The sequence below is a fragment of the Actinosynnema sp. NPDC050801 genome (assembly GCF_040673975.1).
GTDB lineage: Bacteria > Actinomycetota > Actinomycetes > Mycobacteriales > Pseudonocardiaceae > Actinosynnema.
This window is the reverse complement of record NZ_JBFAQZ010000015.1, coordinates 57,672-115,342: the sequence shown is the minus strand read 5'-3', so window position 1 is coordinate 115,342 and position 57,671 is coordinate 57,672. Positions and strand designations below refer to the sequence as shown.

Annotated in this window: 39 protein-coding genes (2 of these 39 cut by a window edge); 18 read left to right on the top strand and 21 right to left on the bottom strand. The window is 70.6% G+C overall.

The window, feature by feature from the left end; all coding sequences use genetic code 11:
- The 7 genes from AB0K14_RS28810 to AB0K14_RS28780 form a co-directional block, all read right to left on the bottom strand.
- A protein-coding gene (locus AB0K14_RS28810) for an alpha-galactosidase (RefSeq protein ID WP_360466404.1) crosses the window boundary here: on the bottom strand, window positions 1-236 show its 5' portion. Its footprint begins 1,588 nt before the window's first position; the window shows 236 of its 1,824 coding nt (coding positions 1-236); the start codon lies at window positions 234-236; its stop codon lies beyond the left edge, outside the window.
- A gap of 217 nt (window positions 237-453) precedes the next feature.
- On the bottom strand, window positions 454-2,811 hold the full coding sequence (locus AB0K14_RS28805) for an RICIN domain-containing protein (RefSeq protein WP_360466401.1): 2,358 nt from the start codon (window positions 2,809-2,811) through the stop codon (window positions 454-456).
- A gap of 174 nt (window positions 2,812-2,985) precedes the next feature.
- Entirely contained in the window at window positions 2,986-3,366 is a 381-nt protein-coding gene (locus AB0K14_RS28800; RefSeq protein WP_360466398.1) for an L-rhamnose mutarotase, read from the bottom strand.
- Between the two features lie 252 nt (window positions 3,367-3,618).
- Window positions 3,619-4,809 carry a mandelate racemase/muconate lactonizing enzyme family protein gene (locus AB0K14_RS28795; protein WP_360466395.1) on the bottom strand — a complete coding sequence of 397 codons (1,191 nt, stop codon included), beginning with the start codon at window positions 4,807-4,809 and terminating at the stop codon, window positions 3,619-3,621.
- A 1-nt stretch (window position 4,810) separates the two neighbouring features.
- Window positions 4,811-5,638, bottom strand: a complete 828-nt coding sequence (locus tag AB0K14_RS28790; RefSeq protein ID WP_360466392.1) for a carbohydrate ABC transporter permease — start codon at window positions 5,636-5,638, stop codon at window positions 4,811-4,813.
- Window positions 5,638-6,453, bottom strand: coding sequence for a sugar ABC transporter permease (locus tag AB0K14_RS28785; RefSeq protein WP_364339260.1), 816 nt, complete (start codon window positions 6,451-6,453; stop codon window positions 5,638-5,640). Before AB0K14_RS28785 ends, AB0K14_RS28790 begins: the two co-directional genes overlap by 1 nt.
- 171 nt (window positions 6,454-6,624) lie before the next feature.
- The gene (locus tag AB0K14_RS28780; RefSeq protein ID WP_360466366.1) at window positions 6,625-7,893 is read right to left on the bottom strand and encodes an extracellular solute-binding protein; all 1,269 of its coding nucleotides are present in this window, start codon (window positions 7,891-7,893) and stop codon (window positions 6,625-6,627) included.
- Between the two features lie 153 nt (window positions 7,894-8,046).
- On the opposite strand from AB0K14_RS28780, the gene AB0K14_RS28775 reads away from it, so the two are divergent.
- Complete coding sequence (locus tag AB0K14_RS28775; protein WP_360466369.1) at window positions 8,047-8,820, top strand: FadR/GntR family transcriptional regulator; 774 nt, start codon at window positions 8,047-8,049, stop codon at window positions 8,818-8,820.
- Window positions 8,821-9,360: 540 nt separating this feature from the next.
- Entirely contained in the window at window positions 9,361-10,470 is a 1,110-nt protein-coding gene (locus tag AB0K14_RS28770) for a LacI family DNA-binding transcriptional regulator (protein ID WP_360466371.1), read from the top strand.
- 19 nt (window positions 10,471-10,489) lie between these two features.
- Here the strand turns inward: AB0K14_RS28770 and AB0K14_RS28765 are convergent, their stop codons facing one another.
- The 10 genes from AB0K14_RS28765 to AB0K14_RS28720 form a co-directional block, all read right to left on the bottom strand.
- Window positions 10,490-11,872 carry a nucleotide pyrophosphatase/phosphodiesterase family protein gene (locus AB0K14_RS28765; RefSeq protein ID WP_360466374.1) on the bottom strand — a complete coding sequence of 461 codons (1,383 nt, stop codon included), beginning with the start codon at window positions 11,870-11,872 and terminating at the stop codon, window positions 10,490-10,492.
- Complete coding sequence (gene eboE, locus AB0K14_RS28760) at window positions 11,869-12,948, bottom strand: metabolite traffic protein EboE (RefSeq protein ID WP_360466377.1); 1,080 nt, start codon at window positions 12,946-12,948, stop codon at window positions 11,869-11,871. Before eboE ends, AB0K14_RS28765 begins: the two co-directional genes overlap by 4 nt.
- Entirely contained in the window at window positions 12,945-13,814 is an 870-nt protein-coding gene (locus tag AB0K14_RS28755; RefSeq protein WP_360466380.1) for a TatD family hydrolase, read from the bottom strand. The genes eboE and AB0K14_RS28755 overlap by 4 nt, the downstream gene beginning before the upstream one ends.
- A complete protein-coding gene (locus tag AB0K14_RS28750; protein WP_360466383.1) occupies window positions 13,814-15,142 on the bottom strand; it encodes an EboA domain-containing protein in 1,329 nt (442 codons plus the stop codon). Before AB0K14_RS28750 ends, AB0K14_RS28755 begins: the two co-directional genes overlap by 1 nt.
- Entirely contained in the window at window positions 15,139-15,921 is a 783-nt protein-coding gene (locus AB0K14_RS28745) for an SCO3242 family prenyltransferase (protein WP_360466386.1), read from the bottom strand. The genes AB0K14_RS28750 and AB0K14_RS28745 overlap by 4 nt, the downstream gene beginning before the upstream one ends.
- On the bottom strand, window positions 15,918-17,063 hold the full coding sequence (locus tag AB0K14_RS28740) for an inositol-3-phosphate synthase (RefSeq protein ID WP_360466389.1): 1,146 nt from the start codon (window positions 17,061-17,063) through the stop codon (window positions 15,918-15,920). The genes AB0K14_RS28745 and AB0K14_RS28740 overlap by 4 nt, the downstream gene beginning before the upstream one ends.
- A 53-nt stretch (window positions 17,064-17,116) precedes the next feature.
- Window positions 17,117-18,292 (bottom strand): substrate-binding domain-containing protein, encoded by a 1,176-nt coding sequence (locus AB0K14_RS28735; protein WP_364339253.1) that lies wholly within the window; start codon window positions 18,290-18,292, stop codon window positions 17,117-17,119.
- A 123-nt stretch (window positions 18,293-18,415) separates the two neighbouring features.
- Window positions 18,416-19,690, bottom strand: a complete 1,275-nt coding sequence (locus AB0K14_RS28730; RefSeq protein ID WP_360466079.1) for an RICIN domain-containing protein — start codon at window positions 19,688-19,690, stop codon at window positions 18,416-18,418.
- A gap of 112 nt (window positions 19,691-19,802) precedes the next feature.
- Window positions 19,803-21,500, bottom strand: coding sequence for a ThuA domain-containing protein (locus AB0K14_RS28725; protein WP_360466061.1), 1,698 nt, complete (start codon window positions 21,498-21,500; stop codon window positions 19,803-19,805).
- Window positions 21,501-21,582: 82 nt separating this feature from the next.
- Complete coding sequence (locus tag AB0K14_RS28720; protein ID WP_360466064.1) at window positions 21,583-24,399, bottom strand: PQQ-dependent sugar dehydrogenase; 2,817 nt, start codon at window positions 24,397-24,399, stop codon at window positions 21,583-21,585.
- A gap of 808 nt (window positions 24,400-25,207) precedes the next feature.
- Between AB0K14_RS28720 and AB0K14_RS28715 the strand changes: the two genes are divergently transcribed.
- The 6 genes from AB0K14_RS28715 (at window position 25,208) to AB0K14_RS28690 (ending at window position 36,197) form a co-directional block, all read left to right on the top strand.
- Complete coding sequence (locus AB0K14_RS28715) at window positions 25,208-28,063, top strand: glycoside hydrolase N-terminal domain-containing protein (protein ID WP_360466067.1); 2,856 nt, start codon at window positions 25,208-25,210, stop codon at window positions 28,061-28,063.
- 119 nt (window positions 28,064-28,182) lie between these two features.
- A complete protein-coding gene (locus AB0K14_RS28710) occupies window positions 28,183-29,076 on the top strand; it encodes an amidohydrolase family protein (RefSeq protein ID WP_360466070.1) in 894 nt (297 codons plus the stop codon).
- Between the two features lie 278 nt (window positions 29,077-29,354).
- A complete protein-coding gene (locus AB0K14_RS28705) occupies window positions 29,355-30,128 on the top strand; it encodes a FadR/GntR family transcriptional regulator (RefSeq protein WP_360466073.1) in 774 nt (257 codons plus the stop codon).
- Between the two features lie 399 nt (window positions 30,129-30,527).
- Window positions 30,528-34,016 carry a ThuA domain-containing protein gene (locus AB0K14_RS28700; protein ID WP_364339248.1) on the top strand — a complete coding sequence of 1,163 codons (3,489 nt, stop codon included), beginning with the start codon at window positions 30,528-30,530 and terminating at the stop codon, window positions 34,014-34,016.
- Window positions 34,017-34,102: 86 nt separating this feature from the next.
- A complete protein-coding gene (locus AB0K14_RS28695) occupies window positions 34,103-34,810 on the top strand; it encodes a hypothetical protein (protein WP_360465646.1) in 708 nt (235 codons plus the stop codon).
- Between the two features lie 52 nt (window positions 34,811-34,862).
- Window positions 34,863-36,197, top strand: coding sequence for a ricin-type beta-trefoil lectin domain protein (locus tag AB0K14_RS28690; protein ID WP_360465643.1), 1,335 nt, complete (start codon window positions 34,863-34,865; stop codon window positions 36,195-36,197).
- 73 nt (window positions 36,198-36,270) lie between these two features.
- Here the strand turns inward: AB0K14_RS28690 and AB0K14_RS28685 are convergent, their stop codons facing one another.
- From AB0K14_RS28685 to AB0K14_RS28670, 4 genes are all read right to left on the bottom strand, one after another.
- Window positions 36,271-37,119 (bottom strand): carbohydrate ABC transporter permease, encoded by an 849-nt coding sequence (locus tag AB0K14_RS28685; protein WP_360465640.1) that lies wholly within the window; start codon window positions 37,117-37,119, stop codon window positions 36,271-36,273.
- Window positions 37,116-38,075 carry a sugar ABC transporter permease gene (locus AB0K14_RS28680; protein ID WP_360465637.1) on the bottom strand — a complete coding sequence of 320 codons (960 nt, stop codon included), beginning with the start codon at window positions 38,073-38,075 and terminating at the stop codon, window positions 37,116-37,118. The genes AB0K14_RS28685 and AB0K14_RS28680 overlap by 4 nt, the downstream gene beginning before the upstream one ends.
- Window positions 38,072-39,334, bottom strand: coding sequence for an extracellular solute-binding protein (locus tag AB0K14_RS28675; RefSeq protein ID WP_360465634.1), 1,263 nt, complete (start codon window positions 39,332-39,334; stop codon window positions 38,072-38,074). Before AB0K14_RS28675 ends, AB0K14_RS28680 begins: the two co-directional genes overlap by 4 nt.
- Window positions 39,335-39,703: 369 nt before the next feature.
- A complete protein-coding gene (locus tag AB0K14_RS28670) occupies window positions 39,704-42,550 on the bottom strand; it encodes a glycoside hydrolase family 3 C-terminal domain-containing protein (RefSeq protein WP_360465631.1) in 2,847 nt (948 codons plus the stop codon).
- A 197-nt stretch (window positions 42,551-42,747) separates the two neighbouring features.
- On the opposite strand from AB0K14_RS28670, the gene AB0K14_RS28665 reads away from it, so the two are divergent.
- The 10 genes from AB0K14_RS28665 to AB0K14_RS28620 all read left to right on the top strand — a co-directional run.
- Window positions 42,748-44,427: a hypothetical protein gene (locus tag AB0K14_RS28665; protein WP_360465629.1), complete on the top strand. Its 1,680-nt coding sequence runs from the start codon at window positions 42,748-42,750 to the stop codon at window positions 44,425-44,427.
- The gene (locus tag AB0K14_RS28660; RefSeq protein ID WP_360465626.1) at window positions 44,424-45,371 is read left to right on the top strand and encodes an ABC transporter permease subunit; all 948 of its coding nucleotides are present in this window, start codon (window positions 44,424-44,426) and stop codon (window positions 45,369-45,371) included. The genes AB0K14_RS28665 and AB0K14_RS28660 overlap by 4 nt, the downstream gene beginning before the upstream one ends.
- Window positions 45,368-46,345 carry a carbohydrate ABC transporter permease gene (locus AB0K14_RS28655; protein ID WP_360465623.1) on the top strand — a complete coding sequence of 326 codons (978 nt, stop codon included), beginning with the start codon at window positions 45,368-45,370 and terminating at the stop codon, window positions 46,343-46,345. Before AB0K14_RS28660 ends, AB0K14_RS28655 begins: the two co-directional genes overlap by 4 nt.
- A 70-nt stretch (window positions 46,346-46,415) precedes the next feature.
- Entirely contained in the window at window positions 46,416-47,456 is a 1,041-nt protein-coding gene (locus tag AB0K14_RS28650) for a LacI family DNA-binding transcriptional regulator (protein ID WP_360465620.1), read from the top strand.
- A gap of 79 nt (window positions 47,457-47,535) precedes the next feature.
- Complete coding sequence (locus tag AB0K14_RS28645; RefSeq protein WP_360465617.1) at window positions 47,536-49,566, top strand: TIM-barrel domain-containing protein; 2,031 nt, start codon at window positions 47,536-47,538, stop codon at window positions 49,564-49,566.
- The gene (locus AB0K14_RS28640; protein WP_360465614.1) at window positions 49,563-51,524 is read left to right on the top strand and encodes a beta-galactosidase; all 1,962 of its coding nucleotides are present in this window, start codon (window positions 49,563-49,565) and stop codon (window positions 51,522-51,524) included. Before AB0K14_RS28645 ends, AB0K14_RS28640 begins: the two co-directional genes overlap by 4 nt.
- A 103-nt stretch (window positions 51,525-51,627) precedes the next feature.
- The gene (locus AB0K14_RS28635; protein WP_360465611.1) at window positions 51,628-53,127 is read left to right on the top strand and encodes a glycoside hydrolase family 43 protein; all 1,500 of its coding nucleotides are present in this window, start codon (window positions 51,628-51,630) and stop codon (window positions 53,125-53,127) included.
- A 64-nt stretch (window positions 53,128-53,191) separates the two neighbouring features.
- Window positions 53,192-54,919 (top strand): cellulase family glycosylhydrolase, encoded by a 1,728-nt coding sequence (locus AB0K14_RS28630; protein WP_360465608.1) that lies wholly within the window; start codon window positions 53,192-53,194, stop codon window positions 54,917-54,919.
- Window positions 54,920-55,008: 89 nt separating this feature from the next.
- On the top strand, window positions 55,009-57,123 hold the full coding sequence (locus tag AB0K14_RS28625; RefSeq protein WP_360465605.1) for a beta-galactosidase: 2,115 nt from the start codon (window positions 55,009-55,011) through the stop codon (window positions 57,121-57,123).
- A gap of 82 nt (window positions 57,124-57,205) precedes the next feature.
- On the top strand, window positions 57,206-57,671 hold the start of the coding sequence (locus tag AB0K14_RS28620; RefSeq protein ID WP_360465602.1) for a cellulase family glycosylhydrolase. 1,523 nt of this gene lie beyond the right edge of the window; the window shows 466 of its 1,989 coding nt (coding positions 1-466); its start codon is at window positions 57,206-57,208; the stop codon falls past the right edge of the window.

The following is a 57,671-nucleotide window of genomic DNA, read 5'->3' as shown; positions in this document are numbered from 1 at the left end:
CCGTGCTGCTTGAGGTTGTCCCGCATGTAGTCGGCATTCGCCTTGACCTGCGCCTCGGTGACACTCCAGTTGAACGAGTCGTAACTGTTCCAACCCAACGGCGGAGTCGTGGCGACCCCGTTGTCCCAGGCCATCGCCGGCTCCTCCGATCCCGACGAGAAGGTCGTGGCCAGCAACGCCGCGGCGGCGAGCACCACGCCCGCTCTGCGCCAGGATGACGTTCGGACTCCACCCACGGTGCCTCCTGCTCATCGTCGAGAGGGCGCTCCGCCGAGCACCGGTCCGGCTTGTTCACGCTCACATGCAGCGGCTCTGGATCGGTGATCTGCGTGATTGAGTGTGCTGTGGGCCACGAGGAGAGTCAAGGTCGTCATTGTGGTTAGCGCTCACATGGCGCAGCGAGAGGCGCATGACCAGCGCGGAGGCCGGCGAACCGGCCTCCGCGCGCGGTGGTCAGTTGCGCACGCTCCACTGCTGGTTCGTGCCGCCGTGGCACGACCAGAGGTGCAGCAGGGTGCCGTTCGCGGTCCCGTTGCCGCTGGCGTCCAGGCACAGCCCGGACTGCACCCCGGTGATGGTGCCGTTGGCGTTCACGTTCCACTGCTGGTTCGTGCCGCCGTGGCAGTCCCAGATGATCGCCGCGGTGCCGTTCGCGGTCCCGGCGCCGCTGGCGTCCAGGCACTTGTTGCCGTTCACCATCAGCTGCTTGCCCGCGGTGTAGGTCCACCGCTGGTTGGTGGCGCCGCCGCAGTCCCAGAGCCGGGCCTGTGCGCCGTTGGCGCTCCCGGCGGCGACCTCGGCGCAGCGGTTCGACTGGGTGCCCACGAGCATGGCGTTCTGCGGACCGGTGGTGCCGCCGCCACCCGGACCGGCGTTGGCCATCACGGCCTGCGCGCCGGACGGCCAGTTGTTGTTGCTGACCACCGTGTTGCCGGACACCACGTTGCCGCGGTCGCCGTTGGTCACGTTCGTGCTGCTGTTGGTCGACCAGTTGTTGGTGACCGTCCAGTTGCCCATGTTCTCGCCGCCCCAGTAGTTGGCGGTGGCCCACGTGCCGGTGTTGTTGAAGACGTTGCCCGTGACGGAGTAGTACTTCGAGCCCTCGTCGAAGTAGACCCCGAAGTAGCCGTTGGTCCGCTGGCAGTGGTTCCCGCTGATCGAGGCGCCGGGGTTCCACGACAGCGTGTAGATGCACCCGCCGTCGTTCATCTGCTGCATGACGTCGTGGACGTAGTTGTTGATGAGCCGGTTGTTGGACGCCGTGGTGGCCGTCGTGTAGCGCGGCTGGTAGTTGTACAGGCCGCGGTTGGCGTAGTTGTTGTTGCCGCCGGCGTCGTTGGCGCCCCAGCCGTAGCCGATCGACATGCCGGAGTAGGGCATGTTGTAGACCTCGTTGTGGGCCACGGTGGCGGTGCTGACGTAGGTGTTGAGCACCGAGACGTTGCCCCGGTACTCGATGCCGAGGTCGTGGATGCGGTTGTAGCTGACGGTGATGTCCCGGTTGACCATCCGCTGGTCGCTCGGGTGGTGGGCGTCGGCGCGCACGCCGCCGACCACGACGCCGCCCGCCGAGCTGCGGGCGATCTCGGACCGCGTGACCGTGATGTTGCTCGCGCCGAGGCCGACACCGCTGGCGTGGGCGTTCGCGTCGTTGCCGATGCCGATGGCCGTCTGTCCCAGGTTGACGAACTGGGACTCGCTGAAGGTGATGTTGTTGGCGGCCGAGACCTGCACGGCGGCGGGCATCTGGTTCCAGTGCGGTCGCGCCGCCTCGAACTGGGTGCAGCCGTTCTGGCAGGAGGTCAGCCGGTCGGCCGGCCAGTTCCAGTTGCCCGCCATGTAGGCGCCGGTCTGCTGGTCGGCGTACCCCTGGTTGCTGCTGGGGCCGAGCCAGGTGGTGCCGGTGAACGTGATGCCGCTGAACGAGATGTGGTGCGCCGGCGCGTCATAGGTGCCGCCGACGTCCACCAGCGACTGCAACACCGGCAGCTCGACGCTGACGGTGCTCATGTTCTGTCCGGCCAGCGGGATGTAGGACAACGCGCCCGTCCCGGGGTTGAGGTACCACTCCCCCGGCGAGTCCAGGAACTCGTAGGCGTTGGCCAGGTAGAAGGGCCCGGCCCGGTGCGGCTGGCTGAGCGTGTCGTACCCGAAGGTGTTGTTGTTCCACGCGGGCTGCTGCATGGTGAGGAAGTTCCCGCTGATGCTCTGCACCGGCGAGTACCGGTCGGTGAACGAGTTGACGCTCTCCACCTCGACCCGGCTCTGGTTGCCCAGGTTGTTCAGGTAGTTCAGCGCGGAGTTGGAGAACCTCATGCCCGTGCTGGTGAACGTGAAGTCGGCGCGGTTCACCTGCGTGCGGGCCCGGGTCGCGACCGCGCCGTTGACGTACAGCTGGCGGGAGTCGGCCCCGGTGGGGACGTTGGCCCGCCAGATGTTCTTCCCGGCGTCGACGACCGACCAGCCGGTGACGGCGCGGGCGCCGCTGATGACGGGGCGCGCGGACGGGGCCGCCTGCCACTGCACGCGGTAACCGTTGTTGCCGGAGTCCGCCGCGGTCAGCCGCAGCGGCTGGGAGAGCCGGTACACCCCGTCGGCCAACTGCACGACGATGTCACCGGACATGCTGCTGTTCTGCGACCGCACCGCGGTCTGGGCGGCGGGCAGCGAACACGGCTGGGCGGCGGTACAGCTGGTGCCCGTACCGGAGGGCGAGGCGTAGAGGGTCGTGGTGGCGGCGGATGCGGTAGGAGCGAGGACCACCGCCGCGGCGGTGGCGGTCAACACCACAGCGGCGACGCCGGCCGACACCGGCCTTCGCACCGCAGAGGACGAGGACGCGAACAAGGAGACCTCCTGACTTGGAGTGTGGTGCGACGCCCGGTCGAGGTGTCGGATGGCACTTCGTGGTGACGCGGGCGTCCAGCCGGACCCACGGCCGCGGCGGGGGTCGTGTCCGGCGGGACGCCTCGCGTCGAGCGGCGCCTAACGGGGAAGCGGTGGCCCGCCTGCCGGACCCGGCACGGCGGTGCCGGGGGTCAGGTGCCACACCTCCCGCATCGGCTCCCAGCGGACAGCGGAGTCCGGTGCGGTGGGCGACTCCTGGCAGGGGTCGGTCAAGGCCCACCAGCGCTGCGACTCCGGATCGGCGGCGATGCGGGCCTGGTCGGCGTCGTGGTCCTCGCCGACGTACTCGTAGTAGCCGAAGAGCAGGTCGCCGTGCAGGAAGATGCTGAAGTTGCGGATGTTGGCGTCGAGCAGCATCCGCTCGACGGACGGCCAGACCGCGGCGTGCAGCCGGAGGTATTCCTCACGCCGCTCCGGGCGCAACCGGGTGACCATCCCATAACGTTGCAAGCGGTCCACGTCGGACTCCTCGGGTTGCCTCACCGGCCGGACCACGGCGTTGCCGTCGACGGCTTCCGGTCCGCGAACCGCGCGGCGGCGAGAACCGAAAGGCTTCGCGCGAACGCCGGTTCGAGCGTCGGGATGACGTCTGACGACCAGCCGACCCCTGCCGGATACAAGGCCGTGATCAGTTCATCATACGAATGACGTATTCACAAGGGAAGGGCGATCCACCGGACATCGTTGTCAGCGCGAGTCGACGTCCGTCGATCAGGACCGCAGGGGGTGCAGCTGTTCGGGCACCGTCGGGGCTCCCTGCACCACGGCCAGCAGGCGCTGCCCCGCGCGTTCCGGCCGGACGTGGGGACCCTCGGACACCGGGAGGGTGACCAGGCCCTGGGACGCGGCGATCGCCTGTTCGTCGACGCGGACGCCGAGCCCCGGGCTGTCGCCCAGGATGAACGCCCCGTCCTCGACGTGCAGGTCGATCGAGATGCCCGACGGCGGCCGCAAGTCCTGCAGCTCGCTCACCAAGTGGTTCGGCACCGACGTCGCGGCGTGCAGCAGGCCGACCGGCGAGTTGCCGATGGGGCTGACGGGCAGGTCGTGGGCGTGCGCGAAGGCGGAGACCCGCAGGAAGTGCGTGACGCCCCAGCCGGCGGCCGCCTGGACGATGTCGATCGCACCCGTCGAGATCAGCGGGCGGTACTGGTCGAGCCCGGTGAGGTTCTCCCCGCTGGCGACCGAGGCGCGGATGCCGCGGCTGACGGCCGCGTGCCCTTCCGCGTCCCACCGCCGGACCGGCTCCTCGATCCAGATCAGGTCGAGCGTCCGTTCGAGCTCGCCGACGTGCCGCACCGCCTGCTTGCGGGTCAACGCCTCGTTGACGTCGAGCATCAGACCCGGGCGTGTGCCGCGACCGGCGTTGCTGAGCACGTCGCGCACCAGCATGAGGCGGTCCCGGTCCCGGTCGACGTCGAGACCGCCCTTGATCTTGGCCACCCGCAGTCCGCGGTCGGCGTAGGTCTCGTACAGCGCCACGAGTTCGTCGTCGCCCAGCCCGATGTCCACACCGGAGGCGTAGGCGGGGACGCGGCGGTCGCGGCCGCCGAGCAGCCGCCACAGCGGTTCGCCGGCGGCCTGTGCCTTGATGTCCCACAACGCGGTGTCCAAGGCGCCGATCGTGCCGAACACCGTACCGGCGTGGCCGGCCTTGAACGTCTGGCGCAGCATCCGGTCGTAGAGAGCGGTGACGCCGCGCGGGTCCTCGCCCTCCAGGGCGGCGAAGATCGAGGCGATCTCCACGTGTGAGCCGAGTCCGACGCCGGTGATGCCCACGTCGGTCTCGACGAGGACAATCGGCACCCGGATGACGCCGTCGGCGAAGACGCCGTTGGCGTCGCCGATCGGCCGACCCCAGTCCTGGACGGTGGTGAGGGTCCGGTAACCAGTGATGCGCATGTCAGCCCTTCGTGGCCCCCGCGGTGACGCCTTCGGCGATCTGGCGCTGCAGGAACAGGTAGACGACGAGGACGGGTACCGCGGCGATCAGCACGCCGGAGGCGAACACGGGGATGTCATCCGAGTACTGCCCCCGCAACGAGGTGACCCCGACCATGAGCGTGCGATTGGCCGCCGACGGCATCATCAGCAGGGAGATGAGCACGTCGTTCCAACAGAACAGAGCGTTGAGCACACCGACCGAGAGGAGTGCCGGGGCACCCATCGGAAGCATGATCCTCCAGTACACGCCGTACAGCGTGTTCCCGTCGATGCGCGCCGCGTCCACGATCTCCGGCGGCACGGTCGAGTAGTAGCTGGTCATCAGGAAGATGGTGAACGGCAGGAACTGCGCCACGTACGCGAGGACGAGCCCCGGGTAGGTGTCGACGAGTCCCGCGTCGGCCATGACCCGGGTGAGCGGGACCATGATGACCTGGAAGGGGATGAACAGCGCGGCGAGGACACCCAGGAAGAGCACCGAGGAACCGCGGAAGCGCAGTCGGGCGAGCGCGAAACCGGCCATCGACCCGAACAGCAGCAGCAACGCCACCGAGCACGTCACCACGATCACCGAGTTCACGAAGTACCGGGACATGCCCACGCTCGTCCACGCCGCCGCGATGTTGTCCCACCGCAGCGAACCCGACAGCGAGAACCGGTCGAGGACGTACTCGCGGCGGGTCTTCATCGCGACGTTGCCGGTGAACACCAGCGGGTAGACCGTCGCCAGCGCGAGCGCGGCCATCGGCACCGCGACGACCCACTTCGCCAACCGGCGGCCGGCCATCACGTCTCCCTGCCCGCGCGGCGCAGGACGGCGATCTGGGCCAGCCCCACCACGAGCATGATCAGGAACAACGCGGTCGACGCCGCGGACGCGAGCGCCGGCTGGTTGAACTGCCCCTGCTGCACCCAGATGTAGTACTCAGGCAGGTAGGTCGACGCCTCCGGTCCACCGTTGGTCATCACGAACAGCAGGCCGAACATCGACGTCAACATGCCGATCATCGTGGTGACGAACACGAACTGGATCGTGCGGGACAGGCTCGGGATGATCACGTGCCACACGCTCTGCACAAGGGATGCGCCATCAACCCTGGCCGCGTCCAACAGCGAGGGGTCCAGGGTGGAGAACCCGGCCAGGAAGACGACCAGCGCCATCCCGAACGTGGCCCAGACGTGCACACCGACCACCGCGAAGATCGCCACGTCCGGATCGCCCAACCAGTCCACCGGACCCAACCCCACCGCACCGAGCACCGTGTTGACCGGGCCGTCGTAGGCCAGCAGCAGGTTGAAGATCGCACCGACGATCACCGGCGACAACACCGCCGGGAAGAAGTACACACCCCGGTACACCCGATGCCCCGGCACCCGCAGATACACGAACGTGGCGAGAAGACCGGGGATCGCCACCGCCACAGGGAGCAACAACACCAACAAACCCACGTTGCGCAACGCCGTCCGGAACAACGGATCACCGAACAGTGTCACGTAGTTGGCCAGACCGACCCACATGCCGTTACGGACACCGTCACCGGTGAACGAGAAGTTCACCCCCAACACCAACGGCCACAACCGCAACACCACAATGATCAACACCGCCGGCGCCAACAGCACGAACGGCGCCAAACGCTCAGCCCTCGACCCACGACGGTTGCGCCGTCGGATCGGCCTCACCGGTCGCCGGCCCGCTTCCGCGACCACTGCCCCGCCGGTCCGCCCGACCACTGCCGGGCGGACCGAGGACGGGGAACCCCCGGGCGGCACGAATCAACTCGCCTTGTCGGACTCGGCCAGCTGCGCCACGGCCTCGTCCGCGGTGATCGAGCCGCTGAGCAGCTGCTGCGAGAGGCGACCCATCAGGTCGATCGTCTTGCTGGACAGGGCGACGTGCAGGGCAGGCTTCCCGGACTCGATCCCCGCGAGGATCGTGCCGACGGACGGGCCGCCGGCGGAGACGTCGATGGTCGTGTCGGACGTGATGGCGCCCGCGTCGGCGTAGAACGCCTTCAACGCCTCGGACGACGTCAACGACCGCACCAGGTCGGCGGCGAGCTTCGGGTCCTTGGTCCACTTCGCGACCCCGAAACCGATGCCGCCGTCGAAGGGAAGGCTCGGCGTCGCCGCGGGGTTGACCACCGGCGCCGCCATGACGCCGACGTCGCCCGGGTCGAGGAACTCGCCGAAGTCCTTCCAGTGCCCGATGTCGGACATCAGGCCGATGATGTGCGCGGCCTTGCCCGACTGGAAGACCGCGAACGCGTCGTTGAACATCGCGGTCGAGTTGATCCCGTCGTTGTTCAGGCCGGCGTCGTCGACCTGCTTCCACAGCTCGAAGACGCGCTTCACGTTCGGCGAGGACCAGTCCCGCTTCCCGGCGATCCAGGCGTCGTACTCCTGCGGCGTGAGCACCGCCGCACCGATGCTGGACAGGAAGAACTGGATCCCGATTCCTTCCTTGTTGCCCACGCCGAAGCACTTGGCGCCCGTCTTGCCGGCGATCGCGCCGCAGTCCTCCACGAAGTCGTCCCACGTCTTGGCAGGCGACTCGGGGTCCAGTCCCGCCTGCTCGTACAACGCCTTGTTGTAGTAGAGCGGGTGGCCTTGCAGCGTCACGGGCGCGGCGTAGGTCTTCCCGTCCTTGGTGAACGCCTCCCAGCCGGCCAGGCGCTGCTTGTCCTCGGCGACGTAGGTGTCCAGCGGCACCAGCGCGTCGACCCGGTCGCGCAGCTGACCGCCGCCGTTGAAGAGCATGACGTCCGGCCCCTTGCCGGCCTGGATCGCCGCCCCGAGCAGCGTGTAGTACTGGTCGAACGGCTGGGCCACGAACTCGACCTCGGTGTCCGGGTGGCCCTTCGCGAAGTCGGCCTTCGCCTTGTCGAGGTAGGCGGCCACGTTCGCGTCGCCGGACTTCCAGTCCCAGACCACCAGCTTGTCGCCCGAGCTGCCGGAGGATCCCGGACCCGCGGCGCTTCCGCAGCCGGATGCCACCGCCAGACCCAGGACCAAGGCAGCCGACCACAGTGCGCGCTGCTTCATTGCTGCTCACTTCCCAGACGGCGGCCGGGCGATCTACGCGCTCGGCGCGACAGCGTTCAGAAACCTAACTCGTATGACGTCTGACGTCAACGGTGCTACGTATACTTGGCGCAGCCCTGAAGCACCGGGGCGCAGGGCGCAACCGGAGGAAAGATGACCGCAGCGGGCAGGCGACCGGCCGAAGACGCACCCGCACCTCCCGGGTGGGCGCGGCGACCGACCAACCTGGCCAAGGCGGTGACCGAGGAACTCGTGGGGCGCATCGTCAGGGGCGTCCACCCCTCGGGGACGTCCCTGCCGCCCGAGCCCGCCCTCGGCGCGACCTTCTCGGTCAGCCGGACGGTCATCCGCGAAGCGGTGAAGATCCTGCAGGAGAAGGGTTTGGTCCAGGTGCGCCAAGGCGCCGGCACCATGGTCACCCCGCCCGCGATGTGGAACATGCTGGACGAACTCGTCCTGGCGGCCACCATCGCCGAAGACGAGACGCTGGCCGTGCTCGACGATCTCGTGATCACCCGGAGACTCCTCGAATCGGACATGGCCCAGGTCGCCGCCCGCGCGGCCGACCAGGACACGATCGACCGGCTACGCGCCCTCGTGGACCGGATGGACCAACTCGTCGACGACCCCATCGCCTACCGCGAGCAGGACCGCGTCTTCCACGACACGATCATGCAGGCGTCGGGCAACCGGATCGCCCGGGGTGTCGTGCGCTCCCTGGAGAGCCAGGTCATCAACACCGCTCGCTACATGGGCCGGAGCGAGCGGGCGTTGTGCGTGGCGTCCAACCTGGGACATCGCCGGATCTACGAGCGGATCGCGGCGCACGACCCGGCGGGCGCCGCCGACGCCATGCACACCCACATCACCGAAGCGTGGTTGGTGCGCCGCACCGACAACGGAGACCCGAGTCGCCTGGAGCGCTAGGCGGACACTCGGCCACACCACCCCCTCGCACAGCCACTTCGCTGAGTCGTCGCCATGCGCACGGCCGACGGTTGCGGTCAGCATACCGATCTGCGGCCCGTCAGGGAACGATGAGTAATACTTACTCGATCACCGGTCGATCAGCTTCGGGCAAGGTCGATCAGCTTCGGGCAAGACCGACCGCAGGACCGGGACGAACAGTGCTGCTCCCGAAATTTGCGGGCCCGCTACCCTTGACGACACGGCCGCACACAGGCTGTCATGAGTAGCTAGCACCGCCGCTCGATAAGTCAGACTCATCGGCCGGAGGTTCTGCTCGTCGGACTCCGGTCCGCGAGCGCCACGCCCCCACGAGCACCACGACGTAGTGGAGCAGCTCATGCCACAACGGCCGAACGGCCGCGCACCCTGCGCGCCCCGAACCGGCGGCCCCGGCTGACGGGCGGCTGACGAACAGCCGTCGCGCGTCGCCTCACCGGCCCCGCGAAAGTTCCCCCGGGGGTCGATTCTCCGTCCGAACGGCCCCGTCCCTTGTTGTGCATGAACCGGGTCGTCGTGCACCGGCGGCCGGACACGGAGAACGGGAGGTCCACGTTGGGCGCACGACGGGTGACGTTGGCCGACGTGGCCAAGGTGGTCGGCGTCTCCCAGACCACCGTGTCCCTGGTCCTGTCGGGACGTGGCCGCGACCTGCGGATCTCCGAGGAGATGCAGCGCAGGGTCCGCGAAGCGGCCACGGAGTTGGAGTACCGCCGGCACCGGGTCTCGCTCGGGGAACGCGGGCCGAGGACGCAGACGATCGCCTTCGTGTCCGATTCGGTCGCCAGCTCGCGGCTCGCCGGCCACATGATCAAGGGTGCGCTCGGCGCGGCCCGCCGGCACGGTGTGACGCTGCTGTTCGGTGAGACCGAGGGCGATGCCGGCTTCCAGCGCACGTTGATCGAGACGATGCACGACTACCACGTCGACGGGATCGTCCTCGCCTCGGTGCACACCAGGACGATCAGCATCCCGGCCGAGCTCGCCACCGGACCCGCGGTGTTGCTCAACCTGCTGCCCCGGGAACCGTCACCACTGGTCTCCGTGCTGCCGGACGAGGTACAGGCTGGCCGCGCCGCCGCCCGCGTGCTCCTCGACGCCGGCCACCGCGAGGGCATCCACCTCATCGGCGTCGGCCCGTCGGGTGACGACGTGCCCCCGGGCCGGACCGCGGCGTTCGACCGGCTCACCGGCATCCGCAAGGAGCTCGGCGAGGTGGGGGTCGAGGTGGAGAGCGGACACCCGTGCCGCTGGTGGCTGCCGAAGTACGGCTTCGAGGCGACCCGGGACCTGTTGGGCAAGACCAGACCCCGCGCGTTGATCTGCCTCGACGACCGGCTCGCGCTCGGCGCCTACCAGGCGCTGCAGGACGCGGGCGTCAGCGTGCCCGACGACGTCTCCGTCGTCTCCTTCGACGACCACCCCATCGCCTCGTGGCTGCGCCCCGCCCTCACCACCGTCGCCCTCCCGCACCACGACCTCGGCGCCAAGGCCGTCGACCTCCTCTTCGCCGACATCGACCACCCGGACCTGGACCGCGTCCGCCGCGGCAGCACCCACCGCGTCCCGATGCCGGTCCGCCACCGGGATTCCGTGGCACCACCTCGATGAGCGGACCCGCCGGGCGGGTTCACCGCCCCGCGGGCGGCGCGCTGATCCCCTGGAGCCCCAACAGGAAGTCGCGCACGTCCGTGGCGGCGAGCCGCCCGTCCCGCTCGACCGATCGCGGCACGACCGGGTCGGAGCACAGCAGCACCGGGCCGTCGGCGGCGACGTCCGGGAGCCTGCCGTGCGTGCCGCGCACGCACGACGGGTCCAGCGGCACCACGTTCATCGTGTACCGCAGGCCGAGCTTCTTGCGCACCAGGTTCGCGCCCGCCTTGGCCTTGGCCAGCCGGTCGGCCGGGTCGAAGAACAGTTCGGCGGGGTCGTAGCCGGGTTTGCGGTGGATGTCCACGCCGCGGGCGAAGTCGGGTGCCCGGTCGTCGTCGGTCCAGTAGTAGTAGGTGAACCAGGCGTCCGGCTCGGCGACCGCGATCAGCTCGCCGGAACGCTCGTGGTCGAGTCCCACCTTCGCCTGCGCGTCCCGGTCGTGCACCACGTCCACGCCGGGCAGGTCGTCGAGCACGGCGCGGGTCTTGGCCAGGTCGGCGGGATCGGCGACGTAGACGTGCGCGACCTGGTGGTCGGCCACGGCGAACGCGCGGGACGTCCACGGGTCCAGGTACTCCATGCCCGCCTGCTCGTAGACCTCCAGCAGGCCGGCCGCCCGCAGCGCCCGGTTGACGTCGACCGGCCTGCGCGCCTCGGTGATCCCGTACTCCGACAGCGCGACGATCGTCGCGTCGGAGTCCAGGAGCGGCTTGAGCGCCCTGTCCACGTCGGCCGCGGCCTTGATCGCCTGCGGCGAGGAGGGCCCGAACCGCTGCAGGTCGTAGTCCAGGTGCGGCACGTAGACCAGCAGCAGGTCGGGTCGGTGGTCGGCGAGGACCTTCAGGGCCGCACCGACGATCCACTCGCTGGAGGCCAGCGAGGCGGTCGGTCCCCAGTACTGGAACAGCGGGAACTCGCCCAGGGCCCCGGTGAGCCGGTCGTGCAGCTCGGGTGGGCGGACGTAGCAGTCGGGCGACTTGCGGCCGTCCGCGTGGTAGATCGGCCGCGGCGTGACGGTGATGTCGGTGGTCGCGCCCATCGCGTACCACCAGCAGACGTTGGCGGCGGTGTAGCCGGGGTGGACGCGCCGCGCGGTCTCCCACAGCTTCTCGCCGCCGACGAGCCGGTTGTGCTGGCGCCACAGGTGGATCTCGCCGAGGTCGCGGAAGTACCACCCGTTGCCGACGATGCCGTGCCGGGCGGGCGTGAGCCCGGTGAGCAGGGTCGCCTGCGCGCTGCACGTGACGGCGGGCAGCACCGTGCCCAACTCGGCCTGCCAGCCGAGACCGGCGAGGTTGGGCATGTGCCGCAGCAGCGCGGGCGTCATGCCGACCACGTCGACGACCACCAGTGGTTTCACGCCGATACCCCCGTCGTGAGGTGTTCCCGGGCCCACCGCAGCTCCGCGGCGATCCCGTCGGTCAGGTCGCCCGCGTCCGCGAGCACGTTCCACGTGTAGGTCTCCACCTCGACGTGGGTGCCGGGCTCCACCGCCGCCATGGCGGCCACCAGCACGTCGGTGGTCGAGCGCAGCGGTGCGGGCTGGACGTGCAGCGGCATGTGGAAGTGCACCCGCCACGGGTACCGCGCGGGCAGGGTCGCGAAAGCGTCCGGCAGGTCGTCCGCGGCCAGCACGCCGTCGGGGGTGTTCTCCCGGACCTGGTGCAGGTAGCGGGGTTCGGCGTAGGCGGCGACGGCGCGCCGGCCCTCCTCACCGCCGGGTTCGGCGACCTCCAGGGCGGCGGAGGCCTGCACCTTGACGATCGACAGCCCGGCCGCGCGGATCGTCGCGACCGTCTCCGCGGGGTCGGCGAACGACACCGCGAGGTGGCACGTGTCCAGGCAGATGCCGACGTACTCGGGGTCGACGCGGCCGGCCAGCCACGCGACGGCGTCCGCGACGGTGTCCAGCACGCAGCCGGGTTCGGGTTCGACCGCCAGCCTGATCGGCCGGTCGCCACTCCCCCGCAACCGCCCGGTCAGCCCGGTCAGCGCGGCCTCGGCGGCGTCGTCGTCCCGGACGCCCCACGGTTCGCGCCACGCCAGCGGCAACGTCGAGATGCTGCCGTACGAGGCGGAGTCGGGCAGGAGGTCCGCGAGCACGGTGGCGCAGTCGGCCGTGTAGGCGAGGCGGCGCGGATCGGCCCAGGTGGGGTGGTACACGGCGTGCTTGACCACCTCGCCGTGGAAGTCGCCGTACGGGAACGCGTTGAGCGTGCTGACGGTCAGCCCCCGGGCGTCGAGCTCGGCGCGCAGCGCGCGCCGCGCGGAGCCGTCCTCGGCCAGGCCGCGCGCGACCGACGCGGGCAGCCACAGCCCCAGCGGCAGGGTGTCCGCGCCGAGTCGCGCCCGCACGCCGACCGCGTGGCGGTCGAGCTGGTCGAGGAGGCCGGGCAGGTCGTCGGCCGGGTGGACGTTCGTGCAGTACGCGATCACCGGCGTTCACCCCTCAGGACCGAGTTCCCGGTCGCGCTGTCGGTCGCCGCGCCGGTCGCGGCCGAGGTGGCCGGGTCGAGCACGAGCCGTCCGCTCCGGCCGTAGAACTCCACCGGGTTGCGCCACAGCACGGTGTCGACCGCGTCCTCGTCGAACCCGGCCGCGAGCATCGCCAGACCGGTCGACCTGGTCTTCAGCGGGTCCGAACGACCCCAGTCGGCGGCGGAGTTCACCAGCACCCGGTCGGTGCCGTGCTCGGCCAGCAGCGCCACCATCCGCGCCTCGTCCATCTTGGTGTCCGGGTAGATGGAGAACCCCATCCAGCACCCCGAGTCCGCGACGGCGCGCACGGTCGTCTCGTTGAGGTGGTCGACCACCACCCGTTCCGGTGCGATGCCGGACTCCCGGACCACGTCCAGGGTCCGCAGCGTACCGGCCAGCTTGTCCCGGTGCGGGGTGTGCACGAGGACCGGGAGGTCGTGTTCGACGGCCAGCTCCAGCTGACGGGCGAACGCGTGGTCCTCCTCCGGCGTCATCGAGTCGTACCCGACCTCCCCGACCGCGACGACCCCGTCCTTGACCAGGTAGCGCGGCAGGTGCTCCAGCACGCCGGTGCACCGCGGGTCGTTGGCCTCCTTCGGGTTCAGCGCGATCGCGCAGTGGTGGGCGATGCCGAACTGCGCCGCGCGGAACCGCTCCCACCCGATCAGACCGTCGAAGTAGTCGAGGAACGACCCCACGCTGGTCCGCGGTTGCCCGAGCCAGAACGCCGGTTCCACCAGCGCCCGCACCCCGGCCGCGTGCATGGCCTCGTAGTCGTCGGTGGTGCGCGACGTCATGTGGACGTGCGGGTCGAAGATGCGCATCAGGACGCCTTCCCTAGCAGGTCGAGAGCGTCCGCGGGCACCGGGCGGCCGGCGGCGCGGCGTTCGTCGGCGAACGCGGACACCATGCGCCGCAGCTCGTCGTCCGCACGCCGGTCGAGGTCGCTCACCACGCTCAACGGGATGTTCATGAACAGGCACTTCAGCACGCCGTGCCGCCACGTGTGCTCGTCGAGGTGCTGAGCGGCGAAGGCGCCCATGGCCGCCGCGACCAGCCCGGTCTCGTTGCTGCGCAGCGCGTCCTTGACCAGGTCGACCCCGGTCTGCGGCACGCGACCGCCGACCTCGGCGAGCCCTCGCAGCACCCCGAGGCGTTCGGCCGACGTGCCGTGCCGGTAGAGCGCGGTGAGGCCTTCGGCCGCGTCCTCGGAGGTGTCGACGTACGTGACGAGCAGCCGCGTCCGGGCCTCGCGCACACCGGAGGGCACCGCTCGGCCCACGACGGGGAAGAGGGTCTGGATGCAGGACGGATCCGCTCGCAGCGCCTGTTCGGCGCCGGCCAGCCAGTTCGCCGTGCGCAGCGCTTCGAACGCCCGATCGGCCACCACGGGTGCGGCGTGGCTGTGCCGGGGCAGCTCCACGGCCGCGACACCGGTGTAGCCGATGTCGATCAGCGCCCCGAGGGTGTCGGGCAGGTCCAGCCGCCCCTCCCCGAACTCCAGGTGTTCGTGTACGCCGGGCACCATGTCGTCCAGCTGCACGTTCATCAGCAGCCCGCCCGCCTGTCGCAGGCACGCCGCCGCGTCCTGCCACTCCACGGCCACGCAGTGCCCCACGTCCACGGTGATGCCGAGCAGCTCCGGGTTCCCGAGCTCCTCGCGCAGCCGCAGCGCCTGGTCCAGTCGCTCCACCACCATGCAGGGCTCCGGCTCCAGCGCGAGCGGCACCGCCGGCCCGGCTTCCAGCGCCGCGGCGACACCGGACTTCAGGTGTTCCCAGCTGTCCTTGGAGCCGACGCCCGACCAGAACGACACGCAGTCCGCGCCGAGGTCGGCCGCGATCCACTTGGCGCGCCGCAGGAAGTCGACCCGGACCTCCTGGTCCTCGCTCACCAGCGTCGGGTGGTGCTTGCGGCGCGGGTCGAGCAGGTAGCGCGCCCCGGTCTCCACGACGACGCGCAGGCCCAGTGCCGAGAGGCGCGCCCCGAGCCGTTGCGTTCGCGCGGCGACGTCGTCGGCGAACGGGTCGAGGTGGTGGTGGTCCAGCGTGAGCGCGACCGCCGTGTACCCGAGGTCGGCGATGATCGCCAGCGCGTCGTCCAGGCGGTGGTTGGCGAACCCGTTGGTGCCGTAACCGAGCTGGAACGTCATGTCGGGCTCACCTTCCGGCTCAGCGCCCGGGCCAGCGGCAGGACCAGCACGACGGCCGATCCGTGCCGGGCGAGCGCGGACTGCAGCAGCACCATGCCGTGGATGCCGGCCTTGGTCGCCAGGCGCACGCGTTCGGCCGACGGGTCGCGCACCACCGCCCACTGCGCACGTCCGACCGACGCGGCGAAGGCCGCGGCCGCCGCGACCGCGGTGTACCGACCGCGGGTGGCGACCAGTGCGGTCAACGCCGTCAGCGCCGTGCCGCCCACGACCGCCTTGGCCACGGCGGGCGACGTGCCGTGCACCTCGCCGCGCGACAGCGCCGTCACGCCGAACGTGTGCAGGGCCATCAGCGCGGCGGGCACCGCGACCCTGCCTCCCAGCAGCACGTCGAGCCCCCGGCACGCGGCCATCGCGACCGGGCCGGCGGGCGTGTTCTTCAGGACCGTGTCGTAGGCCCACACCGCCGCCGCGAGCGGCACCGCGTTGCGCCCGGCCGCGGCCGCGAGCCCGATGCCGGCACCGGTCAAGCCGATGGCGGTGGCCAGGGCGGCGTCCGGGCTGATCCTCCCCGACGGGATGGGTCGCTCCGGCCGTTCCACCGCGTCCAGGTCGCGGTCCGCCCAGTCGTTGAGCGCCATGCCCGCCCAGTACAGCGCCGCGGACGCCAGGGGCAGCAGCAGTCGCCTGCCCCGCAACGGGGCGTCCGCGCCGACGAGGGTGTCGCCGAGCGCCGTCAGCGCGGCGGGCGCCCGCACGAGCTCCAGGTACGCCCTCATCCCAGTCCTCCGGCCCACTCGTACAGCTGTCGCGTCTGCTCGGCGAAGCCGTGCTCCTCGCTGCCGAGCGGGTCCTTGAAGAAGAACGCCAACGCGCCCAACGCGCCCTTCTCCCCCGCCGCGTGGGCCGCGGCGACGAGCCGGGTGAGGTCGAGCACCAGCGGAGCCGCCAGTGCGGAGTCCAGGCCGGTCCAGGTGAGCTGCAGGCTCATCCGGGCACCGAGGAACCCCTCGAACGACACGTGGTCCCAGGCGGTCTTGGTCTCGCCGAGGTCCGGCACGTTGTCGATGTGCAGGGGCGCGGTCACCTCACCGCCGAGCAGGGCGGCGAGCCCGTTGGCCTTGGACCTCAGCTTGCTGTCGGCGTGCGCGGGGTCCTCCAGCGTCGCGCCGTCCCCGCCGCCGAGCAGGTTGGTGCCCGCCCAGGACCTGACCCGCAGCGCCCGTGCGGTGAACATCGGCGCGAGCACCGTGCGCAGCAGCGTCTCACCGGTCTTGCCGTCCCGCCCGGCGTAGGGCAGCCCTTCCCGCAGGGCGAGCTCGTCCAGCGCGGGCAGGGCGATCCCGGTCGACGGGGTGAAGTCGACGAACGGGCAGCCCGCCGTGAGCGCCGCGTAGGCCGCCAGCGAACTGGGCGGCAGCACCTTCCGGTCGGGGTCGGCCATCGCCCGCTCCAGCCAGGCCAGCTCGGCGTGCTCGGGCAGCGTCGGCACGGGCGGTTCGGTGGACGACACGTTGACCACGACCACGCGCCTCAGCCGGTGCCGGTCGCGGAACGCGGTGATGTCGTCGGCCAGGCGCCGGGCGACGTCGGTCTGCACGCCGTCGAAGCGCGCCGTCCGGATCTCGCGGTCCACTTCGCGCAGGCCCGGCGCGACACAGCCCAGGAGGTGGTGCGGCAGCACACCGTCCCGCGCCAGCAGCTCGGCCCGCTTCTCCAGCGGGGTCTGCGCGATGTCGTGCCCGCCGACCACGAGGTCCGACCACCCGGGCAGCGTGACACCGGCCAGCTCGGGCCGTTCGGTCACGCACCCGGTGGCGGGTGTCAGTCCCGCGCGCAGGGCCAGCAGCCCGCTCACCGCTGTCGTCGCGACCGAACCGCGTGCGCCGATCAGCCAGAGCCCGGTGGGCTCGTCCCCCATGCGTCCTCCTCCGAACTCGGGTACCGCGCCGCGGCCGATTCGCCCGTCCACGACTACTTCCACGGGCCGGGGTAGCCCGGCATCGACTCGCAGCCGCACATGGCGTAGTGCAGCGGCGGCATGTCCTGCTTGATGAAGTTCCGGACGTCGTCCTCGGTGATCGTCGGCTGGGGCAGCACCCACTCCTTCGGCACCTGCTCGCCCTCCAGGACCCGCAGCGCGGCGATGACCGGCGTGCGCCACTGGAAGGTGGGGTAGGTCGGGGCGACGGCGGTCATCCCCTCCGCGGCCCAGATCCGCAGGAAGTCCTGCTGGTCCTCGCCGACGAACGGCGGGATCGGCACGCCCGCGTCCTGGAACGCCTCGACCGCGGCCACGGCGGTCGCACCCGCGTCCATCCACACGCCGTCGATCTGCCCCTCGCGCTGGATGTAGTCGTTGACGATGGTCTTGGTCTTGGCCGCGTCACCGTCGGTGAACTCCACACCGACGACCTCGAGCTCGCTGCCGGCGAAGATCTCGTCGGCCGCCGCCCACCGCTGCTCCAGCACGTCCACACCCGGCAGGATGCGCAGGGCCAGCACCTTGCCGCCCGGCTTCACCTTCTCCTTCAGGAACTCCGCGCCGTCCGCGCCGAACGCGAACCCGCCGATCGGGTGGACGAACGTCACGGGACAGGTGGAGTTGACACCCCGGTCGAACACGATCACCGGCACGTTCGTCCGGCACGCCGCCTCGATCGCGGGCGTCAACGTGGCGGTCGTGTTGGGCGACACGACCAACGCGCTGCACCCCTGCGACGCGAACGACTGGATGTCACTGATCTGCTTGTCGTCCTTGGCCTCCGCGTCCAGCACCGTGAACTTGGTGATCTCCGGGTGCAGCCTCACCTCCTCCTTCATCGTCTTGAACCCGACCTGCCGCCACGGGTTGTCGACCGAGGCGTTGGAGAAGCACAGGTGGTAATCGCCGCCCGGCTTGGCGAACCTCGCCGTGTCGACCAACTCCGGGTCGAGCATCTGCTCCCACGGCTTGTCCGCCGGCCCCTCGGCGGTGGTCGACCGGAACTTCAACTGGCGCTCGTACTGCGCCTGGTCGAAGAACTCCGACTTCGCCGCGGCCTGGTCGGAGGTCGTCGTCGCGCCCGGGCCCCCGGTGGGCAGGTCGCTCGAACAACCGGCTGTCGCCAAGACGCCCGCGAGGACGACTGCGGGCCACTTCCTGCGCATGGTGCTTCTCCTCGGTACGGGCACCCGGGCCCCGCCACCACGCGACCGGCGGCCGAACCGGCCGGGTCGATCGCGCGACGGGGAGCCCAGGCGCCCGTGTGTCGTGCCGATCAGTGACTGCGGTCAGAACTGGGAGATGAACCTCCAGGCCTCGCCCTTGGTCCAGGTCCGGGCGCCGTCCTCGCACGCGCAGCCGTCGACCGGCCCCGGGCCGTGACCGCCGTCGAACGCGGCCCACTGCACGGGGTAACCCGCGCGGCACGAGTACGTGGTCGTGATGTGCGTGCGGCTGCCCGCGGCCGGCTCACGCGGGCTCTGCGCGGCGCAGCCGTTGTTCGCCACGAACCGATCGCGCAGCGACCGCCCCTGCGAGATGTTCAGCACGTTGTCCGAGATGCCGTGGATCCCGAAGTACGCGATCGGCTGCGTGCCGCCGGAGCAGCCGCTCAACTGCGCACCCGCGTACACCACCACGGCGCGGAACACCGTCGCCCGGGAGCACGCCAGCGAGTAGCTCATGCCGCCGCCGTAGCTGAAGCCCATCGCGAACCGCAGCTTCGGGTCGACGCAGAGGTCGCTCTCGATCCGCTTGACCAGGTCGTCGACGAACGTGACGTCCTCACCGCCGGAGTTCGCCCAGCCGTTGCCGAAGCCCTGGGGAGCCACCAGGATCGCGCTGTTGTTCGACTGCTCCTGCATCCCGTAGTACGACCACGCCGCACCGCTGGTGCCACCGGAGGACACGTCGTTCATCGTGCCGCCGCGCCAGTGGAAGCCGAAGATCAACCGGTAGGGCCGGGTGTTGTCGTAGCCGTCCGGTACCCGCAGGGCGAAGTTGCGGGTCTTGCCGTTGCTCGTGATCGTGTGCGAGCCGCTGCGCAACGTCGGCGCCTTGCCGCAGCCGGAGCCGCCGGGTTCACCGCCGCTGCCCACCTTGACCAGCTGCCACTGCTGGTTGTTGCCGCCCGTGTCGGCGTACTGGACGGCGTTCGCGCCGTCCGCGGTGGAGGAGCCCTGCACCTCCACCGCCTTGTTGCTGTGCCGGGCGATCAGCCGCACGAAGCCGCCGTCGGAGTCGGCCAGCCGGAACTGCTGGTTGGTGCCGCCGTGGTCGGTCCACTGCTGGATCGCGACGCCGTCTGCCGTCGACGAGTTCGGCACGTCCAGGACCTTGCCGGAGTGGCGCGACTTGAGCCGGTACTGACCACCGCCGGAGTCCAGGAACTGCCACTGCTGGTTGGCGCCGTCGTTGCGCGTCCACTGGGCGATGCGGCCGCCGTCGCTGGTGGACAGGCCGTACACGTCCAACGCCTTGCCGCTGTTGCGGTTCACCAGCACGTACCACGCGGTCGGGTCGACCGTGGCCGCCGACGCGGGCAGCGCGGTCACCGCGGTCATCGTGCCGGCGGCGAGGAGCACCGCCGCCACGACGGTCGTCACGGGTCGTCTGCGTCGTGTCTGCGGGGAGGCGAAGGCTTCAACGCTGAGTTTCATCGAACACCCCTTCGGTTCACGGCAGGGTCCACCGCTGGTTGGTGCCACCGTGGCAGGTCCAGATGATCAACTGCGTGCCGTCGGCGGAACCACCGCCGTTGGCGTCCAGGCACTTGCCCGACTGCGGGTTCACCAGCGAACCGTTGGCGTTCGCAGTCCAGTTCTGGCCACCGCTGCCGTTGCAGGTCCACAGCCGGACCGCGGCCGCGTTGGCGGTGCCCGCCACGTCCATGCACTTGTCCAGCGCGCGCAAGGTGGTCCCGTTGACCGTCCAGCGCTGGTTCACGCCACCGTTGCACGACCACAACTGCAACCTCGTGCCATCGGTCGTGCTGCCGCCGCTGACGTCGACGCACTTGCCGGAGGCGCCGGTGATCGGCCCGGTGCGCGGCACGGTACCGCCCAGCTCCTTGATCCGGATGTTGCGGAACGACACGTCGTCGCCGGTGCCGTGGTTCTGGATGCCGATGTGCCCGGATGCCAGGGACCGGGCCGGGTCGGTGTTGGTGAAGTCGTTGATCAGCGCACCGTTGAGGAACACCCGGAGGCGCTCGCCCTCCACCAGCACCTCGAACGTGTTCCACTCGCCGGGCGGGTTGAGCGCGGCGTCGCGGGCGGCCTGGTCGGCGCCCTTGAACCCGTAGATCGCGCCGGTCGTCCTGTCCGCGGTGTCGGTGGCGTCGATCTGCACCTCGTGGCCGTTGGCGAGAGCCGAGTCGGCGCTGCTGCCCGCCGGGAACCCGACGACCACGCCGGAGTTGTCGTCCCCGGGCATCCGCCAGTCCAGCTTGAGGGAGTAGGAGCGGAACTCCTTGGCGCTGTACCAGAGCATCCCCATGCCGCCGGACGAGGTCAGCGTGTTGTCGCTGTTGGTGAACCCGCCCGGACCGACCTGCGTCCAGCCGCTGGTGGAGCCGTTGTACAGGGTCGTGTAGCCGGTCTCCGGTCGGCAGTCGGCATCGGCCCGGTTGGCCGTGTAGCGGATGCCGCCGAGGACCATCGAGCGGAAGCCGGCCTCAGCGTAGCTCGCCTGGGTGTGGCCGCTGCCGGTGTAGAAGGAGCGCCCGCTCTGGACCGTCTTGCACCAGGTGTGGGGGTGGTCGGCGCCCATCGAGCCGCCGCTGTAGGTCGACTCGTCCAGGGTCGCCAGGACCCGGGCCGTCGACCGGACGCTGCCCCGGAAGTTGTACCACTCGTCGGTCCGGGTCCAGGACGGGCTCAGGTGGGCGGTGGCCGGGTGCGCCCGGTTCTCGACCCGGACCGTCGCCTGCTGGATGGCGGGGTGCGAGGTGAAGTAGGTGCCGACCAGTTCGCCGTAGAACGGCCAGTCGTACTCGGTGTCGGACGCCGAGTGGATGCCGACGTACCCGCCCCCGCCCCGGACGTAGGACTCGAACGCAGTCTGCTGCGTGGCGTTGAGCACGTCCCCGGTGGTGTTGAGGAACACCACCGACTCGTACCGGGACAGGTTGGCCGCGGTGAAGTGGGCCGAGTCCTCGGTGGTGGTGACCGTGAAGCTGTTGGCCGCGCCGAGGTCGCGGATCAGCTGGATGCCCGCGGGGATCGAGTCGTGCCGGAAACCCGCGGTCTTGGAGAACACCAGCACGTCGTACGGCGCGTCGGCCGCGGTGGCCGACGGGCTGGAGTTGAGGGCCGCGATGGTCAGCACGGCCGCGGCCGTGCCGATCACGCGTCGGGTGAGGGAGCTTCTCATCTCTTGGCCTCCTGGGAGGAGGGCGGTGTGGCGCCGCCCCTGGAACAGGAGCGACGCCACACCGCTGTCCTTGCCGAGTTCGTCAGGGCAGGGTCCATCGTTGGTTGGTGCCGCCGTGGCAGCTCCAGATGATCAACTGCGTGCCGTCGGTGGAACTGGCGCCGTTGGCGTCCAAGCACTTGCCCGACTGCTGGTTCACCAACGAACCGTTGGCGCCGGCGGTCCAGTTCTGCGCACCGCCGCCGTTGCAGGTCCACAACCGCACCAGGGCGCCGTCGGCGGTGCCGGCCGCGTCCATGCACTTGTCCAGCGCGCGCAGCGTGGACCCGGTGACCGTCCAACGCTGGTTCGCACCGGCGTTGCACGTCCACAGCTGCACCTTCGCGCCGTCGGTCGAACTACCGCCGTTGACGTCCACGCACTTGCTCGCGACGCCGACGATCGGACCGGTCCGGGTGCCCGTCGACGGGCCGAACGTGTAGGCGTCCACGTCGAACAGGGTGCCCGTGCCGCCCGCGAAGGTGAGGTACAGCGTGAACGTTCCGGCCGGCACGTTGGACAGGTTGGTGGACACGTCGGTGAACGTGTCCCACCCGCCGGTCACCGGCACGGTCACCGTGCCGAGCACCGTTCCGGTGGGCGAACCGGCCCGCACGGACAGCGTGCCGCCCGCGCCCGCCGACGACACCCTGGCGGTGAACCTCGTGTTACTGCCCAGCGCGTACGGATCGAAGGAGATCCAATCGCCGTTCTGGATGTCGCCGACCGTCCGCCCACCCTCGGCCGCCGCCTTGTCGTAGAGGGCGGTGCCGGACTGCGTCGAGTGGTGCTCGGCCTGGCGGTGCTTCAGCTGCAGCACGTGCTGCGTGTGCGTGGTCACCGGCGGCTGGCCGTTCGAGCCGGAGTCGGTGTACTCGGCGTCGAACACCGCGAACAGGTTCGCCGCCGTGTCGTGCTCGCCGTCCACCGGGATCTGCAACGTGCCCGAGCAGCCGGTCTGCGTGGTGATCGGGTGCCCGTGGCTGTCGTGGCCGAGCAGGTAGCTCAGCTTCACCCGGCTGCAGTCGATCGTGCCGTCCTCCGCGTCCGACGCGGTGATGGTGTACGGCACGGTGTCGCCGAAGCTGAACAGGCTGCCGTTGACCGGCGTGTTGATCTTGACTGTCGGCGCCGTGTTCCCCACCGAGATGGACACGCCGGCGGAGCCGGAGCGGCCGCCGGTGTCGGTCACCGTGAGCGTCACCGAGTACTGGCCGTTGGCCGTGAAGGTGTGGCTCGGGTTGGCGGCCGTGGACGTGGTGCCGTCGCCGAAGTTCCACGCGTAGGTCAGCGCCGTGCCCTCGGGGTCCGAGGAACCGGCCGACGAGAAGTTCACCGTCAGCGGTGCGCTGCCGGAGACCCGGTCGGCGGCGGCCCGTGCGGTCGGCGCCTTGTTCCCCGCCGGGTTGTACTCGATGCGGTAGAGCGCGGAGCTGGCGTCGCCACTGCCCCACCCGGTGCCGTAGTCCAGCACGTACAGGGCGCCGTCGGGGCCGAAGGTGGCGTCCATGACCTGCGTGCCGCGCCACGGGAACTCGCTGACCTGGCCGGCCGACCCGTCGGCGTTGACGTCGATGGTCTTGATCCAGCGCCGGCCGAACTCGGTGGCGAACACGTGCCCGTCCAGCGCGGGCGGGAACTTGATCGACGACGGGTTGGCCGCGTCGTACCGGTACACCGGGGCGGCCATCGGGGACTCCGAGCCGCAGCCGAACGCGGAGAAGGAGCAGTTGTCGTACTTGATCCACGCCGAGCGCGCGGCGGGCAGGGTGCCCAACCCGGTGTTGCGCGGCGAGTTGTTGGCCGGCGCGGCGCAGTTGAACCGGCTGCCGGACTGCCCGGTGGCGAAGTTGTAGTCCACGTACGCCTCGGCCGTGGTGTTCGAGCCGACGCAGTAGGGCCAGCCGTAGTTGCCCGCCGAGGTGATCCGGTTGAACTCCACCATGCCCGCGGGTCCCCGCGTGTTGCTGCTGGTGCCCGCGTCCGGCCCGTACTCGCCGACGTAGATCGCACCGGTCTGCTTGTCCACGTTGAACCGGAACGGGTTGCGCAGACCCATCGCGTAGATCTCCGGACGGGTGTTCGCGGTGCCCTGCGCGAACAGGTTGCCCGGCGGGATCGAGTACGACCCGTTGGCGTTCACCTTGATCCGCAGCACCTTGCCCCGCAGGTCGTTGGTGTTGCCCGCGCTGCGCTGGGCGTCGTAGACCGGGTTGCGGTTGGTCCGCTCGTCGATCGGGGTGTAGCCGCTGGAGTCGAACGGGTTGGAGTCGTCGCCGGTGGACAGGTACAGGTTGCCGGCCGCGTCGAAGTCGATGTCACCGCCGACGTGGCAGCAGTTGCCCCGGTCGGTCCCGACCTCCAGCACGGTGACCTGGCTGGCCATGTTCAGCGTGAAGTCGGCGTTCAGGGTGAACCGGGCCAGCCGGTTGACCCCCTTCCACGCCGAGAAGTCCGAGCCGGTGGCCGGTGCGTCGCCGCCCGGGGTCGACAGCGGCGGCGCGTAGAACAGGTAGATGAACCGGTTCGTGGCGAAGCCGGGGTCCACCCCGATGCCCTGCATGCCTTCCTCGTCGTGCGTGTAGACCGGCACCGTGCCGATCACGTTGGTGACGCCGGCGGCCGTGGTGCGGCGCACCGTCCCGTTGCGGGCGGTGTGCAGCACCGAGCGGTCCGGCAGCACGGCGAGCGTCATGGGCTCGCCCACTTCGCCGACCCCTCGGGCCAGCTCGACCTGCTGGAAGTCGGCCGCGTTGACCGGATGCGCGGCAGCTGGTGGCGAGGAGCCGACCGCTGTCGCCACCACACCGGCGGCCACCAGGAGTGCCGCGGTCAACGCCGCCCTGACTCGGTATCTCATGGCAGGCTCACACCCTTTGTTCTCAACTGACGGGCATCGACACGGCCGGCGCGCCGGAAATCGACGCGCCGGTGGACCGCGCTGGCGGTCGGCGGTTCGAGTCGGTCCGGGGCGAGTCGTCCGGGAGCGCTCCCAGGCAAACTCACGGACGGGACTCCGGACGAATCGGGAGTCCACGGTTCGAACCGACGTGGAACAGGAGGAAGGCCAAGTGCTAAAAGCCGCTAAAAAAGGGTTTCACCCGTCGCTCGCGCGACCTCAGGGCGGCGCGCGGACCGGAATGTCCTCAATGGAGCACTGCCGATCGGGCGCGGCCGGTCGGGGAAGTGCGGCCGCGGGACGTGCCGACCGGAGGACGGCACTCGTTCCACTCCAACGTGTTCAGCACATCGAAGGGTCCCCCTCGTCATCGTCGACGGCGCAACCGGACTACCAAACCGGACCTCGGGAAACCACAGGTCTCACCGGGGCCTTCCGGCACGGTAGCCACCGACGCGAGGGGGCGTCAACGTTTTGCGGTGCTAAAACTGTTAGCGCTAACGGCACGTCCGACCTGGCCACCTGACGTGCCGGCCCATTCGGCAAAACGCGGCACCGAAGGCGGATTCGACGAAGTCGCTCGACAAGCTCAACGGTGTTACCGCTAACATCACTGGGGCGTTCGGCGTTGACGGCCGCGTTCACCGGTGGCTACGTTGCCGAGGGGTTTCGGTTGAGCCGCGGACGCGCCGCTTTCCGCCACCGACGAAGGCGACAGCCCCGCTCCCCGAGCGATTACCGTCCATTGTGGAGGGTTCAAATGCCGGAAATGCCACGTAGGCGACTGATGCAGTTCGGTGCGGCGAGCGCCGGGGCCGTGCTGGTGCCGGGCGGTTGGACGGCGGTGGCCCGGGCCGACTCGGCCGCGCCGCCGGAGGTGCGCGCGGTGAATGACCTGGCGCTGTGGTACGACCGGCAGGCCGGCTCGGAGTGGCTGCGCGCCCTGCCGATCGGCAACGGCCGCCTCGGCGCGATGGTCTTCGGCAACGCCGACACGGAGCGGTTGCAGCTCAACGAGGACACGGTGTGGGCAGGCGGCCCCCACGACTACACGAACACGCGGGGCGCGGCCGCGCTGGCGGAGATCAGACGCCTGGTGTTCGCGAACCAGTGGTCGCAGGCGCAGACCCTCATCGACCAGGCGATGCTGGGCAACCCGGCGGGCCAGCTCGCCTACCAGCCCGTCGGCGACCTCAGGCTCACCTTCCCCAGCCCCGGCACCGTGTCCGGCTACCAGCGGTGGCTCGACCTGACCACCGGAACGACCGCGGTGACCTACGTGGCGAACAACGTGCGGTACCGGCGCGAGGTGATCGCCAGCGCGCCGGACCAGGTGATCGCCATGCGCCTCACGGCCGAGACACCCGGGTCGATCTCGTTCACCGCCACGTTCAGCACGCCGCAACGGGCGACGATGTCGAGCCCGGACGGCACGACGATCGGGTTGGACGGCCGGTCCGGCGACCAGCGGGGCATCGCGGGCTCGGTCCGGTTCCTCGCGCTGACCAAGGCCATCGCCGAGGGTGGGACCACCACCAGCTCCGGCGGCACGCTGCGGGTGACCAACGCCAACAGCGTCACCCTGCTGATCTCGATCGGCACCAGCTACGTCGACTACCGGAACGTGGCGGGCGACTACCAGGCCATCGCGCGGGGGCGGCTCAACGGCGCGCAGGGCACGGCGTACGACGTGCTGCGCAGCCGGCACGTGGCCGACTACCAGCGGCTGTTCGGGCGCGTCACCATCGACCTCGGTCGCACCGCGGCGGCCGACCAGCCGACCGACGTGCGGATCGCCCAGCACAACACCGCCGTCGACCCGCAGTTCTCCGCCCTGCTCTTCCAGTACGGCCGGTACCTGCTGATCGCGTCGTCGCGGCCGGGCACCCAGCCCGCGAACCTCCAGGGCATCTGGAACGACCAGCTGGCCCCCTCGTGGGACTCGAAGTACACGATCAACGCCAACCTGCCGATGAACTACTGGCCGACCGACACGACCAACCTCGCGGAGTGCTACGAGCCGGTGTTCCGGATGATCAACGACCTCACCGTGACCGGCGCCCGCACCGCGCGTGCGCAGTACAACGCCGGTGGTTGGGTCACCCACCACAACACCGACGGGTGGCGTGGCTCCTCGGTCGTGGACGGCGCGATGTGGGGCATGTGGCAGACCGGCGGCGCGTGGCTCGCCACCATGATCTGGGACCACTACCTGTTCACCGGCGACGTCGAGTTCCTGCGGTCCTACTACCCCGCGATGAAGGGTGCCGCCCAGTTCTTCCTCGACACCCTGGTGGAGGAACCGACGCTGAAGTGGCTGGTCACCAACCCGTCGAACTCCCCGGAGCTGCCGCACCACGCCAACGCCAGCGTGGCCGCCGGGCCCACGATGGACATGCAGATCCTGCGCGACCTGTTCGAGGGCTCCGCCCGCGCCTCGGAGGTGCTGGGCGTGGACACCGACTTCCGCACGCGGGTCCGCGCGACGGCTCAACGGCTCGCGCCGATGCGGGTCGGCTCGCGCGGGAACATCATGGAGTGGCTCTACGACTGGGTCGAGCCCGAGACGAACCACCGGCACGTCTCGCACCTGTACGGCCTGCACCCGAGCAACCAGATCACCAAGCGCGGCACGCCCCAGCTGTTCGAGGCCGCCCGCCGGACCCTCCAGCTGCGCGGTGACGACGGAACCGGTTGGTCGCTGGCCTGGAAGATCAACTACTGGGCGCGGATGGAGGAGGGCGGCCGGGCGCACGACCTGATCCGCTACCTGGTCACCCCGGCGAGGCTCGCGCCCAACATGTTCGACCTGCACCCGCCGTTCCAGATCGACGGCAACTTCGGCGCGACGTCCGGCATCGCCGAGATGCTGCTGCACAGCCACAACGGCGAGCTGCACGTCCTGCCCGCGCTGCCGGCGGCGTGGCCGACGGGCAGCGTGACGGGTCTGCGCGGGCGCGGCGGGTACACGGTCGGGGCGACCTGGAGCAGCAGCGCGATCACCCTCTCGGTCACGCCGGACCGCGACGGCACGGTCCGGATCCGCAGCCGGGTGTTCACCGGCACGTTCGAGCTGACCGACACGACGAGCGGTGCGGTCGTGCAGCCGACCAAGCCCGAGGCGGACGTCGTCCAGTTCCCCGGCCAGGCCGGGCACACCTACCGCGCGACCGGGCAGGGCGGCGGCAGCGGACCGATCGTCCAGCCGGGGGTGCACTACCGGCTGGTCGCGCGGCACAGCGGCAAGTTCGCCGACATCAGCGGCGTGTCCACCGCCGCCGGCGCCCTGCTGCAGCAGTGGTCCTCGACCGGCGGGCTGAACCAGCAGTTCGACTTCGTCGACTCGGGCGGCGGCTACTACCGCGTCCGGGCCCGGCACAGCGGGATGGTGCTCCAGGTCGCGAGTTCCAGCACGGGCGCCGACATCACCCAGCGACCGGACACCAACGCCACGAGCCAGCAGTGGCGCGTGGTCGACCAGGGCGGAGGTGTCGTCAGCCTGGTCAACCGCCTCAGCAACCTGGCCATGGACGTGTGGAGCGCGTCGACCACCGACGGCGCCCGCATCTCGCAGTGGACCCCCGGTGGGGGCGACAACCAGCGGTTCCAGCTCCAGCGCGTCTGACCGTCCTGGTCCCGCGGCACGGCTGCCATCCTCTTCCCGGTGGCGGCCGTGCACCGTCCGGGCGGCGTCCCGGTGGTGGGACGCCTACCCGGAACCTGCCGACCGAGGGTGGAGACGACATGACCCGGATCGACGCGCACCACCACGTCTGGCGGCTCCTGCCCGACGGGCACGCCGGAACGGGGCCGAGCCCGCGCGCGCACGACTGGCTGGACGGAGCGGACCTCGCCCCGATCCGGCGCGACTTCGGCCTGGACGACCTGTCGTCCGTGGCCTCGGTGGCGGAGATCGACCGGACCGTCCTGGTCCAGGTGGTCCCGGACGTCGAGGAGACGGCCGACTTCCTGTCCCTGTCGGCGGACGAGGGCAAGGGACTGGTGGCGGGCGTCGTCGGGTGGGTCGACCTCACCGACGACGCCGTCGGCGACGTGCTCGCCGCACTGCGCGCGGGTCCCGGCGGCGACCTGCTCGTCGGTGTGCGGCACCTGGTCCAGGGCGAGCCGGACCCCCGGTGGCTGGCCCGGCCGGACGTGCGGCGCGGACTGCGCGCGGTGGCGGACGCCGGGCTGGTCTACGACCTGCTCACCCTCGTCCACCAGTTGCCGGCGGCGATCGAGACCGTGCGCGCCCTGCCCGGGGCGACGTTCGTCCTGGACCACCTGTCGAAACCGCCGATCGCCGGCGGTGAGCGCGAACCGTGGGCGTCCTACATCCGCGAGCTCGCCGCCGAGCCGAACGTCACCTGCAAGTTGTCGGGCATGGTCACCGAGGCCGACCCGGTCGGGTGGACCGTGGCGGACCTGCGCCCGTTCGCCGACGTGGTGCTGGACGCGTTCGGCCCGTCACGGGTGATGTTCGGCTCCGACTGGCCGGTCTGCCTGCTCGCGGCCTCGTACGAGGAGGTCGTCGCGGCGGCCGAGGGGCTGACCGCGGGGCTGACCGCCGGCGAGCGTGACGAGGTGTTCGGCGGCACGGCGGCGCGCGTGTACCGCCTGCCGGAAGAGCGACTGTGAAGGTGCGCCTGACGCGCACCCCCGACCGTCATCGATGGAGGTGAGTACTACTCATCGTCACGCAGTGGCGACCGATCAGCCCCCGTCACGCGACCGATGAGCATGCTTATCCGAGGCCGACCGCGCCACGGGCACGTCGACCGGCGTCACGTGCGTGACCTGCGACGACATCCACATCTGCGCAAGCTCAAGCAGGTCGTCCCCACCGGGATGTAGTCTGTGGGGACAGCGGTGAGCCGTCATACTCTTCAGGCGACCCGTCACTAAGGAGCTTGGCGTTGACGGATGGCGCACTTGTGCCGGAAGGCCCGAGCGGGCGGCCGGACACCACCCCGACGACCGGTCCGTACCGACCGGGGTACGAGCTCGTGGCCGAGCAGATCCTCCAGCTGATCGCCGAGCTGGAACTGCGGCCGGGCGACCGGATGCCGACCGAGAACGAGCTGGCCGCGCGCATGGGCACCAGCCGCACGGTGGTGCGGGAAGCCGTCAAGATCCTCTCCGCGATCGGACGGGTGCGGGCGCACAAGGGACGCGGGCTCTACGTCGCCGACGACGAGGGCATGCTCGGCTCCTCCCGGTGGGGAGGCTTCTTCCTGCCCACCAACCTCGACCACGTCTACATGCTCTTCGAGTTCCGCCGCGTCCAGGAGACCGCCGCCAGCCGCTTGGCCGCGACCCACGCCACCCCGGCTGAGCTGCGGGCCATCGCCGCCGCCGCCGAGACGTGCCGAGAGGGTTACCTGACCGACCACCTCGCGCTGTTCGAGCGCGGCGACGAGGACTTCCACCTCGCCGTCGCCGCGGCGTCGCACAACCAGTTCTTCGTGGCCGCGGTGCGCGAGGCGCGCCGCCTGCAACGCCAGTCCAGCACCATCGGGCTGCACGGCACCATCGGCGGACACGCGACCGAGGCGGTCGAGGAGCACCTCGCCATCTACCAGGCGATCCGCGACGGCGACCCGGACGCCGCCGCGACGGCCGCGGGCATCCACATCGACAACACCCTGCAGGACTACCGCCGCGAGATCCAGCGCCGCCTCTTCGGCTGACGCCCGAACGCCGATCCGCCACGTGGCAGCCGCCCGTCCGATGACGGGCGGAACGCCCTGGCGGCATTGGTGCATCTGGACTCGCCCGCCGGATGTGTGTTACAAATCGTGGCGGATCTACGAGCACTTGTATGACATCTAGCACCCGGGCAACGACGCACCGAGGGGGCGCCCATGTCTGCTCTTGAACCCTCGGAGTGCTCCAGCTGACTGGAATCCGAATCCCGTCCGGCGCGGCGCCACCAGCCGCGCCGGGCGGACCTTCGCACACCGGTCCAGCACAGCACGCGTACCGCAAGCACCGGCGTCCGGCGACACCCGCCGGCCGCCGATCTCTCCATACGCCGCCGCCGCCGCGTAATCCAGTCAGTCGCCTTCACATGCCCCAGAGGAGTGGCAATGCGGCACAGATTCGCGCGCCTGTCGTCGATCATAGGTTGCGCGCTGGTGATGATGGGGCTGGCTACCGCGCCGGCGCCCGCACACCCTGAAGGTTTCCACGTCCTGCTGTTCAGCAAGACCGCTGCCGGGGCCTACCGACACGACTCGATCCCGGCCGGCATCACGATGTTCGAGCAGTTGGCCGCCCAGAACCAGTGGGAGCTGACCAAGAGCGAGGACTCGTCGGTCTTCAACGACGCCTCGCTCGCCACGTACGACGTGGTCGTCATGCTCCAGACCTCCGGCATGGTGTGGGACAACGACGCGCAGCGCTCCGCCGCGCAAAGGTACATGCGCGCCGGCGGCGGTTTCGTCGCGATCCACAACGCGACGGACATGAACATCGAGGCGTCGTTCCCGTGGTGGGACCAGATGCTCGGCGCCACGATGACGCAGCACTCGGCCATCGTGTCCGGCACCGCCAAGGTCGCCGACCGCAAGCACCCGTCCGGCGCGGGACTGCCGGACCGGTGGACGCGCACCGAGGAGTGGTACAACTTCAACCGCTCGGTGCGCGGCAACGCCCACGTGCTGGTGACCGCGGACGAGACCACCTACGACCCCGGCACGTCCAGGATGGGTCACGACCACCCGATCTCGTGGTGCCGCAACTTCGAGGGCGGCCGGGTCTGGGCCACGGGCATGGGCCACCAGGCGTCGTCCTACTCCGAGCCGCTGTTCCGCGAGCACATCAAGGGCGGCGTGGAGTCGGCGGGCGCCAAGGTCGCGGCGGACTGCGGCCCGACGGTCTGGGGCAGCTTCGAGAAGGTCGCGCTGGACGAGACCACGATCGCGCCCGGCGCGGTCGACGTCGCGCCGGACGGACGGGCGTTCTTCACCGAGTTCGGCGGCAAGCTCAAGATCTACAAGCCCGACACCCGCACCACCGTCACGGCGGCCACGTTCAACGTCTACGGCGGCGGGCAGGTCTCCGAGGACGGCCTCACCGGCGTGGCGCTGGACCCGGACTTCGCCACCACCAAGTGGGTCTACCTGATGTACGCGCCGGGCAACACCACCGAGGAGATATCCCGGGTCTCCCGCTTCACGATGAACGGCGACACGCTCGACCAGTCCAGTGAGAAGGTCATCCTCACGGTGCCCATGTCACGGCAGAGCGAGCCCGGCCACACCGGCGGCTACCTGGCGTTCGGGCCGGGCAAGAACCTCTACATCGGTGTCGGCGACGACATCAACCCGAACGCCTCCGACGGCTACGCGCCGATCGACGAGCGCCCGGGCCGCAAGCTGTTCGACGCGCAGGGCACCGCGGCCAACACCAACGACCTGCGTGGCAAGATCCTCCGCATCCACCCCGAGACCGGTGGCACGTACACCATCCCCTCGGGCAACCTGTTCGCGCAGGGTACGGCGCAGACCCGGCCCGAGATCTACGCGATGGGCTTCCGCAACCCGTTCCGGTTCAGCGTGCACCCGACCACGGGTGTGATCTACGCGGCCGACTACGGCCCGGACGCGGGCGCAGACAACCCCAACCGCGGCCCGGGTGGCATGGTCGAGTGGAACGTGATCAAGACGGCGGGCAACTACGGCTGGCCGTACTGCGTGGGCAACAACACCCCGTACAACGACTACAACTTCGCCAACAACACGTCGGGCGCCAAGTTCAACTGCTCCGCGCCGACGAACACCTCGCCCAACAACACCGGTCTGACGAACCTGCCCGCACCGCGCCCCGCCAGCATCTGGTACGGCGGCAGCGCGAGCGAGGGCAACAAGTTCCCCGAAATGGGCACGGGCGGCGAGGCGCCGATGGCGTTCCCGGTCTACCAGTACAACCCGAACAACCCCTCGCCGACGAAGTTCCCCGAGTACTTCGACGGGACACCGTTCTTCGGCGAGTGGGTCCGCAACACGATGTTCGAGTTCCGGATGGACTCGTCCGGCAACCTGCTGAAGGCCAACAGGTTCCTGGCGAACATGTCCTTCGCCTCGCCGATGGACATGAAGTTCGGCCCGGACGGCTCGATGTACCTGCTCACGTGGGGCTCGGGCTGGGACGACAACGTCCACCTGCCCGGAGCCGGGCTGTTCCGCATCGACTACAACGCCGGACCGCGCAGCCCGATCGCACGGGCCACCGCCACCCCGAACTCCGGTGGGACGCCGCTGACCGTGCAGTTCTCCAGCGCGGGCTCCAGTGATCCCGGCGGCAGCCCGTTGACCTACCGGTGGACCTTCGGCGACGGCGGCACGTCCACGGCGGCGAACCCCTCGCACACCTACACCACGTCGGGCACGTTCAACGTCCAGCTCACCGTCACCAACGCCACAGGCAAGTCCGGCACCGCGAACCTCACCGTGACGTCTGGCAACACCGCGCCGACCGTCCGGTTCACCGGTCCGGTGGACGGCGGGATGTTCAGTTGGAACGACACCATCCCGTACACGGTCTCGGTCACCGATGCCGAGGACGGCACGATCAACTGCACCCGGGTGGTCACGGTGCCCAACCTCGGCCACGACTCGCACAAGCACCCGATGGGCAGCCCGATCAACGGCTGCACCGGGTCGTTCAAGGCCGAGGCGGACACCGAGCACCAGAACGGGAACGCGCACGTCATCGCCTCGGCCGAGTACACCGACAACGGCGCGTCCGGCGTACCGGGGCTCACCGGTAGCGGGACAGTCGTGTTGCAGCCCAAGCGCAAGCAGGCCGAGTACTTCACCGGCTCCTCGGGCGTGCGGGTCGTCGCGCAGGCCGGCGCCGAGTCGGGCTCCAGGGTCGGCGACATCAGCAACAACGACTGGATCTCGTTCAAGCCGGTCAACTTCGCCGGCATCAACCAGGTGTCGCTGCGGCTGTCGTCGCCCAGCGGTGGCGGGTCGGTCGAACTGCGTGCCGGTTCGCCGACGGGTGCGCTGATCGCCACGGTCCCGGTCCCGAGCACCGGCGGCTGGGACAACTACGCGAGCACGCCCGCGGTGAACGTCACCAACCCCGGTGGCACCACGGAATTGTTCGTGGTGTTCAAGACGAGCTCCAGCACCAGCTACGACCTGGACTCGCTGACGTACACCGGAGCCGGGATCGGCATTCCGGGCACCGGCGGCGGGACCACCCGCATCACCGGCATCGGCGGCAAGTGCGTCGACGTCAACGGCAACAGCAGCACCGACGGCGCCAAGGTCCAGCTGTGGACCTGCAACGGCGGCACCAACCAGGCGTGGACGCGCACCGGGCAGACGTTCCAGGCCCTGGGCAAGTGCCTCACCGTCAACGGCGGCAGCACCGCCGACGGTGCGCTGGTGCAGCTGTGGACGTGCAACGGTTCGGCCGCCCAGAACTGGGCGGTGCAGTCGGACGGCACGATCCGCAACGGCACCAAGTGCCTGGACGCCAACGGCGCCAGCTCCGCGGACGGGACCCAGCTGATCATCTGGACCTGCAGCGGCGGCACCAACCAGAGGTGGACGCTGTCCTGAGCGGGTCGTCCGCGGCCCCGGCACCCGCCGGGGCCGCGGACCTCCGCCGCGAGGCTCCTTCTCACCGTTCGGCAAGGAGGAAGGTCATGGGCAGGACCACATCGGTGGGACGGGCACGGCCGGGGAAGTCCCCGCGCCAAGCCGCGGCGACGCGATCACCCCGATCCCTGTGGGGATCGGCCACCGCCCTGGTCACCACGTTCGCGCTCGGGTTCGCCGTCGCGTTCGTGACCGGCTCCTGGACGTCCGGACCGGACGCGACGGAGCGCAGGATCGCGGAGTTGCAGCAGGCCGAGGCGCAGCGCGACGTCGAGCACGTCGGGACGTTGATCGAGCTGGCCAAAGGTGGCCGGGAACGCCTGACACCGGTGCTGGAGGCGATGGCGAAAGCGTCTCCCCTCCAGGACGCGGCGTCGTCGGCCGTGCCCACGATCGACGAGGTGCGCGGCTGGCGCGACATCGTGTCCGCGGAGGTGCAGCGGTACGCCGAGACACCGTCCGCGGGCAACGGCGTGAACGTCGCCCGCACCGGGATGCGCACCGCTGTCCAGCAGCTCGCCGCCGCGGTCGACGGTTTCGCCGCCGCGGCCACCGCTGCGCAGCCACTGGCGGGCGAGCTGCTGACCCTGGCCGGCGCGCAGCGCACGCTGGCGGTGCGGGCCTGGTCGGTCGCCGCGCTCCAGCTCGACGTGATCAGCATCGACGCGGGCAAGGGCCACGTGCACGTGTACCTGCCCTCCGGGCCGGACGCCGGCGCGATCCCGGCCGACACCGCACCGGAAGGCAGCAGCTGACCGCCGCTCGCACCCATCAAGAAGCCACACCACACAGAACGGAAGCACACCTGTGTCAAAGGGAAACCGCTTTCACCGGCGTTGGGCGCTGATCGTCGGCGCCGCCGCCGCACTCCTCCTGACCGGCGTCGACGTCGCCGGCGCGGAGCAGGCCCCCGCCGCGCCCGCGAAGGCCGCGACGGCCGACGTCGGCGCCAACGCCGCGACCCCGGGCTGCGGCAAGACGCCCACCCTGCGCAGCGGCACGCACACGATCCAGAGCGGCGGCAAGACGCGCAGCTTCATCCTGAGCGTCCCCGACAACTACAACAACACCTACCAGCACCGGTTGGTCTTCGGCTTCCACTGGCTGGGCGGCACCATGGCCCAGGTCGCCGGTGGCGGCAGCGACGGGGCCGTCTACGCCCACTACGGGCTGAAGCAGCTGTCGAACAACACCGCGATCTTCGTCGCGCCCCAGGGCCTCAACAACGGCTGGGGCAACTCGGGTGGCGAGGACGTCACCTTCGTCGACAACATGATCAAGCGGATCGAGGACGACCTCTGCGTCGACACGACGCAGCGCTTCTCGCTCGGCTTCAGCTACGGCGGCGCGATGAGCATCTCGCTCGCGTGCTCCCGGCCGACGATGTTCCGCGCCATCGCCGCCATCGCCTCGCCCGGTGAGATCAGTGGATGCGCGGGCGGCACCTCGCCCGTCGCCTACATGGGCATCCACGGCCTCGCCGACAACATCGGCGGTGGACGCGCCCAGCGCGACAGGTGGGTCCGCAACAACGGCTGCACGGCGCAGAACCCGCCGGAGCCGGCCCGGGGCAGCAACACGCACATCAGCACCGCCTACTCGGGGTGCCGGACCGGGTACCCGGTGGTCTGGGCCGCGTTCGACGGTGGTCACCAGCAGGGACCCGTGGACGGGTGTGCGGGCTGCGAGAGCGGCGCCAGGAGCTGGGTCAAGGGTGAGGTGTGGAAGTTCTTCACCGGTGAGCAGGGCCAGATCCCGGACCCGACCACGTTCCGGTTGCGCGGCGAGGCGAGCGGCAGGTGCCTGGACGTCAACGGCGCGAACTCGGCCAACGGCACGCAGATGATCATCTGGGACTGCAACAGCGGGTCCAACCAGCAGTTCACCGTGAACGGGAAGGCGTTGCAGGTGCTGGGCAAGTGCCTGGACATGCCGAGCAACGCCGCCGCCGGTACCCGGGTGCGGATCTGGGACTGCAACAGCGGCACGAACCAGCAGTGGAACCTCAACACCAACGGCACGATCAGCAACGTGCAGAACGGGCTGTGCCTCGACGTCAACAGCGCCGCCACCGCCAACGGCTCCGCGGTGATCGTGTGGAACTGCCACACCGGCGCCAACCAGCGCTGGGCCAAGGCGTAAGCGGTTCGCTCGCCACGGTCCACCGGCCACATCCCCCCGACCTCGCGTCGGCGGGATGTGGCCGGTGGCGTGATCAGCCCTTGAAGGCGCCGTCCAGGATGCCCGCGACCATGCGCCGCCCGACCACGATGAACACCACGACGAGCGGGATGGTGGCCAGGAACGAACCGGACATGGCCAGTCCCAGGTCGACGTCGAGGCTGTTCTGCAGGGCCTTGATGGCGATCTGGGCGGTGTACCGCTCGGGCGACTTGAGCACGATGAACGGCCACAGGAAGTCGTTCCACGCGGTGATGAACCCGAACAGGCCCAGCACGAACGCGGCCGGGCGCACGATCGGGAAGGCGATCCGCCAGAACACCTGCCAGGTGCTCGCGCCGTCGATCCGCGCCGCCTGGAGCAGTTCGTCGCTGACCGTGGAGATGATGTGCTGGCGCATCCAGAAGATGCCGAAGGCACTGGCCAGGCCGGGCACGACCAGGGCCTGGAGGGTGTCCACCCAGCCCAGCCAGGACATGATCAGGTATTGCGGGATGACCGAGAGCTGGGTGGGCACGGTCATGGTCAGCAGGACGATCAGGAACAGGGTGTTGCGGCCCCGGAAGTCGAGCTTGGCGAACGCGAAACCGGCCAGCGCGCACAGCACCGCCTGGCCCACGCCGATCGCGGTGGCCACGAACAGGCTGTTGAGCAGCGACTGCACGAACGGCACGGTGTCCAGGACCAGGCCCGCGAGGTGGAAGAAGTTGTCGCCCGGCACGATCTCGGGCGGCATCTCCGTCGCGGTCGCGCTGTCGGTGGTGGAGACGATGAACATCCAGTACAGCGGGAACAGGCACGCGACGGTGGCCGCGGCCAGCAGCACGTAGGTCCACCAGCGGACCCGGCCGTGGCGTCGGGGTTGCGGCGTGGTGCTCGTCATCGGTCCGCCTTGATCCGGGTGGACAGCAGGTAGTTGATCGCCGCGATGGCGACGACCATGACGAAGAGCGCGACGCCGACCGCCGATCCGTAGCCGAACTGGAACTGCCCGAAGCCCTGCTCGTAGAGGAACAGCGTCAGCGTCTGGCACTGCCGCACCACACCGCAGGACTGCGGCCCGCCCGTGCCGACCAGCAGCGGTTCGGTGAAGATCTGCAGACCGCCGATGGTGGACGTGACCACGGTGAAGATGATCATCGGCCGCAGCGAGGGGACGGTGATGTGCCGGAACTGCTGCCAGGGGCCCGCACCGTCCATGGCCGCGGCCTCGTAGACCGAGCGGGGCACCGCTTGCAGCGAGGCGAGGTAGAGCAGCGTGGTGTAGCCGAACCACCGCCAGGTCACCATCGTGGCGATCAGGAGGTGACTGCCCCACGTGGACTGGACGAAGTCGACCGGTGCCACGCCGACCAGCCCGAGCAACCAGTTGAGCAGCCCGAAGTCGCGGTCGAAGAGCTGCACGAACACGATCGCGGTGGCCGCCACCGAGGTCACGTAGGGCACCAGCATCGACATGCGGAAGAACAACGCGAACCGCAGCCGCGCGTTGTTGAGCACGTGGGCCAGCAGCAGCGCGATCAGGAGCTGGGGGATCGTCGACAGCGCCCAGATGCTCACCGTGTTGCGGGTGGCGTTCCAGAACCGCGGGTCGCCGAGCATGCGGGTGAAGTTGTCCAGGCCGATGAACTCCTGGTCGCCGATGGGGTTCCAGTCGAACAGGGCGACGTAGAACGTGAAGGCGAACGGGAACAGCCCGAAGGCCGCGAAGATGACGAAGAACGGGGCGATGTACGCGTACGGCGACAGCCGCTCCCCCAGCCCCCGGGAGATCCCGAAGGCTGGGGGAGGCGGAGTGGCCGGGCGCACCGGGGTGACGGTGGCGACCACGGGAGTCACCCGCCGATGGCGGTCTTGATGTTGCGCACCGCGTCGTCCCACGCGGTGGCCGCGTTACCACCGGCCTGTTCCACGTTGGTGATGGAGTTGAGGAACTCCTGGCCGATGGTGGCGCTGTCCGGTCCGATGTAGAAGGGCTTCAGCTCCAGCAGCGAGTCGGTGTAGATCGTGCCGGTCGGCGCGTCGGAGAAGAACGGGTCCTTCGCCGAGGAGAGCTTCTCGTCCTTGTAGACCGAGGGCGTGGAAGGCAGGGCGCCGACTCGTCCGAAGTGCTCCAACTGCCCCTGCGGCGACTGCATCTCCTTGATGTAGTTCCAGGCCGCCTCGGGGTTCTGCGCGCGCTTGGGGATGGCCAGGTAGCTGCCGCCCCAGTTGCCGGAACCGCCGGGGATGCGGGCGATGTCCCACTTGCCCTTGGTGTCGGGCGCGGTGGTGCGGATGCTGTTGAGCATCCACGACGGCGCGGCCACGGTCGCGTACTGGCCCTGTGCCATGCCCGCGCTCCACGCGGTCTCGAACGACGTCTGCCCGGCGGTGATCCCGGAGGTGGCCGCCTTGATGCCGAGGTCGAAGGCCGTCCGCACCTGGGGGTTGCTGTCGTAGACCGGCTCGCGCTTGTCGTTGTCGTAGTACTTCTCGGAGACCTGGTTGACCGCCTGGTAGAACACGCTGGTCGCCGCGTTGTCGACGAACGCCTTGCCGGTCTGCTGCTTGTAGCGCTTCCCGGTCTCGATGTAGTCGTCCCACGTCGGCCACAGCGCGCTGACGGCCTCGCGGTCGGTGGGCAGGCCGGCCGCGGCGAACAGGTCGGTCCGGTACACCATGGCCATGCCGCCCACGTCGGTCGGGATGCCCAGCACCTCGCCGTCCTTGGCGACGCTCTGCTTGAAGACCCAGTCCAGGTAGTCGCCCTTGATGTCGTCGGCGCCCATCGTCCGCAGGTCGACGAAGTTCTGCGGCTGCTGCACGAACTTGGGCAGGTCGTCACCCTGGATCAGCACCAGGTCCGGCACCTTGCCGCCGGCCAGCGCGGTGGTGAGCGCCTGTGCCGTCTCCACCGACGAGCCGACCTCGGTCAGCTTGACGTCGACGTCGGGGTGCTTCTGCTTGTAGGCGTCGACCGACAGCTTCTGGTTGATCGCGGAGAACGACCAGAACTCGAACGACTTGCCGTCACCCCCGCCACCACCTCCGGTGCCGGGCGTACATGCGGCGACCAAGGCCACGGCGGCGCACAACAGGGGCAAGCGGATGCTCACGACGCTCCTCCAGAACCGACGACGACAGGCGGCACAGCCTCGACGAGCGCTCGGTCGTCACGGCCGGAGGCCGTCTGGCACCGGAGTCGGCACCCGGCCGCCGGACCGAAACTTTCGAAGCAACCCTCGAATGTTAGCGCTCACGACAGTAAGCTGTGTCACATGCATCGTCAAGAAACCCGGGAGGGCAGTCCTACTCATACCTGGAGTGATCGGTTCAGCCCCGGGTTGTGAGCGTGCACCACCGGCCACCTGGGCCGGCTCGTGAACCGCAGTGCGCGTTCGGACCGGATGTCGCCGAGGGAGTCGTCGAGGAAGAGCGGGCCCCGTCGCGGGGCCCCGCGCGTCAGGACTCCGGGGCGGAAGTCGTCACCCGACCTCCGGGTGGGACGGGATGAGGCGGAACGAGGCGAGCCGGAAGTCGCCCTGCAAGGTCAGCCACAGGTCGTGGACGCCGTCCACCGCGCCCTGGAACCGGGCCTCCGCGGTCGTCCACGTGTAGCGGTCGCCCGTCACCGGTACGTCGACCACCCCGAGCGACCGGTCGGCCAGGTGGAACGCCAGCCTCGCCCGTCCCGAACCCCCCACCCTCGCCACCTCGACCTCGACGCCGACCGCGCCGGTCAGGTCCGCGGCCCGGAACAGCACGCTCGCGGGTCGCGCCGGGTCCGCCGGGGCGATCGCGTCACCGGCGGCCTTGGTGGCGTCGACGAGCACGAGCTCCGAGTAGTCGTCGAAGTCGACGGCGCGGGTGTGCCGGTCGACCACCGCGCGCGGTGCGGGCTTGTCGCCGGTGACGGTGAGCCGTGCGCCGAGGACGTGGTCCTCGGCGGAACGGGCGACGACGACCTCGTAGTCGCCCGGGTCGACGGTGAACCCACCGCGGGCCACGTCCCAGTGGGCGAGCCGCTCGACGGGCAACCGGAAGGTCAGCTCCTCGCTCTCCCCCGCACCGACGCGGACCTTGCGGAAGTCGACGAGGCGCAGCCGGGGCGCGTCGTAGCCGGCGCCCAACGCCCGCGCGTAGACCTGGACCACCTCGCTGCCGGGCCGCGCACCCGTGTTCGCGACCGTCACCGAGACGTCGAGCGCGCCGTCCTGCGGCACGACCTCCGACGACAGCCGCAGGTCGCGGTAGGCGAAGTCGGTGTAGGACAAGCCGTGGCCGAACGGGTACAGCGGTGCGGTCCGGTGGTACTGGTAGGTCCACCCCGCCTTGATGATGTCGTAGTCGAGCGGGTGGGGCAGGTCGTCGTCGCCGCGGTACCACGTCTGCGGGAGCCGACCGGCCGGGTCGGCCTCGCCGAGCAGCACGGCGGCGAGCGCACGACCTGTCTCCTGCCCGCCGTGGGAAGTCCACACCACGGCGGGCAGGTGCTCGTCGGCCCAGTCCACGGCGTAGGGGTAGCTGCTCGTCACCACGAGGACGGTGGCCTGCCGGACCTCGGCGACGGCGCGGAGCAGCGCCTCCTGCATGGCGGGCAGCGCGGTGCCGGTGCGGTCCTGGGTCTCGCGACCGTTGATCAGGGGGTGGTTGCCCAGGACGACGATCGCGACGTCGGCGGCGGCCGCGACGGCACGGGCCTCCGCCACGCCGTCGCGCACCAGCTCCCGCGTCCAGCGCTCGGCGGCCTCGGGCGTCTCGGCCGTGACGGCGATCCGGCCGTCGGCCTGGTCGACCGCGGCGTAGCGGCCGGTGAGGACGTTGCGCAGCAGCACCACGTCGCCGTCGTCCGCGACGGGCTCCAGCCGGAACGTCTCGTGCACGTCCCAGCTCTTGATGCGTTCTTCCTCGACGACCAGCGAGCCGTACTTGGCGCCGAGGTGGCGGCCGGTGTCGGCGGACCGCAGGGTCACCACGTCGTCGCCCCACTCGATGACGTCGAACGCGGTGTCGCCGAGGAGCCGGCCGGTGGTGCGGGACCGCAGTGCGATGCGGTCCTCACCCGACACGCGGACCACCCCGCCGACCGCCTCTTCGAGCCCGGCGGCGACGGTGACCTGGTACGGCATGGTGCCGCTGTACCAGTCCTCGTGCAGCACGTCCGCGAGCGGGCCGATCACCGCGACGCGGGGCGCCGCGGCCCGGTCGAGCGGCAGCAGCCCGTCGTTCTTCAGCAGCACCACGGACTCGGTGGCCGCACGGGCCGCCAGCGCCCGGTGCCGCGGGTGGTCGATCACGTCGGGACCGATCGCGGCGTACGGGTCGAGGTCCGGGTCGAACTCGCCGAGGCGGAACCGCAGCGCCAGCTGCCGGCGCACCGCGCGGTCGACGTCGGCCTCGTCGATCAGGCCTCGGTCGAGTGCCTCGCGCAGCCGCCCGACCGTCACGTCGCTGTCCAGGCCGTGGTCGGTGAAGCTGTCGATGCCGGCCTTGAGCGCGGCGGCGTGGGACTGCACGTGGTCGTCGAAGTAGTGCTCCAGGTCCACCAGGTTGGACGGCGCTTCCGCGTCGCTGACCACGAACGGCTCGTGCCCGGTCGGCTCGGCCCAGCGGCGCAGCTCGTCCTCGATCAGCGGGCTGACGTGGCAGGGACGCCCGTTGACCAGGTTGTAGGCGGCCATGACGCCGGTCGCCGCGCCGGACGCCACCACGGGCCGGAACGCCGCCAGGTCGTACTCGTGCAGCACGCGGGGACGCACGCCGGACGACGTGGTGCAGCGGTCGTCCTCGTTGTTGTAGGCCAGGAAGTGCTTGAGCACCGGGGCGGCGCGCAGGAACCGCGGGTCGTCGCCCGCCATGCCGCGGCAGAACGCCTCCGCCAGTCGCGCGGTGTGCACCGGGTCCTCGGAGTAGCTCTCCTCGTTGCGCCCCCAGCGCGGGTCGCGCAGCAGGTTCACCACCGGTGCCCACGCCTGCAGGCTCGTCGGGGCGTCGCCGTCGGTCGGTGGCCGGTGGCGGTGGAACGCGCGCAGTTCGACCGCGGTCGCCTCGGCCACGCGGCGCACCAGGTCCTCGTCCCAGGTCGCGCCCAGCCCTACCGCCTGCGGGAACGCCGTGGCCACGCCGAGCCACGCCACGCCGTGCAGTGCCTCGCTGCCGGTGCGGAAGGGGCCGATGCCCAACCGCGGCACGGCCGGCGCGTGCTGGTGCAGCATCGCGATCCGCTCGTCGAGCGTCAACCGACCGAGTAGATCATCGACGCGCTTGCGCACATCGAGCTCGGAGTCGTGGAACGGCAGCCGCTCGGTAGCGGACAGGGATGAGGAACTCACGCGGCACAACCCCTTGAGTCAGTCCAGGTGAAGCGCTTCAACGCTGACACGCCGCTGGTGGGGCTGTCAATCGGTCCGTTCAAGCTCGTGATTTACCGGGAACTGACCCTTGCCGTGCCCCACGTCACATGATTACTCTCCCGACATCGTCAAGCGCTTCGACACTCCGCTTTCAACGAAGAAGGGTGGGCCCTGTCATGGGGATTGAGCTGAATCGCAGGAGGTTCCTGAGCGTCACGGCCTCGGTCGCGGGACTCGCGGCCACGGGTGGCCTGTTGTCCGCCTGCGGCGGCGGCGCTCAGCAGAAGACCGGCGCGAACAGCGACGCCCTCAAGTCCGCGCTGCCGAACTACGTGCCGAGCAGCGCGATCAAGGCGGACATCCCCTCGGTCGCCGGCGGCCCGGACATCCTGACCGACCCCGGCTTCCTGACCTACCCGTCGAACCCGGTCACCACCGTGTCCGGCATCCCGGGCAAGGGCGGCAAGTACACGACCGTCACGCCGCTGTGGGGCACGATCCCCTCCGCGGACAACTCGTTCTACCAGGCCATGAACGAGGCGCTGGGCGTCACGCTGGAGATGAAGCCGGCCGACGGCAACAACTACGCCACGATCATCCCCACCATGACCGCCGCCAAGCGGCTGCCCGACTGGATCCAGCTGCCGAGCTGGTGGAACGCCAACTTCAACGTCGGTGAGCTGGCCGGGTCGCAGCTCGCGGACCTGACGCCGTTCCTGTCCGGTGACAAGATCAAGAAGTACCCCAACCTCGCGGCCATCCCCACGGGCGCCTGGCAGGCAGGCGCCTGGGGCGACAAGATCTACGGCATCCCGTCGTTCTCCAGCGGGTTCGTGTTCGCCGGCGCCGTGAGCTTCCGCCACGACCTCCTGGAGGCCAAGGGCATCACCGCGGACCAGGTGAAGTCCGCCGACGACCTGATGAACCTGGGCAAGGAGCTGACCGACGCCAAGGGCGGCGTGTGGGCGTTCGACGACCTGTGGACCTACATGTTCCCGGCCTGGGGCGTGCCCCAGAAGTGGAAGGTCGACAACGGCAAGCTGGTCCACAAGTACGACATGCCGGAGCTGCTGGAAGCCCTGGAGTGGCACTACAACGTCGCGACCGCGGGCTACCTGCACCCGGACGCGATGGCCGGCAACAACGCCGACGGCAACGTGCGCTTCTACGCCGGCAAGACGGTGATCGTCGGCCACGGCGCCGGCGGGTGGAACGCCTCCGACCACCAGTCCGGCACGGCTGCCAACCCGAACTACCGGCGGGCCTACTTCGACTTCTTCACCGCGGACGGCAAGGGCGAGCCGCGGATCGAGATCGGTGCCTCCTCCCGCATCCTGAGCTACCTCAACAGCAACCTGAAGCCGGAGCAGATCGAGGAGTTGCTGGCGGTGGCCGACTACCTGGCCGCGCCGTACGGCTCGGCGGAGTACACGCTGATCAACTTCGGCGTCGAGGGCGTCCACCACACGATGGTCAACGGCGTCCCGACCGCCACCGAGGAGGGCAAGAAGAACGTCCAGCCGCAGACCTTCCCGTTCCTGGCCTCGCCGGCCTCGGTGATCAGCAACCCCGGCTCGGACGTCGTCACCAAGGACTACACCGCCTGGCAGGCCGCGAACGTCAAGCACCTCAAGAAGCCGGTGTTCTGGAACATGAACATCAGCCTGCCGCGGTCGATGGCCACCGCCGACGCGGCCCAGGCCGTCGAGGACGCCATCAAGGACTGCTACCACGGCAAGAAGAAGGTCTCCGAGGTGAAGGACGCCATCACCACCTGGAAGTCCAGCGGCGGCGGCGACAAGATGGTCCAGTGGATGGATGAGAACGTCCTGCAGAAGTTCGGGACCGGGCAATGAGCTCCGTTGACACGGAGCCACCCGCACGGAAGAACAAGCTGAGCCTGCGGGTCAGGCTGCGGCGGGACCGGTCGTTGTTGTTGATGACCGTGCCCGCCGTGGCCCTGCTCCTGGTCTTCAACTACGTGCCGCTGTTCGGGCTGCTCACGGCGTTCCAGGACTACAACCCGCTGGTGGGGGTGTGGAACAGCGAGTGGGTGGGCCTCGCCCAGTTCGAGGCCCTGTTCGGTGACTCGCTGTTCTGGGGTTCGCTGACGAACACGCTGTACCTCAGCTTCGTGCAGCTGATCCTGTTCTTCCCGATCCCCATCGCGCTGGCCCTGCTGTTGAACTCGGTGCTCAGCGAGCGGTTGCGCAACCTCATCCAGTCCATCGCCTACCTGCCGCACTTCTTCTCGTGGGTGCTCGCGATCACGATCTTCCAGCAGATGTTCGGCGGTGCGGGGCTGCTCAACCAGTTCCTGCGCAGCAACGACATCAGCACCTGGGACATCATGACCAACCCCGACACCTTCGTGCTGCTGATCACCTCGCAGGCGATCTGGAAGGAAGCCGGCTGGTCGATCATCGTCTTCCTGGCCGCGCTCGCCGCCATCAACACCGACCTGTACGAGTCGTCCGCGGTGGACGGGGCCGGGCGGTGGCGGCGGCTGTGGCACATCACCCTGCCCGGGATGGCCGGCGTCATCATGCTCATGCTGGTGCTGCGCCTGGGCAACGCGCTCACCGTCGGGTTCGAGCAGTTCCTGATCCAGCGGCAGGCGGTCGGCCACGAGGCGGCCGACGTGCTCGACACCTTCGCGTTCTACTACGGCATCGCCACCAACAACTACAGCTACGGCGCGGCGGCCGGGTTGTTCAAGAGCGTCATCTCGCTGCTGCTCATCTGGGGCGCGAACAAGCTGGCGCACGCCTTCGGCGAGGACGGGTTGTACCGGAAATGACCGAGACGCTCACAATCGAACGCACCCGGGACGAACGCGACGTGACCGGCCGGACGGCCGTCCGGAAGCGAAGGCGCGGCAAGCGCCCGGTCTGGGAGGAGCCGCCGACCGCGGCCGGGCAGACGGCCAAGGGCCTGACCCTCGGCGTGGTCGTGGCGGTGGTCCTGGTGCCGTTGTGGATCATCGTGGTGACCAGCCTGTCCACGCAGGCGGCGGTCAACCGCGCGGGTGGCCTGGTGATCTGGCCGACCGATGTGACCTTCGAGGCGTACCGCGTGATGCTCGGCGACCCCACCGTGCGCAACGCACTGCTGGTCAGCCTCGGCATCACGGTGGTCGGCACGGTGGTCTCCCTGGTCGTGTCGGTCCTGTGCGCCTACGGCCTGTCCCGGTCCGGTTCGGTGGCCCACCGCTTCATCCTGGTGCTGCTGATCCTCACGATGTTCCTCAGCGGCGGCCTGATCCCGACCTTCCTGGTCGTCACCGAACTCGGCGGCTACGGCCAGTACTGGGCGCTGATCCTGCCCGGCGCGGTGTCGGTGTTCAACATCCTGGTGCTGCGGGCGTTCTACTCGGACACCTCGGCCGACCTGATCGAGGCGGCGCGGATCGACGGCGCCGGCGACTGGCGGATCCTGTGGTCGATCGTGCTGCCGACGTCCCGGGCGGTGACCGCGGTCGTCGCCCTGTTCTACGGCGTGGGCTACTGGAACTCGTTCTTCAACGTGATGCTCTACATGCCGACCGACAGCGAGAAGTGGCCGCTCCAGTACGTGCTGCTGACCTACGTCAACCGGGGCAACGGGCTGCCCGGGTCGGTGAACTCCGGCTTCGGCTCGCAGTTCGCCCAGACCGCGCCCCTGTCGTTGCAGATGGCGGTCGTGGTGCTGACGATCGTGCCGCTGCTGCTGGTGTACCCGTTCATGCAGAAGCACTTCCGTGTCGGCGTGCTCACCGGGGCGGTCAAGGGCTGAACCGGCAGACTGGGCGCACGCGGGCGCCGGAGCGGGCCCGGAAGAGGACGAGGAAGCAGGAGCATCACGCATGGTGACACTCGCCGATGTGGCCAGGCACGCGGGCGTGTCCGCCAGCACGGTCAGCTACGTGCTCAGCGGCAAGCGCTCGATCTCCGAGGAGACCCGGCGCCGCGTCGAGCGTTCGGTGGCCGAGCTCGGCTACCACCCCAACGCGGGCGCCAGGGCGCTGGCCGCCAAGCGCTCGCACATACTCGCCCTGGTGGTGCCGCTGCGCGCCGACGTCTACGTGCCGATCATGATGCAGATCGCCATCTCGGTCACCATGACGGCCCGCCAGCACGGCTACGACGTGCTGCTCATCACCAACGACGAGGGTCCGGAGGGCGTCCGCCGGGTCGCGCTGAGCGGGCTGGCGGACGGCGTGATCCTGATGGACGTCGGGTTGGACGACGAGCGCATCGCGGTGCTGCGCGAGCTGCGCACGCAGGCCGCGCTCATCGGCCTGCCCGACGACCGGAGCGGGTTGTCCTGCGTGGACCACGACTTCGCGGCCGCGGGCGCGCTGTGCGCCGACCACCTGGCCGACCTCGGCCACCGCGAGGTGGCGTTCATCGGGTACGGCTCGGGTGTGTACCAGCGGCACGCCGGTTACGCCGAGCGGACCCTGATCGGCTTCCGGGAACGCGCCGGGGAACGCGGTCTGCGCTTCGTGCACCGGCCGTGCGAGGGCACGTACGAGAGCACCGCCGGGACGCTGGCCCGCATCCTCGCCGACCGACCGGACACCACGGGGTTCGTGGTGCAGAACGAGGGCGCGATCGGTCCGCTGCTCAGCCTGCTGCGCATCAGCGGGCGGACGGTCCCCGAGGACGCCTCGGTGATCGCGCTGTGCCCCGAGCTGCTCGCCGAGCAGTACGCACCGGCGCTGACGGCGGTCACCGGCCCGGCCCAGGAACTCGGACGGGTCGCCGTCGAGCAGGTCCTGGAACGGATCGCGGCCGCCGGGCGCGAAGAGCAGCCGGAGGACGAACTCGTGCTGCTCCGACCCGTCCTGACCGTCCGGGAGAGCACCGGCCCCCACCGCAGCCGGACCTCCAGCACCCCCTGACACCTGCCACCGGCTCCGTCCCCGTCCGCCGCACCGGCTCCGGACGCGGGCGACCTTCACCACCGCCAGGAGCACCCCCATGCACTTCCACGATCTCGGCAACGCCCTCGAATGGCGGGCCAACGGCGAGACCTTGCGCATCGAGGCGTGGGGGCCCGACGCGGTCCGGGTCCGGGCGACCCCCGGCGGTCCGGTGCTCGACGACCTGCCCGGCGCGCTGCTCGACGCACCGCCCGGCGGCAAGCCGGAGATCGTCGTCGCCGAGCACCACGCGACCCTGGTCAACGGGGCGCTGACGGTGCGGGTCGACGCCGACACCGACGGCTCGGTCACCCCGTACCTGCCGGCCACGGCGGGCCGGCTCACGTTCCTGCGGACGGCGGACGGCGCGGAGCTGCTGGCCGAGCAACCGGCCCACTTCTGGTGGCCTGGCCCGCGGTCGGCGGCGCCGACCGGCAACGGCTACCACCGCCTGGAGCAGCGGTTCCGCGCCTACCCCGGCGAACGGCTCTACGGCCTCGGCCAGCACACCCACGGCCTGCTCGACCAGAAGGGCGCCGTGGTCGACCTCGTGCAGCGCAACGGCGAGGTGACCATCCCGCTGCTGGTGTCCGACCGCGGTTACGGCCTGCTGTGGAACTCGCCCGCCGTCGGCCGGGTGGAGCTGGCCGAGACGGGCACCCGGTGGGTGGCCGACAGCGCCCGCCAGATCGACTACTGGGTCACCGCGGGCACCCCCGCCGACGTGCTGCGCCGCTACGCCGACGCGACCGGCCACGCACCCGAGCTGCCCGCCTGGGCGGCCGGGTTCTGGCAGTGCAAGCTGCGCTACCGCACCCAGGAGGAGCTGCTGGAGGTCGCCCGCGAGTACCGGCGGCGCGGCCTGCCGCTGTCCGTGATCGTGTGCGACTTCTTCCACTGGACCCACCTCGGCGAGTGGCGCTTCGACCCGGAGGAGTGGCCCGACCCGGCCGGGATGGTGCGCGAGCTGGACGAGCTGGGCGTCAAGCTCATGGTCTCGGTCTGGCCGTCGGTCGGCCCGGCGAGCGAGAACTTCCACCCGATGTCGGACCGGGGCCTGCTCGTCGGCTCGGACTACGGGCCGGTGGCCCACGCCGACTGGCCGGACAAGGGCCTGGGCGCGTACTCGGCGCAGGTGGCGTTCTACGACAGCACCAACCCCGAGGCCCGCGACTACGTGTGGGAACGCATCCGCCGCGGCTACCACGAGCTGGGCATCACCGTCTTCTGGCTCGACGCCTCCGAGCCCGAGCTCAGGCCCGGCCACCAGACCGGTCTGCGCTACCACGCCGGCCCGGGCCCGGAGGTGGCCAACCTGTACCCGCGCGAGAACGCCCGCATGGTCCACGACGGTCTGCGCGCGGCCGGTGAGACCGAGATCGTCTCGCTCAACCGGTCCTCCTGGGCGGGCGCCCAGCGTTACGGCGCGGCACTGTGGTCGGGCGACATCGGCACGGACTTCGCCACGCTGCGCGCGCAGATCAAGGCCGGCCTGAACGTGATGATGTCGGGGATCCCCTGGTGGACGACGGACATCGGCGGCTTCCACGGCGGCGACCCCGACGACCCCGCGTACCGCGAGGTGCTGGTGCGGTGGTTCCAGTACGGGACGTTCTGCCCGTTGTTCCGGCTGCACGGCTTCCGCGGCCCCTCGCAGGTCCTGGAGCCGGCGATGACGGGCCTGCCCAACGAGGTCTGGTCCTACGGCGAGGAGGTGTACCCGATCCTGGTCGACCACCTCCGCCTGCGCGAACGCCTGCGGCCGTACGTCATGGAGCAGATGCGCACCGCCGCGCGGACCGGTCTGCCGCCGATGCGGCCGCTGTTCCTGGAGTTCCCCGACGACGAGCGGGCGTGGGAGGTCGACGACGCGTTCCTGCTCGGCCCCGACCTGCTCGTCGCACCCGTCACCGCCGCGGGCGCGCGGGAGCGCACCGTGCACCTGCCCGCCGGAGCCCGGTGGACCGACGCGCGGACCAACCGGCAGCACGCGGGCGGGCAGACGGTCACCGCCGCCGCCCCGATCGAGCACATCCCGCTGTTCGTGCGCGACGACGCACGGCTGCCGCTGCACGAGGAGCAGGCATGACGGCACACGACCTGACCAAGCGGCTCGGTGGTCTCGCGTTCGGCGGTGACTACAACCCCGAGCAGTGGGACGAGGACGTCTGGGCCGAGGACGACGAGCTGATGCGCCGCGCCCGGGTCAACCTCGCCACGGTCGGCGTGTTCTCCTGGGCGCTGCTGGAGCCCGAGGAAGGCCGCTACGACTTCTCCTGGCTCGACGCCCACCTCGACCGCCTGCACGCGGCCGGCGTCGCCGTCGACCTGGCCACGCCGACGGCATCCCCTCCCCCGTGGTTCACCAGGGCGCACCCGGACGCGATGCCGGTGACCCCCGACGGCGTCCGGCTCGTGCACGGCAGCCGCGACACCTACTGCCTCGCCGCACCGGCCTACCGCGACGCGGCCCGCCGCATCGCCGCCGCGCTGGCCGAGCGCTACGCCGGGCACCCCGCGGTCGCGCTGTGGCACGTGCACAACGAGTACGCCACGCTCTGCTGGTGCGACCACGCCGCCACCGCGTTCCGCACCTGGCTGCGCGACCGGCACGGCACGCTGGAGGCGCTGAACGAGGCGTGGGGCACGGCGTTCTGGAGCCAGCGCTACTCCTCGTGGGACGACGTCCTGCCGCCACGCGCCACGCAGTGGCACCACAACCCCGGCCAGTCGCTGGACTTCCGCCGCTTCTGGTCCGACCTGGCCCTCGCGGCCTACCGGGAGCAGCGCGACGCGATCCGCGCGCACAGCGACCTGCCGGTGACCACCAACCTGATGCTGCCCGGCTACCAGAACCTCGACCTGTGGGCGTTCGGCCGCGAACTGGACGTCGTGACCATCGACCACTACCCGGACCGGCCGGGCCTCGACGCCGCGGCGGACACCGCGTTCGGCGCGGACCGCGCCCGTTCGTTCGGCGGCGGCCGGCCGTGGTTGCTCATGGAGCAGGGCACGAACACCGTCTACGCCGAAGGCCGGGTGCTGCCGAAGGACCCGGGCGACATCCTGCGGCACACGCTCGCCCACGTCGCACGCGGATCGGAGGGCGCGCTGTTCTTCCAGTGGCGCCAGTCGCAGGCGGGCGCCGAGACGTGGCACTCGGCGATGGTGCCGCACGCCGGGCCGGACAGCCGGATCTTCCGGGAGGTGACGGCGGTCGGCGAGGCCGTCGCCCGGCTCGGGGAGGTGGCCGGGTCGACCGTGACCGCCGAGGTGGCCGTGCTGCACGACGCGGAGGCGTGGTGGGCGTCGGAAGCCGACGGCCTGCCCTCGCCGGACCTCGACTACCACTCGATGCTGCGGCGGGCGCACCGCGCGTTGTGGGACGCGGGCGTGGTGACCGACTTCGCCCACCCGGAGCACGACCTGGGCCGGTACCGGCTCGTCCTCGCCCCCGCCCTGTTCCTGCTGTCCGACGCGGGCGCGGCGAACCTGAGCCGCTACGTCGCCGAGGGCGGCACGCTGCTCGTCCAGCACTTCAGCGGCGTGGTCGACGAACGGGTGCAGGCGCGCCTCGGCGGCTACCCCGCCCCGGACCTGCGCGAAGCCCTCGGCATCCGGGTCGAGGAGCCGCGGCCGCTGCGGCGGGAGGAGCGGATCGCGCTGTCCGACGGCTCGCACGGCACGGTGTGGAGCGAGTACCTGGACCCCGACGGCGCCGAGGCGATCGCCTCCTACACCCACGGGATGCTCGCCGGACGCCCGGCGCTCACCCGCCACGCCTTCGGCGCCGGCCACGGCTGGTACCTCTCCACGGTCCTCGACACCGCCGACTACGCCACGCTGGTCGACCGGCTGCTGCGGGAGGTCGGTGTGGCCCGCGAGTGGCCGCCCGGCGTCGAAGCCGTCACCCGCGGCGACTGGTGCTTCCTGCTCAACCACGGTGGTGACACCGTCCCGATCCCCCGGGCCGCCCACGACCTGCTCACCGGTGGGCCGCTGACCGGGCTGCCGCCCGGCGGCTGCGCCGTGCTCCGGATGCCCTGACCACACCGAACCCGCCGACCACACCGAACCCGCCGACCACACCGTGCGCCGTGCCGCACCGGTGCGCCGGAGCGCGCCCCAAACCACGAAAGGGCCTGATCGGATGTCACCGAACCCCAGCACGTTCGCCAACCCCGTGCTCGCGGGTTTCCACCCCGACCCGAGCGTGTGCCGGGTCGGCGACGACTACTACCTCGTCTGCTCCAGCTTCGAGTACTTCCCCGGTGTACCGATCTTCCACAGCCGCGACCTGGTGCACTGGACGCAGATCGGCAACGTGCTCGACCGGCCCGAGCAGCTTCGCCTCCCGCTCGACACGCCGTCGTCCGCCGGTGTCTACGCGCCGACCCTGCGCCACCACGACGGCCGGTTCTGGCTGATCACCACCAACGTGAGCGGTGACGGCAACCTCCTGGTCACCGCCGCCGACCCCGCCGGACCGTGGTCGGACCCGATCCTGCTGCCCGACGTGCCCGGCATCGACCCGGACCTCGCGTGGGACTCCGACGGCACCTGCTGGTGCACGGTCGCCGGGGTGTCGCAGGTCCGGCTCGACCCGCGCACCGGGCAGGTGCTCGACGCACCTCGGCGGATCTGGTCCGGCGCGCCCGGCGCGAAGGCCCCGGAGGCGCCGCACCTGTACCGCATCGGCGACTACTGGTACCTGCTCATCGCCGAGGGCGGCACCGAACGCGGCCACGGCGTCTCGATCTCCCGCGCCACCACCCCCTCCGGACCGTTCGAGCCGTGCCCGGCGAACCCGGTCCTGACCCACCGGAGCACCGACCACCCGATCCAGAACACCGGGCACGGCGACCTCGTGCAGGGGCCGGACGGTTCGTGGTGGATGGTGCTGCTCGGCGTGCGGCCCGGTGGCGGGACGCCCGGCTGGCACGTGCTGGGCCGCGAGACCTTCCTCGCGCCCGTGACCTGGGTGGACGACTGGCCGGTCGTCGGGCCGCTTGAGCCCGAGGCGACCGTCCCGTGGCCGCTGCGACCGGAGCCGACCGCGCCGGGCCGCGACGACTTCGACCTCCCCGCACTCCAGCCGGCCTGGATCTCGCTGCGCGACCGCCGGGAACAGCACTGCACGACGGAGGAACGTGCCGGGTGGCTGACCCTGCACGCGCGCGGCGCGTCCCTGGACGAGCGCGACGTCGTGTTCGTCGGCCGCCGCCAGCAGCACCGGTCCTGCCGGGTGCGCGCGCTGGTGGACGCCGCGGGCGGGACGGGCGGTCTCGCGGTGCGGCTGGACGAGGAGCACCACTACGAGGTCGAGGCGACCGCCGACGAGGTGCGGGTGGTCGCCCGCGTCGGCTCGCTGAAGACCGTCGTGGCGTCCCGGGCGGTACCCGCCGGTCCCCTGGTCCTGGGCGTGGACGTGCGGGAGGAGAAGACCCTCCGGGACGCGCGCACCGGCCCCGACACCGTCACCTTCGGCATCGGGGAACCGGACGGGACGTTCACCGCCCTCGCCACCCTCGACGGCCGCTACCTCTCCACCGAGGTCGCCGGGGGCTTCACCGGCCGGGTCATCGGCCTGTACGCCGCCGAGGGCCACGTCCACTTCGACTGGTACGACCACGAGCCGCTCGACAGCTGACCCGCGTCCCACGCGGGTGTTCCGCCTGCCGCAACCGGTTCCACCGACAGCAAAGGCGACCGACATGGATCGAACCCGACCGCAGTCCTGGCGCGGCAGGCTCCGCCGGGTGGTGAGCATCCCGGTGGCGCTGGTCGTCGCCGGGGTCCTCGCCGCCGGCACGGCCTCCGGCGCCGCTCCCGAGGCGGATCACGGCGTCCCGAGCAGCGCGATGGCCGTCGCCGCCGCGATGCAGCCCTCGTGGAACCTGGGCAACAGCCTCGACGCCATCCCCGACGAGACGGGCTGGGGCAACCCGCCCGCCACGAGGGAGCTGTTCCGGACCCTGCGCGCGCAGGGCTTCCGCAGCGTCCGCATCCCGGTGACCTGGTCGAACTTCCAGTCGACCACCGCTCCGTACACGATCGACGCCAAGTTGACGAGCCGCGTGAAGCAGGTCGTGGACTGGGCCCTGGCGGAGAACCTCTACGTCGTGCTCAACCTGCACCACGACTCGTGGCAGTGGATCGCGGCCATGCCCACCGACCACGACAACGTGCGCGCCCGGTTCGACTCGACCTGGACCCAGATCGCCACCACGTTCAAGCACTCGTCGCGCAGGCTGCTGTTCGAGAGCGTCAACGAACCGACCTTCACCAACGCCGACGACGCGCAGAAGGTGCGGCTGCTGGACGAGTTGAACACCTCGTTCCACCGCATCGTGCGACAGTCCGGTGGCCGGAACGCCACCCGGGTGCTCGTGCTGCCCACGCAGGTGTGCACACCGGACCAGAAGCTCATGGACGACCTGGCCGCCACGATGGCCTCGCTGCACGACCCGAACCTGATGGCCACCGTGCACTTCTACGGCTTCTGGCCCTTCAGCGTGAACATCGCGGGCTTCACCCGCTTCGACGAGACCGTCCAGCGGGACATGACCGACGCGTTCGCCCGGATGCGCGACACGTTCACCGCCAAGGGCATCCCGGTCTACCTGGGCGAGTACGCCCTGCTCTCCTACGACTACACCCGGCCCGGCATCATCGAGCGCGGCGAGGTGCTGAAGTACTTCGAGGCGGTGGGCGAGGAAGCCCGCAAGAGCAAGGTCGTCACGGCCCTGTGGGACGCCGGCTCGTTCCTCGACCGCCACACGCTGCAGTGGCGCGACCCGGACGTCTTCGCCCAGATCAAGTCGGGTTGGACCACCCGCTCGGGCACGGCCTCGTCCGACCTGCTGTTCGTGCCCAAGTCCACCCCGATCACCGCCACGACGCTCACGCTCAACCTGAACGGCACGAGCTTCCGAGGGCTGTGGCACGGCGACGCGAGGCTGCGCGAGGGCCGCGACTACACCGTGTCCGGCGACCGGCTCACGCTGACCGCCACCGCGCTGACCAGGCTCGTCGGCGACCGGGCGTACGGCGTCAACTCGACGGTCGAGGCCAGGTTCTCCCGCGGCGTCCCCTGGCGGATCGACGTGATCACGAACGACGCGCCGGTGCTGTCCGACGCGACCGGCACCGCGAACTCGCTCTCCGTGCCGACGCGGTTCCAGGGCGACGTGCTCGCGACGATGGCGGCCCGGTACGCGGACGGTTCGGCCGCCGGCCCGACCAACTGGACGCCGTTCCAGGAGTTCTACACGACCGTCCGCCCGGACTACCCCGGCGGGGCGATCGTCCTGCCGCCGGCGTTCTTCGACGGCGTCCGCGACGGCGAACCGGTCACCTTGACGTTCCACTTCTGGAGCGGCGTCGAGCTGACCTACCACGTGACCAGGTCCGGCACCTCGGTCACCGGCACGACGTCCTGACCGGCCCCGGCGGCCCGGGTCCGGTCCGGACCCGGGCCGCCGGGCCACCCCTCACGGTCTTCGGAGGCCGCACCACCATGGAACGATCCATGCCACCGCGCGTCCTGTTCGGCGCCGCCTACTACCACGAGTACCAACCCCACGACCGGTTGCAGACCGACCTGGACCTGATGGCGCAGGCGGGTTTCACCGTCATCCGGGTCGGCGAGTCGGTGTGGTCCACCTGGGAACCGGAGAACGGGCGGTTCGACGTCGACTGGGTGACGCCCGTGCTCGACGGTGCCCACGAACGCGGCATCTCCGTCGTCCTCGGCACGCCCACGTACGCCGTGCCGCCGTGGCTGTCCCGGCAGTACCCCGAGATCGCCGCCGAGCACGCCACCGGGCAGCGGATGGGCTGGGGCGCCCGCCAGGAGGTGGACTTCACCCACCCCGCCTTCCGCTTCCACGCCGAGCGCGTGACCCGCCGGATCCTCGGCCGGCACGCCTCGCACCCGGCGGTCATCGGCTTCCAGGTGGACAACGAACCGGGCCTGCGGCTGCCGCACAACCACGGCCTGTTCCAGCGGTTCGTGGACGACCTGCGCGCGCGGTACGGCACCGTGGAGGCGCTCAACCGGGAGTGGGGCCTCGTCTACTGGTCGCACCGGCTCTCCACCTGGGCCGACCTCTGGACACCGGACGACAACGCGCAGCCCCAGTACGACGTCGCGTGGCGGGCGTTCCAGGCCCGCCAGACCACCGAGTTCGTCGCCTGGCAGGCGGACATCGTGCGGGAGTACGCGAACCCCGACCAGTTCACCACCACGTGCATCTCCTACGGCCACCCGGCTTTCGAGGACGACGAGCTCACCGACGCGCTGGACGTCACGGCGGGCAACCCGTACTACGACATGCAGGACGGCCTCGTGCTGCCCGATCCGACGCCCGACGACCACGAGCAGCAGCACTGGAAGACCACCGGCGTGTGGGCGCTCTACGAGAACGCGGACCGCGTCTTCTCGTCCCGCCAGGAACCGTTCCTGATCACCGAGACCAACGCGCAGGCGATCGGCGGCACGTCGGACAACCGACCGGGCTACGACGGGCAGTGGCGGCAGGCGGCCTGGGCACTGGTCTCGCGCGGCGCGCGGATGGTGGAGTACTGGCACTGGCACACGTTGCACTTCGGCGCGGAGACCCACTGGGGTGGCGTGCTGCCGCACAGCGGTCGTCCCGGCCGGGTCTACGCCGAGGTAGCCCGCCTCGGCGCCGAGTTCGGCACCGCCGGCGCCCTGGTGGCCGGGATCGAGCCGGACGCCGACGTCGCGCTGGTCTACTCGATGCCGAACAAGTGGCTGATGCAGAAGTACCCGCCGTTGGCGACCGCGGACGGCGGTCCGGACCACTCCTCGTACCACCGCATCTTCGACTCGTTCTACCGCGGCGTCTTCGAGGCGGGCCGGCAGGCGCGCATCATCCACACCCGCCAGCTGCACCGGCGCTCGTCCCCCGAGGACGCGGTGCGGCGCCACCCCGTGCTGGTCGCCGCCGGCCTGTACCTCGCCGACGACGCGACGCTCGACTGGCTCGCCGCCTACGCGCACGCCGGCGGTCACCTCGTCCTGGGCCCCCGGACGGGCTACGCGGACCACGAGGCGCGCGCACGGCCCGAGCCCGCCCCGCCGCGGCTCGTCGAGGCCGCGGGCGTGTGGTACGACGAGTTCAGCAACCTGGCCGTCCCGCTGCCGGTCCGCGCCGCGCCGGGCAGCCCGCTCGACCTCGGCGCGGACGCGACCGCGACGCGGTGGCTGGAAGGCCTGACCGCGGTGGACGCGGACGTGCTCGCCGAGTACGACCACCCGCACTTCGGCCGCTGGCCCGCCGTCACCACCCGCCGGCACGGAGCAGGCCGCGTCACCTGCGTGGGCACCGTGCCGGGCCGCGCCCTCGCCCGGAGCCTGGCGGCCTGGCTCGCACCCGTGCCCGTCAGCGGTTGGGTGGACCTGCCCGCCACCGCCACCGCGACCACCGGCACGTCGCCGGACGGCCGCCGCGTGCACGTGGTCCACAACTGGAGCCCGCGGCCCACCGAGGTCCGGGCGCCGCGCGACCTGACCGACGTGCTGTCCGGCGACGCGGTCGACGCCGGCGCACCCGTGCGCCTCGACGGGTGCGACGTGCGGGTCTTCACCGCGGGCGACGACGCGCCACACCGACCCTGACGACCTTTTTCAGCTGAGAGTGAGGAGTCCCATGTTCGGATTGCGCAGGAGTGCACGACCTGTCCGGCGCCGGATAGGTGTCGTGGCGGCCGGGGTCGCGGCCCTGACCGCGAGCCTGGTCACGGTGACGGCGAACGAGGCCGTCGCGGCGGAGGCCGGGTGCACCGTGGCGTACTCGGTCACGGGCCAGTGGTCGGGTGGCTTCAACGCCGACGTGGCCGTGACCAACAACGGCGCCGCGGTCGACGGCTGGCAGCTGAGCTGGGAGTGGCCGACCGGCCAGGGGGTCCGCAACGCCTGGAACGCGGAGGTGACCGAGTCCGACAACCGGGTCACCGCGTCGGACGCCGGTTACAACGCCAAGATCAAGACGAACTCGACGGTGCGGTTCGGCTTCATCGGCACCTGGGCGGAAGCCAACACGGCGCCGTTGTCGTTCTCGCTCAACGGTGTCACCTGCGTCCACGGCGGGAAGCAACTCAGCGCCATGGAGCACACCGCGGCGATGCAGCCGGGGTGGAACCTCGGCAACACCCTCGACTCGACCG

What these genes read in the sequence shown, in the direction of transcription:
- AB0K14_RS28795 (WP_360466395.1), bottom strand. Translation starts at nt 4,809, where the DNA reads ATGCGCATCACTGGTTACCGGACCCTCACCACCGTCCAGGACTGGGGT.
- AB0K14_RS28790 (WP_360466392.1), bottom strand. Translation starts at nt 5,638, where the DNA reads ATGGCCGGCCGCCGGTTGGCGAAGTGGGTCGTCGCGGTGCCGATGGCC.
- AB0K14_RS28780 (WP_360466366.1), bottom strand. Translation starts at nt 7,893, where the DNA reads ATGAAGCAGCGCGCACTGTGGTCGGCTGCCTTGGTCCTGGGTCTGGCG.
- AB0K14_RS28775 (WP_360466369.1), top strand. Translation starts at nt 8,047, where the DNA reads ATGACCGCAGCGGGCAGGCGACCGGCCGAAGACGCACCCGCACCTCCC.
- AB0K14_RS28770 (WP_360466371.1), top strand. Translation starts at nt 9,361, where the DNA reads ATGAACCGGGTCGTCGTGCACCGGCGGCCGGACACGGAGAACGGGAGG.
- AB0K14_RS28755 (WP_360466380.1), bottom strand. Translation starts at nt 13,814, where the DNA reads ATGCGCATCTTCGACCCGCACGTCCACATGACGTCGCGCACCACCGAC.
- AB0K14_RS28750 (WP_360466383.1), bottom strand. Translation starts at nt 15,142, where the DNA reads ATGACGTTCCAGCTCGGTTACGGCACCAACGGGTTCGCCAACCACCGC.
- AB0K14_RS28745 (WP_360466386.1), bottom strand. Translation starts at nt 15,921, where the DNA reads ATGAGGGCGTACCTGGAGCTCGTGCGGGCGCCCGCCGCGCTGACGGCG.
- AB0K14_RS28740 (WP_360466389.1), bottom strand. Translation starts at nt 17,063, where the DNA reads ATGGGGGACGAGCCCACCGGGCTCTGGCTGATCGGCGCACGCGGTTCG.
- AB0K14_RS28735 (WP_364339253.1), bottom strand. Translation starts at nt 18,292, where the DNA reads ATGCGCAGGAAGTGGCCCGCAGTCGTCCTCGCGGGCGTCTTGGCGACA.
- AB0K14_RS28730 (WP_360466079.1), bottom strand. Translation starts at nt 19,690, where the DNA reads ATGACCGCGGTGACCGCGCTGCCCGCGTCGGCGGCCACGGTCGACCCG.
- AB0K14_RS28725 (WP_360466061.1), bottom strand. Translation starts at nt 21,500, where the DNA reads ATGAGAAGCTCCCTCACCCGACGCGTGATCGGCACGGCCGCGGCCGTG.
- AB0K14_RS28720 (WP_360466064.1), bottom strand. Translation starts at nt 24,399, where the DNA reads ATGAGATACCGAGTCAGGGCGGCGTTGACCGCGGCACTCCTGGTGGCC.
- AB0K14_RS28715 (WP_360466067.1), top strand. Translation starts at nt 25,208, where the DNA reads ATGCCACGTAGGCGACTGATGCAGTTCGGTGCGGCGAGCGCCGGGGCC.
- AB0K14_RS28710 (WP_360466070.1), top strand. Translation starts at nt 28,183, where the DNA reads ATGACCCGGATCGACGCGCACCACCACGTCTGGCGGCTCCTGCCCGAC.
- AB0K14_RS28700 (WP_364339248.1), top strand. Translation starts at nt 30,528, where the DNA reads ATGCGGCACAGATTCGCGCGCCTGTCGTCGATCATAGGTTGCGCGCTG.
- AB0K14_RS28695 (WP_360465646.1), top strand. Translation starts at nt 34,103, where the DNA reads ATGGGCAGGACCACATCGGTGGGACGGGCACGGCCGGGGAAGTCCCCG.
- AB0K14_RS28685 (WP_360465640.1), bottom strand. Translation starts at nt 37,119, where the DNA reads ATGACGAGCACCACGCCGCAACCCCGACGCCACGGCCGGGTCCGCTGG.
- AB0K14_RS28665 (WP_360465629.1), top strand. Translation starts at nt 42,748, where the DNA reads ATGGGGATTGAGCTGAATCGCAGGAGGTTCCTGAGCGTCACGGCCTCG.
- AB0K14_RS28660 (WP_360465626.1), top strand. Translation starts at nt 44,424, where the DNA reads ATGAGCTCCGTTGACACGGAGCCACCCGCACGGAAGAACAAGCTGAGC.
- AB0K14_RS28655 (WP_360465623.1), top strand. Translation starts at nt 45,368, where the DNA reads ATGACCGAGACGCTCACAATCGAACGCACCCGGGACGAACGCGACGTG.
- AB0K14_RS28650 (WP_360465620.1), top strand. Translation starts at nt 46,416, where the DNA reads ATGGTGACACTCGCCGATGTGGCCAGGCACGCGGGCGTGTCCGCCAGC.
- AB0K14_RS28645 (WP_360465617.1), top strand. Translation starts at nt 47,536, where the DNA reads ATGCACTTCCACGATCTCGGCAACGCCCTCGAATGGCGGGCCAACGGC.
- AB0K14_RS28640 (WP_360465614.1), top strand. Translation starts at nt 49,563, where the DNA reads ATGACGGCACACGACCTGACCAAGCGGCTCGGTGGTCTCGCGTTCGGC.
- AB0K14_RS28635 (WP_360465611.1), top strand. Translation starts at nt 51,628, where the DNA reads ATGTCACCGAACCCCAGCACGTTCGCCAACCCCGTGCTCGCGGGTTTC.
- AB0K14_RS28630 (WP_360465608.1), top strand. Translation starts at nt 53,192, where the DNA reads ATGGATCGAACCCGACCGCAGTCCTGGCGCGGCAGGCTCCGCCGGGTG.
- AB0K14_RS28625 (WP_360465605.1), top strand. Translation starts at nt 55,009, where the DNA reads ATGCCACCGCGCGTCCTGTTCGGCGCCGCCTACTACCACGAGTACCAA.